At 59.8% G+C, this 53,676-nt stretch carries 65 protein-coding genes and 1 pseudogene (2 of these 66 running past the window's edge); 48 read left to right on the forward strand and 18 right to left on the reverse strand.

Translation table 11 applies throughout. The features are described 5' to 3' along the window. From CZ345_RS05630 to CZ345_RS05665, 8 genes are all read right to left on the reverse strand, one after another. A protein-coding gene (locus CZ345_RS05630; protein ID WP_077072214.1) for an FAD:protein FMN transferase crosses the window boundary here: on the reverse strand, positions 1-621 show its 5' portion. It extends 357 nt beyond the left edge of the window; the window shows 621 of its 978 coding nt (coding positions 1-621); its start codon is at positions 619-621; the stop codon falls past the left edge of the window. 46 nt (positions 622-667) lie between these two features. Further along, positions 668-1,516, reverse strand: coding sequence for an RnfABCDGE type electron transport complex subunit B (gene rnfB / locus CZ345_RS05635; RefSeq protein WP_077072215.1), 849 nt, complete (start codon positions 1,514-1,516; stop codon positions 668-670). Between the two features lie 60 nt (positions 1,517-1,576). Next, complete coding sequence (locus CZ345_RS05640) at positions 1,577-2,149, reverse strand: electron transport complex protein RnfA (RefSeq protein ID WP_077072216.1); 573 nt, start codon at positions 2,147-2,149, stop codon at positions 1,577-1,579. A 68-nt stretch (positions 2,150-2,217) separates the two neighbouring features. After that, positions 2,218-2,895 carry an electron transport complex subunit RsxE gene (rsxE, locus tag CZ345_RS05645; RefSeq protein ID WP_077072217.1) on the reverse strand — a complete coding sequence of 226 codons (678 nt, stop codon included), beginning with the start codon at positions 2,893-2,895 and terminating at the stop codon, positions 2,218-2,220. 10 nt (positions 2,896-2,905) lie between these two features. Continuing rightward, positions 2,906-3,481, reverse strand: a complete 576-nt coding sequence (rnfG, locus tag CZ345_RS05650) for an RnfABCDGE type electron transport complex subunit G (protein ID WP_077072218.1) — start codon at positions 3,479-3,481, stop codon at positions 2,906-2,908. Next, positions 3,478-4,473 (reverse strand): RnfABCDGE type electron transport complex subunit D, encoded by a 996-nt coding sequence (locus CZ345_RS05655; RefSeq protein WP_077072219.1) that lies wholly within the window; start codon positions 4,471-4,473, stop codon positions 3,478-3,480. Before CZ345_RS05655 ends, rnfG begins: the two co-directional genes overlap by 4 nt. A 46-nt stretch (positions 4,474-4,519) precedes the next feature. Then, positions 4,520-5,761: a 4Fe-4S dicluster domain-containing protein gene (locus CZ345_RS05660; RefSeq protein WP_077072220.1), complete on the reverse strand. Its 1,242-nt coding sequence runs from the start codon at positions 5,759-5,761 to the stop codon at positions 4,520-4,522. A gap of 16 nt (positions 5,762-5,777) precedes the next feature. Then, positions 5,778-6,527, reverse strand: coding sequence for a cytochrome c3 family protein (locus CZ345_RS05665; protein ID WP_077072221.1), 750 nt, complete (start codon positions 6,525-6,527; stop codon positions 5,778-5,780). Between the two features lie 48 nt (positions 6,528-6,575). Between CZ345_RS05665 and CZ345_RS16540 the strand changes: the two genes are divergently transcribed. Together CZ345_RS16540 and yfcE are read left to right on the forward strand one after the other, a co-directional pair. After that, positions 6,576-6,905, forward strand: a complete 330-nt coding sequence (locus tag CZ345_RS16540; protein WP_144277257.1) for a hypothetical protein — start codon at positions 6,576-6,578, stop codon at positions 6,903-6,905. Positions 6,906-7,338: 433 nt separating this feature from the next. After that, positions 7,339-7,887 carry a phosphodiesterase gene (gene yfcE, locus CZ345_RS05680; protein WP_077072224.1) on the forward strand — a complete coding sequence of 183 codons (549 nt, stop codon included), beginning with the start codon at positions 7,339-7,341 and terminating at the stop codon, positions 7,885-7,887. 109 nt (positions 7,888-7,996) lie between these two features. Here yfcE and CZ345_RS05685 read toward each other — a convergent pair whose 3' ends face one another. Beyond that, positions 7,997-8,989 (reverse strand): lipoate--protein ligase, encoded by a 993-nt coding sequence (locus tag CZ345_RS05685; RefSeq protein ID WP_077072225.1) that lies wholly within the window; start codon positions 8,987-8,989, stop codon positions 7,997-7,999. Between the two features lie 226 nt (positions 8,990-9,215). On the opposite strand from CZ345_RS05685, the gene ligA reads away from it, so the two are divergent. The 3 genes and pseudogenes from ligA (at position 9,216) to tnpA (ending at position 12,666) form a co-directional block, all read left to right on the forward strand. Continuing rightward, the gene (gene ligA, locus CZ345_RS05690) at positions 9,216-11,306 is read left to right on the forward strand and encodes an NAD-dependent DNA ligase LigA (RefSeq protein ID WP_077072226.1); all 2,091 of its coding nucleotides are present in this window, start codon (positions 9,216-9,218) and stop codon (positions 11,304-11,306) included. Positions 11,307-11,515: 209 nt separating this feature from the next. Beyond that, on the forward strand, positions 11,516-11,944 hold the full coding sequence (locus tag CZ345_RS05695; protein WP_077072227.1) for a TOBE domain-containing protein: 429 nt from the start codon (positions 11,516-11,518) through the stop codon (positions 11,942-11,944). Between the two features lie 259 nt (positions 11,945-12,203). Then, positions 12,204-12,666 (forward strand): annotated as a pseudogene (tnpA, locus tag CZ345_RS05700) (IS200/IS605 family transposase). 1,015 nt (positions 12,667-13,681) lie between these two features. On the opposite strand, the gene CZ345_RS05705 reads toward tnpA, so the two are convergent. The 4 genes from CZ345_RS05705 to CZ345_RS05725 all read right to left on the reverse strand — a co-directional run bounded on the left by CZ345_RS05705 (position 13,682) and on the right by CZ345_RS05725 (position 17,105). Next, entirely contained in the window at positions 13,682-14,122 is a 441-nt protein-coding gene (locus tag CZ345_RS05705) for an Hsp20/alpha crystallin family protein (RefSeq protein ID WP_077072228.1), read from the reverse strand. 388 nt (positions 14,123-14,510) lie between these two features. Further along, positions 14,511-15,137: a hypothetical protein gene (locus CZ345_RS05715; RefSeq protein ID WP_077072230.1), complete on the reverse strand. Its 627-nt coding sequence runs from the start codon at positions 15,135-15,137 to the stop codon at positions 14,511-14,513. 301 nt (positions 15,138-15,438) lie between these two features. Further along, a complete protein-coding gene (locus tag CZ345_RS05720; RefSeq protein ID WP_077072231.1) occupies positions 15,439-16,323 on the reverse strand; it encodes a DUF368 domain-containing protein in 885 nt (294 codons plus the stop codon). After that, the gene (locus CZ345_RS05725; RefSeq protein WP_162274939.1) at positions 16,320-17,105 is read right to left on the reverse strand and encodes a nitroreductase family protein; all 786 of its coding nucleotides are present in this window, start codon (positions 17,103-17,105) and stop codon (positions 16,320-16,322) included. Before CZ345_RS05725 ends, CZ345_RS05720 begins: the two co-directional genes overlap by 4 nt. 225 nt (positions 17,106-17,330) lie before the next feature. On the opposite strand from CZ345_RS05725, the gene CZ345_RS05730 reads away from it, so the two are divergent. From CZ345_RS05730 to CZ345_RS17685, 12 genes are all read left to right on the forward strand, one after another. Then, positions 17,331-18,773 (forward strand): phospholipase D-like domain-containing protein, encoded by a 1,443-nt coding sequence (locus CZ345_RS05730; protein ID WP_077072233.1) that lies wholly within the window; start codon positions 17,331-17,333, stop codon positions 18,771-18,773. Positions 18,774-18,875: 102 nt separating this feature from the next. Beyond that, positions 18,876-19,550 (forward strand): tellurite resistance TerB family protein, encoded by a 675-nt coding sequence (locus tag CZ345_RS05735; protein ID WP_162274940.1) that lies wholly within the window; start codon positions 18,876-18,878, stop codon positions 19,548-19,550. Between the two features lie 424 nt (positions 19,551-19,974). Continuing rightward, a complete protein-coding gene (locus tag CZ345_RS05740; protein ID WP_077072235.1) occupies positions 19,975-20,349 on the forward strand; it encodes a hypothetical protein in 375 nt (124 codons plus the stop codon). A 588-nt stretch (positions 20,350-20,937) separates the two neighbouring features. Continuing rightward, the gene (locus tag CZ345_RS05745) at positions 20,938-22,653 is read left to right on the forward strand and encodes a DNA primase family protein (RefSeq protein ID WP_077072236.1); all 1,716 of its coding nucleotides are present in this window, start codon (positions 20,938-20,940) and stop codon (positions 22,651-22,653) included. Then, the gene (locus CZ345_RS17035; RefSeq protein WP_162274941.1) at positions 22,646-23,035 is read left to right on the forward strand and encodes a hypothetical protein; all 390 of its coding nucleotides are present in this window, start codon (positions 22,646-22,648) and stop codon (positions 23,033-23,035) included. The genes CZ345_RS05745 and CZ345_RS17035 overlap by 8 nt, the downstream gene beginning before the upstream one ends. Continuing rightward, positions 23,032-24,486, forward strand: a complete 1,455-nt coding sequence (locus tag CZ345_RS05750; protein WP_077072237.1) for a primase-helicase zinc-binding domain-containing protein — start codon at positions 23,032-23,034, stop codon at positions 24,484-24,486. Before CZ345_RS17035 ends, CZ345_RS05750 begins: the two co-directional genes overlap by 4 nt. Further along, complete coding sequence (locus CZ345_RS05755; RefSeq protein ID WP_077072238.1) at positions 24,479-24,679, forward strand: hypothetical protein; 201 nt, start codon at positions 24,479-24,481, stop codon at positions 24,677-24,679. The genes CZ345_RS05750 and CZ345_RS05755 overlap by 8 nt, the downstream gene beginning before the upstream one ends. Then, positions 24,676-25,251 carry a hypothetical protein gene (locus tag CZ345_RS05760; RefSeq protein WP_077072239.1) on the forward strand — a complete coding sequence of 192 codons (576 nt, stop codon included), beginning with the start codon at positions 24,676-24,678 and terminating at the stop codon, positions 25,249-25,251. The genes CZ345_RS05755 and CZ345_RS05760 overlap by 4 nt, the downstream gene beginning before the upstream one ends. Beyond that, positions 25,232-27,028 carry a terminase gpA endonuclease subunit gene (locus CZ345_RS05765; protein WP_077072240.1) on the forward strand — a complete coding sequence of 599 codons (1,797 nt, stop codon included), beginning with the start codon at positions 25,232-25,234 and terminating at the stop codon, positions 27,026-27,028. Before CZ345_RS05760 ends, CZ345_RS05765 begins: the two co-directional genes overlap by 20 nt. Next, positions 27,028-27,216 carry a helix-turn-helix domain-containing protein gene (locus CZ345_RS05770; protein ID WP_077072241.1) on the forward strand — a complete coding sequence of 63 codons (189 nt, stop codon included), beginning with the start codon at positions 27,028-27,030 and terminating at the stop codon, positions 27,214-27,216. The genes CZ345_RS05765 and CZ345_RS05770 overlap by 1 nt, the downstream gene beginning before the upstream one ends. Continuing rightward, entirely contained in the window at positions 27,200-27,754 is a 555-nt protein-coding gene (locus tag CZ345_RS05775) for a hypothetical protein (RefSeq protein ID WP_077072242.1), read from the forward strand. The genes CZ345_RS05770 and CZ345_RS05775 overlap by 17 nt, the downstream gene beginning before the upstream one ends. Positions 27,755-27,759: 5 nt before the next feature. Next, on the forward strand, positions 27,760-27,987 hold the full coding sequence (locus CZ345_RS17685; protein WP_420843768.1) for a Lar family restriction alleviation protein: 228 nt from the start codon (positions 27,760-27,762) through the stop codon (positions 27,985-27,987). On the opposite strand, the gene CZ345_RS17690 is transcribed toward CZ345_RS17685, so the two are convergent. Continuing rightward, a complete protein-coding gene (locus tag CZ345_RS17690) occupies positions 27,984-28,361 on the reverse strand; it encodes a putative phage abortive infection protein (RefSeq protein ID WP_077072244.1) in 378 nt (125 codons plus the stop codon). The genes CZ345_RS17685 and CZ345_RS17690 overlap by 4 nt on opposite strands. A gap of 128 nt (positions 28,362-28,489) precedes the next feature. Here CZ345_RS17690 and CZ345_RS05790 point away from each other — a divergent pair, with 128 nt between their 5' ends. Next, positions 28,490-29,143 (forward strand): IS1595 family transposase, encoded by a 654-nt coding sequence (locus CZ345_RS05790; RefSeq protein WP_077071804.1) that lies wholly within the window; start codon positions 28,490-28,492, stop codon positions 29,141-29,143. A 2-nt stretch (positions 29,144-29,145) separates the two neighbouring features. Here CZ345_RS05790 and CZ345_RS05795 read toward each other — a convergent pair whose 3' ends face one another. Then, complete coding sequence (locus CZ345_RS05795) at positions 29,146-29,697, reverse strand: hypothetical protein (RefSeq protein ID WP_144277258.1); 552 nt, start codon at positions 29,695-29,697, stop codon at positions 29,146-29,148. 415 nt (positions 29,698-30,112) lie between these two features. Between CZ345_RS05795 and CZ345_RS05800 the strand changes: the two genes are divergently transcribed. The 3 genes from CZ345_RS05800 to CZ345_RS05810 all read left to right on the forward strand — a co-directional run bounded on the left by CZ345_RS05800 (position 30,113) and on the right by CZ345_RS05810 (position 30,985). Beyond that, on the forward strand, positions 30,113-30,397 hold the full coding sequence (locus tag CZ345_RS05800; protein ID WP_077072246.1) for a hypothetical protein: 285 nt from the start codon (positions 30,113-30,115) through the stop codon (positions 30,395-30,397). Beyond that, a complete protein-coding gene (locus CZ345_RS05805) occupies positions 30,394-30,603 on the forward strand; it encodes a hypothetical protein (protein ID WP_077072247.1) in 210 nt (69 codons plus the stop codon). The genes CZ345_RS05800 and CZ345_RS05805 overlap by 4 nt, the downstream gene beginning before the upstream one ends. 124 nt (positions 30,604-30,727) lie before the next feature. Continuing rightward, complete coding sequence (locus CZ345_RS05810) at positions 30,728-30,985, forward strand: hypothetical protein (RefSeq protein ID WP_077072248.1); 258 nt, start codon at positions 30,728-30,730, stop codon at positions 30,983-30,985. 37 nt (positions 30,986-31,022) lie between these two features. Here CZ345_RS05810 and CZ345_RS05815 read toward each other — a convergent pair whose 3' ends face one another. Beyond that, positions 31,023-31,403: a BrnA antitoxin family protein gene (locus CZ345_RS05815; RefSeq protein ID WP_204224236.1), complete on the reverse strand. Its 381-nt coding sequence runs from the start codon at positions 31,401-31,403 to the stop codon at positions 31,023-31,025. After that, a complete protein-coding gene (locus CZ345_RS05820) occupies positions 31,390-31,659 on the reverse strand; it encodes a BrnT family toxin (RefSeq protein WP_077072249.1) in 270 nt (89 codons plus the stop codon). The genes CZ345_RS05815 and CZ345_RS05820 overlap by 14 nt, the downstream gene beginning before the upstream one ends. A gap of 327 nt (positions 31,660-31,986) precedes the next feature. Here CZ345_RS05820 and CZ345_RS05825 point away from each other — a divergent pair, with 327 nt between their 5' ends. Beyond that, the gene (locus CZ345_RS05825; RefSeq protein WP_077072246.1) at positions 31,987-32,271 is read left to right on the forward strand and encodes a hypothetical protein; all 285 of its coding nucleotides are present in this window, start codon (positions 31,987-31,989) and stop codon (positions 32,269-32,271) included. Then, on the forward strand, positions 32,268-32,477 hold the full coding sequence (locus CZ345_RS05830; protein ID WP_077072250.1) for a hypothetical protein: 210 nt from the start codon (positions 32,268-32,270) through the stop codon (positions 32,475-32,477). Before CZ345_RS05825 ends, CZ345_RS05830 begins: the two co-directional genes overlap by 4 nt. A gap of 46 nt (positions 32,478-32,523) precedes the next feature. Here the strand turns inward: CZ345_RS05830 and CZ345_RS05835 are convergent, their stop codons facing one another. Continuing rightward, complete coding sequence (locus CZ345_RS05835; protein WP_077072251.1) at positions 32,524-32,829, reverse strand: helix-turn-helix domain-containing protein; 306 nt, start codon at positions 32,827-32,829, stop codon at positions 32,524-32,526. Between the two features lie 309 nt (positions 32,830-33,138). Here CZ345_RS05835 and CZ345_RS05840 point away from each other — a divergent pair, with 309 nt between their 5' ends. The 25 genes from CZ345_RS05840 to CZ345_RS17565 form a co-directional block, all read left to right on the forward strand. Further along, positions 33,139-33,375: a hypothetical protein gene (locus tag CZ345_RS05840; protein WP_077072252.1), complete on the forward strand. Its 237-nt coding sequence runs from the start codon at positions 33,139-33,141 to the stop codon at positions 33,373-33,375. Between the two features lie 2 nt (positions 33,376-33,377). Beyond that, a complete protein-coding gene (locus tag CZ345_RS05845) occupies positions 33,378-35,090 on the forward strand; it encodes a phage portal protein (RefSeq protein ID WP_077072253.1) in 1,713 nt (570 codons plus the stop codon). Then, positions 35,080-37,137 carry a prohead protease/major capsid protein fusion protein gene (locus CZ345_RS05850; RefSeq protein ID WP_077072254.1) on the forward strand — a complete coding sequence of 686 codons (2,058 nt, stop codon included), beginning with the start codon at positions 35,080-35,082 and terminating at the stop codon, positions 37,135-37,137. The genes CZ345_RS05845 and CZ345_RS05850 overlap by 11 nt, the downstream gene beginning before the upstream one ends. Before the next feature lie 176 nt (positions 37,138-37,313). Beyond that, on the forward strand, positions 37,314-37,667 hold the full coding sequence (locus CZ345_RS05855; RefSeq protein WP_077072255.1) for a DUF2190 family protein: 354 nt from the start codon (positions 37,314-37,316) through the stop codon (positions 37,665-37,667). A 4-nt stretch (positions 37,668-37,671) separates the two neighbouring features. Further along, on the forward strand, positions 37,672-38,217 hold the full coding sequence (locus tag CZ345_RS05860) for a glycoside hydrolase family 108 protein (protein WP_077072256.1): 546 nt from the start codon (positions 37,672-37,674) through the stop codon (positions 38,215-38,217). After that, the gene (locus CZ345_RS05865; RefSeq protein ID WP_077072257.1) at positions 38,214-38,534 is read left to right on the forward strand and encodes a hypothetical protein; all 321 of its coding nucleotides are present in this window, start codon (positions 38,214-38,216) and stop codon (positions 38,532-38,534) included. Before CZ345_RS05860 ends, CZ345_RS05865 begins: the two co-directional genes overlap by 4 nt. Next, entirely contained in the window at positions 38,531-38,734 is a 204-nt protein-coding gene (locus tag CZ345_RS05870; protein WP_077072258.1) for a hypothetical protein, read from the forward strand. Before CZ345_RS05865 ends, CZ345_RS05870 begins: the two co-directional genes overlap by 4 nt. 120 nt (positions 38,735-38,854) lie before the next feature. Continuing rightward, entirely contained in the window at positions 38,855-39,310 is a 456-nt protein-coding gene (locus CZ345_RS05875; RefSeq protein ID WP_077072259.1) for a hypothetical protein, read from the forward strand. Continuing rightward, entirely contained in the window at positions 39,310-40,017 is a 708-nt protein-coding gene (locus tag CZ345_RS05880) for a hypothetical protein (RefSeq protein WP_144277260.1), read from the forward strand. Before CZ345_RS05875 ends, CZ345_RS05880 begins: the two co-directional genes overlap by 1 nt. Position 40,018: 1 nt before the next feature. Then, positions 40,019-40,357 (forward strand): head-tail joining protein, encoded by a 339-nt coding sequence (locus CZ345_RS05885; protein WP_077072261.1) that lies wholly within the window; start codon positions 40,019-40,021, stop codon positions 40,355-40,357. After that, the gene (locus CZ345_RS05890) at positions 40,350-40,955 is read left to right on the forward strand and encodes a hypothetical protein (RefSeq protein WP_077072262.1); all 606 of its coding nucleotides are present in this window, start codon (positions 40,350-40,352) and stop codon (positions 40,953-40,955) included. Before CZ345_RS05885 ends, CZ345_RS05890 begins: the two co-directional genes overlap by 8 nt. Before the next feature lies 1 nt (position 40,956). Next, a complete protein-coding gene (locus CZ345_RS05895) occupies positions 40,957-41,133 on the forward strand; it encodes a DUF2635 domain-containing protein (protein WP_204224237.1) in 177 nt (58 codons plus the stop codon). Continuing rightward, a complete protein-coding gene (locus CZ345_RS05900) occupies positions 41,133-42,605 on the forward strand; it encodes a phage tail sheath subtilisin-like domain-containing protein (RefSeq protein ID WP_077072263.1) in 1,473 nt (490 codons plus the stop codon). The genes CZ345_RS05895 and CZ345_RS05900 overlap by 1 nt, the downstream gene beginning before the upstream one ends. A gap of 12 nt (positions 42,606-42,617) precedes the next feature. Continuing rightward, positions 42,618-42,989, forward strand: a complete 372-nt coding sequence (locus CZ345_RS05905; protein WP_077072264.1) for a phage tail tube protein — start codon at positions 42,618-42,620, stop codon at positions 42,987-42,989. After that, entirely contained in the window at positions 42,989-43,264 is a 276-nt protein-coding gene (locus tag CZ345_RS05910) for a phage tail assembly protein (RefSeq protein ID WP_077072265.1), read from the forward strand. Before CZ345_RS05905 ends, CZ345_RS05910 begins: the two co-directional genes overlap by 1 nt. Before the next feature lie 117 nt (positions 43,265-43,381). Beyond that, complete coding sequence (locus tag CZ345_RS05915) at positions 43,382-45,004, forward strand: phage tail tape measure protein (RefSeq protein WP_077072266.1); 1,623 nt, start codon at positions 43,382-43,384, stop codon at positions 45,002-45,004. A gap of 25 nt (positions 45,005-45,029) precedes the next feature. Further along, positions 45,030-46,184, forward strand: a complete 1,155-nt coding sequence (locus CZ345_RS05920) for a DNA circularization protein (protein ID WP_077072267.1) — start codon at positions 45,030-45,032, stop codon at positions 46,182-46,184. Further along, the gene (locus tag CZ345_RS05925; RefSeq protein ID WP_077072268.1) at positions 46,177-47,304 is read left to right on the forward strand and encodes a phage baseplate assembly protein; all 1,128 of its coding nucleotides are present in this window, start codon (positions 46,177-46,179) and stop codon (positions 47,302-47,304) included. The genes CZ345_RS05920 and CZ345_RS05925 overlap by 8 nt, the downstream gene beginning before the upstream one ends. Continuing rightward, the gene (locus tag CZ345_RS05930) at positions 47,301-47,903 is read left to right on the forward strand and encodes a phage baseplate assembly protein V (RefSeq protein ID WP_077072269.1); all 603 of its coding nucleotides are present in this window, start codon (positions 47,301-47,303) and stop codon (positions 47,901-47,903) included. Before CZ345_RS05925 ends, CZ345_RS05930 begins: the two co-directional genes overlap by 4 nt. A gap of 75 nt (positions 47,904-47,978) precedes the next feature. Continuing rightward, complete coding sequence (locus CZ345_RS05935) at positions 47,979-48,461, forward strand: phage GP46 family protein (protein WP_077072270.1); 483 nt, start codon at positions 47,979-47,981, stop codon at positions 48,459-48,461. Then, a complete protein-coding gene (locus tag CZ345_RS05940; RefSeq protein ID WP_077072271.1) occupies positions 48,458-49,495 on the forward strand; it encodes a baseplate J/gp47 family protein in 1,038 nt (345 codons plus the stop codon). Before CZ345_RS05935 ends, CZ345_RS05940 begins: the two co-directional genes overlap by 4 nt. Positions 49,496-49,497: 2 nt before the next feature. Beyond that, positions 49,498-50,085: a YmfQ family protein gene (locus tag CZ345_RS05945; protein ID WP_077072272.1), complete on the forward strand. Its 588-nt coding sequence runs from the start codon at positions 49,498-49,500 to the stop codon at positions 50,083-50,085. Between the two features lie 8 nt (positions 50,086-50,093). Then, positions 50,094-52,157 carry a tail fiber protein gene (locus CZ345_RS05950; RefSeq protein WP_077072273.1) on the forward strand — a complete coding sequence of 688 codons (2,064 nt, stop codon included), beginning with the start codon at positions 50,094-50,096 and terminating at the stop codon, positions 52,155-52,157. Positions 52,158-52,167: 10 nt separating this feature from the next. Further along, positions 52,168-53,136 carry a hypothetical protein gene (locus CZ345_RS05955; RefSeq protein WP_077072274.1) on the forward strand — a complete coding sequence of 323 codons (969 nt, stop codon included), beginning with the start codon at positions 52,168-52,170 and terminating at the stop codon, positions 53,134-53,136. Between the two features lies 1 nt (position 53,137). Continuing rightward, on the forward strand, positions 53,138-53,676 hold the 5' end (the start) of the coding sequence (locus CZ345_RS17565; protein WP_077072275.1) for a thrombospondin type-1 domain-containing protein. The gene runs 982 nt beyond the window's last position; the window shows 539 of its 1,521 coding nt (coding positions 1-539); the start codon lies at positions 53,138-53,140; the stop codon falls past the right edge of the window.

The following is a 53,676-nucleotide window of genomic DNA, read 5'->3' on the forward strand; positions in this document are numbered from 1 at the left end:
TCCCCGTGCCACGATGTCGCCGCCCGCATTGATGAGAAAGTTCTTCACGCCCGAGGCGAGCAGCGCGCGTGCGCCTTCATCGGCAATGTATCCTTTGGCGATGCCGTCGAGACTCATTTTCATGCCGCTTCTCAGAAAACGCAGCGCTTTTCCCGAGCTCTGGACATGTTCCATGCCGATAAGCTCGGCGGCCTCCGCCGCTTCCCTGCGGTCAAGCGCAGCGCCCGCCTTTCGCTCCATTATTTCCAGAAGGGAAAGAATGGTGGGGTCGAAGGCGCCGCCTGTGGTGCGGTGCATGAGGGAAGCGGCGTTTGCCACATGCAGAAGTTCCTGCGGTGCGTCGCGCAGAATACCCGCCGAGTTGAGCTGTCCCAGAGGGGAGGCGCTGTCGAAACGGGTGAGCGTCGCTTCCAGATCCGTCATGCGGGAGAATGCCCCGGCCATGGCTTCTGCGGCATGGTTTTCGGATACGCCGAAAGTATGGATGGTCACAAACGTGCCCATCATGAGGCGCGTTTCCGTAAGGGGAGCGGCAGCGGCCAGAGCGGAAAGGGGGCGGGGCAGGGCGGACATGGCTGCGGCAGCAGCCATGGCTTTGAGAAGAAAACGGCGGGTAAGCATGGGTACCTCGTGAAAGGGCGGCGTTACGGGTGCGGCGGTGAAGATGCTAGACGGCTTTCGGCGTCTCTTCCTCCGAAGAGGAGCAGAGCGCTCCGGGGCGCAGGCGCAGAATGCCGCGAGGGCAGGCTTTGGCGCAGGCCTGACCGCAGGATTCGCCGTATTCCAGGCAGAGCTTGTGGTTGATCTGAATGCGGTCGTTTTCCATACTGACGGCTTTGGCCGGGCAGGTCTTGACGCATTTGCCGCAGTGTATGCAGCCGACCTTGCATACATCCATGACGGCTTTCAGCTTGTCCTGCGTGGAGCAGGTGATGGCTACGCGCGCCCTTTTGGGAATGAGCTGAAGCACGTTTCTCGGGCATACCTTTTCGCATTTGCCGCAGCCCACGCACATCTGTTCGTTGACGATGACGGTGTAGTTTTCGATGCGCAGGCCTTCGGTGAGGCATACCTTCACGCAGTCGCCGAAGCCGAGGCAGGAGAAGCCGCACTGGTCGGAACCGTGATGCAGGGCGGCTGCGGCCGCACAGGAGGGAATGCCCTTGTAGTCGAAGCGCTGGGCCACCTGCCCTGCGTTCTTGTCGCAGCGGCGATAGGCGCACAGAGGTTCCACTTCCGTGGTGATTTTGCCGGTGAGCGTGCCTATGGCCGAGGCAACCTTCGCCCCGCCCACCACGCAGAGATTGGGCGGAATGGAGGGATCGTTGACCACGGCGTTGGCATAGCCTTCACAACCGGCGTAGCCGCAGCCCCCGCAGTTGGCGCCGGGCAGGGTGCCGGTGACTTTTTCCACCCTGGGATCTTCATGGACGGCGAACACACGGGAAGCGACGGAAAGCATGGCGGCAGCGGCAAAGCCGAGCCCGGTAAGCGTGAGTATGGAAGAAACGACCATAGCGACGTCCTTATGCTGGCAATGGAGGGAAGAGGGCCTGTGCCTCGGCGGGAGAAACGCCTAGACCATGCCCTTGAAGGCCATGAAGGAAAGGGACATGATTCCTGCCATGATGAGCGCGATGGGCGTGCCCGCCATGGCCTTGGGCACACGGCAGGTCTCCAGACGTTCGCGTACGCCGGCCATGAGCAGAAGGGCGAGCAGAAAACCCGCGCCCGTGGCGAAGGCGTAGAGAAGCGCCTCCACGAGATCGTACCGTTCTCTCTGTACCAGAAGCGTGACGCCGAGAACGCAGCAGTTCGTGGTGATGAGCGGCAGGAATATGCCCAGCGAGGCGTAGAGGGGAGGAATGGCCTTTTTGAGGAACATTTCCACGAACTGCACCAGCGAGGCGATGATGAGGATGAAGACCAGCGTCTGGAGATATTCCAGACCGGTGGGAATGAGGATGTATTTCTGCACCAGCCATGTGCACAGCGTGGCCATGACGGTGACGAAGATGACGGATGTGCCCATGCCGAGGGCCACGCCCTTTTCCTTGGAGCAGCCGAGGTAGGGGCAGTTGCCGAGGTTCTGGGCCAGAACGATGTTGTTGACGAATATGGCGGAAATAAAAACTTCAAAGACGCTCATCCGCGGTCTCCTTCTCTTCTGCGCGGCCGTTTTTTGTCCCATCGGGACGCGGACGGCTCATCGTGGGTTCAGTCCTTCTTGCCGATGGAGCAGGCGCGGCATCCGCCGCAGGGCGAGGCGGATTCTTCCGAGCCTTCGCGGTTACGCTTCATGAGCTGGCGGCGTGTGCCGTAGTTCATGGCCGCGAGGGTAAGCCCCAGACAGAGGAAGGCGCCGGGAGCTTCCACCATGATGGTGAAGGGCTGGAAGCCTTCCCACATGACGGGATGGCCGAACCAGGTTCCGGCTCCCAGAATTTCACGGATGGAGCCGAGGAAGGTGAGCGACATGGTGAAGCCGAGCCCCATGCCCAGCCCGTCGGCGATGGCGAGGTGAACCGGGTTCTTGGCGGCAAAGGCTTCCGCTCGGCCGAGAATGATGCAGTTCACCACGATGAGCGGCACGAAGATGCCGAGCTGGAGATAGAGCGGGTAGGCGTAGGCCTGCATGAGCAGTTCCACGGCCACCACCAGCGTGGCGGAAATGGTGATGAAGCAGGCGATGCGCACCTTGGAGGGAATGATGTTCCGCACCAGGGAAATGAGCATGTTGGAAAGGGTGAGCACGAAGAGCACGGCCATGCCCATGCCTATGCCGTTGGATGCGCTCTTGGTGACGGCGAGAACGGGGCACAGCCCCAGAAGCAGCCGGAAGGGAGGCAGCTCTTTCCACAGACCCTTGGTCAGTTCCTGAATGAATTGATTCATGGCGGCCCCGTTATTTCCACGTCTCCAGAAGGAGCGGCTTGAGTTCCTGATAGACATCCACGGCCTTGGCCACGGCGCCGATGACGCCGTTGGAGGATACCGTTGCGCCGGAAATGGCGTCGATTTCTCCGCCCTGGCTTCTCAGCTTGACGGGGAGAGCCTTGCCGGGGAACTGCTTGAGGAAGGAGGGTTCCTTGACGCGGGTGCCCACGCCTGCGGTTTCCTTCATGCTGGTGATGCCTATGCCTGCCAGAGTGTCTTCCTGAATGCGGAAGCCGACCACCACGCCGAGATCGCCGCCGTAGCCGCTGCCGAACTGTTCCACGGCCACGCCGGTGAGCTTTCCGCCCTCCATGCAGGGAAAGACGTTGACTCTGCGGCCGTCGGCCAGGGTGAAGCTCTTGCGGTCTTCAATGGGGGAGTTCTCGGCATTCTTGAAGACTTCGAGAATGGCGGGCCCCTGTACGAAGGTGAGGGCCTGGCTTTCAATCAGCGGGGCCGTGGTCATTTTCAGGTAGGAGAGGCAGAAGCCTGCCATACCGCACAGCACCGACAGCACAACGATCATTTGAAGGATGCTTTTCATGCGCGGGTCCTCCGGTCGGTCGAGCCTGCCTTCCGCGGCCTGGTCCCGAAGGGATGCGACCTTATGAGGGCAAACATGGGGGCGAGCAGATTGATGAGCATGACGGCGAAGGGCGCGCCGTCGGTATAGCTGCCGAAGGCACGGATGAGCACCACGAGTATGCCGCCCGTCAGACCGTAGAGCAGCATGGGCAGGCGGCGGTGCGGCGAGCAGGAATCTTCCGTGGCGAGGAAGAAGGCGGCGAGCACGGTGGAACCGGTGCCCATGTGGAAGAAGGGGCCGGCATAGAGCGTGCCGTCCGCAAGGTGGAGGCATGTGGCGGCAAGGAAGGTGCCTCCCAGGAAGGAGAGCGCGATTTCCCAGCGGATGACGCCGCGGAGCGCCAGATAGATGCCGCCGAAAAGCAGTGCGCCGACCTGCGAGGAGCCGAGGCCGCCGAGCTGGTTTCCAAGCAGAAGATCGAAGACGGAAACGTCCGCCGCAGCTTCCGCCCCGAAGTACTTCAGTCTGAGAAGCGGGTCGATGAGGGTGGCCTGAAGCTGGGAGGCCGTGGGGTCCATGAGGGAGGGGAAGGAAACGAAGATCATGGCCCAGCCCACGAGCGTGGCGTTGACCTGATTGGCTCCGTAGCCGCCGAAGGCCATGCGTCCTATGCCCATGGCGCAGGCGGCGCCGATGACCACGAGCCACCACGGCGCGGAAGCGGGCAGAAGGAAGGCGAGCAGAAGGCCGGTGATGGCGGCGGTGCCGTTGTCCTGACTCAGCTTCTGCTTCATGAGAATCTGGCAGACGGCCTCCGTGCCCATGGCCGCAAGCACGGCCAGAGCCATGACGCGCGCTGCGGGAAGCCCCCATTGCATGAGGCTCATGATGACGGCGGGAGTCAGGGCGAGGAGGGTGTGGAAGCTGTTTCTGCGTATGGTGCGCCCGCAGTGCCAGAAGGGGGGCGTACTGATGGCAAGGAGAATATCGTTGTTGCTGGAAGTGCTCATGGCTTTTCTCGCTGATATGCTCGCGCGTGATGCGGGGGGGTGAAGTCTAGCCTTTGGCCACGGGCTCGATGGGAGTAAGGCGCGAAAGGCGTTCTTCCTCATCAAGCTTCTTGACGGCGAGGCGTATGTACTGAAGCACGGGGCGGCGAGCGATGCATACATAGCCGCAGAGTCCGCAGTCGATGCAGAGACGGAAATTTTCCTTCCGGGACATGTCGTATCTGCCGAATTCGGCGTAGCGGCTCAACATGCGCGGATCGATGCGGGTGGGGCATATCTGGATGCACGCACCGCAGTTGATGCAGGGGCTGTCGCCTTCGATGGGCGGTACTTCGCCCGCATTCACCACGAAAAAGCCGTAGGAACCCTTGGTTATGCTCCGGTCGAGCCTGTCCAGACTTTCGCCCCGCAGGGGGCCGCCGCGCAGGATGGTGTCGCCGCTTTTCAGGGAGATGTCCGCAAATTCCAGCAGCTCTCCCACGATGCTGCCGTTCTTGACGATGTAGTTCGCCCATTCCCTGGCCGTGCCTATGGTGATCACCGTTTCCATGAGCGGCAGACCGGTGAGCGCCACGCGCCCCAGACTCCACACATTGTGCAGACTCACGGCCGCCACGTCCGGCGGATTCTCCTCTCCGGTCACTTCCCGGATCATGAGCTCGTTCACGCTGTTGGGGTACATGGGGTCCACTTCCACGGTGCGTATGCCGGAAAGTCTGACCTGAGAGCCTGCGGGCACGGCCAGCATGATTTCTTCGGCACGGCGGAAGCGGCGCTGAAGTTCAAGCCCCGCGCGTATCTCGGCGGCGTGTTCCGAGAGCATGGGTTCCGCCCAGCGAACGCCGGGTTCGGGGTTCAGGCCGTTGACGATGAGGGTTTTCACCCTGCGGCCCAGGGAACGGGTGTTCACGCCCATCTTCTTGACGGCGAGCACCAGATCCTCTCCCTCCCGGCCTTCACGGATGAGGTCCACGGGTTCCAGAGGAGCGGGGAAGGTGCCGGGTTCGACCTTTTCGGGGTCTACGGCTTCCACAAACACGCTGCGGGCGTTGATCTCGGTGATCATGCCGTACATGGGAGCGTGCAGGTCGCCTTTGTCCAGGCTGGGGTGTTCGGCAAGCAGCATACCGGGGTACACCATGGTTTTTTTCTTGACGCCGGGCGCCATGGTGAAGCCTTCCCTGTTCAGGCGTATCTTCCGGGGGGCGGGCCCGTTTCCGAAATGCCTGTGCTCATGGTAGACAAGGCGGAATCGCGGATCGTTGATGATATGGAAATATTGCTTCATCGTTTTCCCCTTGTCGCTATTTCGTATGGCATTGCGCGCAGTTGTCCACAGGACCGCCCTGCTTTTCGTGACAGGTGATGCACAGGCCGTGGTAGGCGGCCATGCCGTTCGGCACGAGCTTGGCGGGTTCCACCTTGTGGCAGGTTCCGCAGGGAATGAGCGCCGACTGAGGAGCCTTGCCGTTCTGCAGCGTATCGCGCGAGCTCTGCGTTTCGTGGCAGGTGGCGCAGTTGTTCATGCCGGTGGGGCTGAACCTGTCGCCGTGGCAGCTCTTGCAGCGGGTATGCACGGCGCGCTTCAGGGAAAGGATGGGGCCCATGTCTACCCTGGCGTCGTGGCAGGAGGCGCAGTTCTGCGGCGCAGGCTCGATCTGCGGGCCGTGATGACAGGCGGTGCACTCCACGCCGGGCATGGCCGCGTGGGTGTCGTGTCCCCAGTCTTTGTGCGCCAGCGTCATATGATGACAGGTCGCGCAGGTTTCGTACGACATGGTGTAGGAATGCCCCCGGAATTCGGAGCCGAATTCAAGACCGTGGCAGGTCTTGCACTTCTGCCCGGCCCGACCGGGTTCTGCCGCGTCGTGGTGGCAGCTCATGCATTCTATGCCCCTGGCTTCGGCATGAACCTTATGGTCGAACACCACATTGCCGGCGGCATTTTTCATGAGAATTCTGTTGGGAAAAGGCTCGGGAGTTTCCGGCAGCAGATATCCCCCTACAGACAGAACCAGCAGCGTACCCGTCAGGATATATGTTACTTTGCGCAATGTCTTCCCCCTGAGATTTAGTCTTTTTTATATAACAAGACAGCAGTCATGAGAAGAGGCGAAAACACCTATTTCACATATTATTCCTTACTTTATGCTTTGTTTTTCCTTTTTTTCGATGATGTCGTTCGTAACGGCACAAACGGCGGAGAGCGTGTTTTTCCCGGAAACGTCATGGCTCTGCAAGTCGGGCATGAACATAAGGGAACAAGTGAAAGCATATCGTTGGCGGGCCTGCACGAGCATGGCGCACCGGGGAATATATTCCGATATGCAGGGCGGAAGACATGTCACGTTTTTGAACCTGAAATGCTGTTGTGGAATAAAGATGTTCTATTTCAAAAAGTTAGGAGTATTTTCAGAAAAAGCTCCATGTGAAAAAAAACTTAGTCGAACAGGGAAAAGAGAAGGCAGGTTGTGCGGCATCGGGGCGGAGGGCGAGAAGATGCGGGATATTCCCGCAAGGGCGGACGGAACGAGAGCCTTCATTTCTGCCGGAGAGACACGCATGTCCGTTCCGGGCCGCCGGAAAGCAGCGGTGGGCGTACGCCGGGATTTTTCTGTGGTGCTGAGGATGCGTTTTTCCCGCGGGGAAGGGCGGGGACTCACGGCATCCGGTTCCACAAGGTTGCGGCCGGACAGGCGGGTGATGGAAAGGGGGGCGGAGGCGGAAGACGTCCCGGAAAGGGAGAAGGAACGGAGATTTTTCCCTTTCACATCCGGTCGTCCAGACGAACCGGCAAAGGGGCGCCTCTTCCGGTCGCTCGACCTTTGCGGGCAAATCTGGCATGTTCGGCGCAAAGGAGAAACCATGAAAAAGCTGATGATTGCTTCGGATATTCACGGCTCCGCCCTCTGGTGCGGGAGACTTCTGGAACGCTTTGAAAAGGAAGGCGCGGACACGCTGCTTCTTCTCGGTGATCTGCTGTACCACGGTCCCCGCAACGATCTGCCGGAGCAGTATGCTCCGCGCAAGGTGCTGGAGATGTTCAACGCCATGCGCGAAAAGCTGCTCTGCGTGCGCGGCAACTGCGACGGGGAAGTGGATCAGATGGTGTTGAATTTCCCCATCATGGCAGAATATGCCGTAGTTCTGCTGAACGGTACGACGGTGTACGCCACGCACGGACATCATTATAATGAACAGACGCCGCCTCCCTTTGCGGCGGGAAGCATACTTCTGTACGGGCATACCCATGTGCCCGTGTGTACGCCCCATGAAGGCTTCGTCGCCATGAACCCGGGTTCCGTCTCTCTTCCCAAGCAGGGGAGCGCGCACGGCTACATGACCTGGGAGGCGGGGCTTTTCCAGTGGAAGAATGTGGAAAGCGGAGCGGTGTACCGCGAATATGCCGTCTAGTTCCCGCACGTTGCACGGTTGCCGCGCACGGGCGGCGTTCCCGCAGAGCAATGGGCAAAAAGCGCTTCTGCGGGAACGCCGTAAAGGGTGCGGTGTCGCGGCGCGGTCGTCATTCCCCGCAGAGGAAGTTCACAAGTTCATCGTGTTCCGCGCCGGAAAACCATGTTTCCACGGGGACGTTCTCCAGCGCGGCGCGCAGGGAAGGCGCGTCGGAGCGGAGACCGATGAAGAGCTTTTCCAGTTCCGTGATGTCGCCCGCGGCAAAGAAATCGCCGAAGAGACGGCAGCCGGTAATGCGTCCTTCGTTTACTTCGAGGAGGCATTCCAGTCTGCCCCAGGAAAAGCGGCGACGGCGTTTTTCCGTAAAGCGGGGAGAGTGCCCCCAGTTCCAGTCCCAGCTGCGGTAGCGCGCGTCGGCAAGAGCTTCGGCCTTTGCGGCAAGCCCGGGAGCGAGGGAGCGTTCCTCCTGCGCGCAGCGGGCGGCCATGGCGTTTACGACCATGTTCATGCACTCCTCGCGGGAAAGTCCTGCGGGCAGAAATTCCTTCAGATTGGCCACCCGGGCGCGGTGTGAGGCCACGCCCTTGGACTGGAATTTTTCCGGGTCCGCAGCAAGCGCCCCGGCCAGAACGGACGTATCCACATCCACCATGAGGCAGCCGTGGTGCAGCATTTTCTGCCCTTTGCGCCGCTGCGCCGTGCCCGCCACCTTGCGCCCGTCCACGGTGATGTCGTTGCGGCTCGTATAGGAGGCGTCCACCCCGAGGTCGCGCAGCGCCTGCACCATGGGGCGCATGAATTCTTCGAAACCGGCCAGACGGTTTTTCTCCACCCAGGTGAGGAAGGAGAAGTTGACGTTGCCGAGATCGTGATACACCGCGCCCCCGCCGGTGGGGCGGCGCACCACGGCAATGCCGTGTTCGCGGCAGTAGGCGGCGTCCACCTCTTCGGCCGTATTCTGATGGCAGCCCACGATGACGGATGGCGCGTTGCGCCAGATGAGGAATATGCCGGGATTTTCCGGTGAAAGGGTGTCGAAGAGCGTTTCCTCAAGAGCGAGGTTGAAGGCGGCTTCGGTACTGTCGATGCGCAGGGCGTACATGGGTGCTCCTTGCCCTTGCGGGAGCGGACGAACGGGAACGCCGCTTTCGTCCCCCGGATGGGCCGGTAAAAGTGACAGATATTCCGCCCGGAAAGAACGGAAAGCGTCACTATAAGGGGATGAGGGCGGGCAGGCAAGGGGGCCTTGCCCTTGCGGGAGCGCCGTGGCAGTATGCAGCCGATGACATGCCGCGCGGGCGGCGAAACAATGCATATTTGAGGAAGGCATGGATCAGTTTTCGTTATTCGATTCCCCGGAAAAGACGGAGCGCGACCGCGCGGGAGCCCGTGCTTCATGGCTCCGCCGTGAACTGGAGCGCCACAACAGGCTGTATCATCAGCTGGATGCGCCGGAGATCACCGACGAGGCCTACGACGCCCTGTACCGTGAACTGGTGGAACTGGAAGAGAAATTTCCCGACCTGCGCACGCTGGATTCGCCTACACGCCGGGTAGGCGGCGCCGTTCTGCCCTATCTGGAGACGCGCCCGCACCGCGAACGCATGTACGGACTGGACAACGTGTTTTCCGCGGAGGAGTGGGAGGGGTTCGTACAGAAGGCTTCCCGGGCGCTTCCTGAGGCTGGACCCGATGTCATGGCCTCATGGTGGGCCGATCCCAAGCTGGACGGACTGGCCTGTGAACTGACCTATGAGAACGGTGTGATGGTGCAGGCGCTCACGCGGGGCGACGGTGAAGTGGGGGAAGTGGTGACCGAGGCCATGCGCACGGTACGCAATCTTCCTCTCCGTCTTGCAGGAGCGGGGCCTTTCCCCAGGCGCATTGAAATACGCGGTGAAGTGCTCATGTTCCGCAGAGAATTCGAGGAGCTGAACAGCCGGCAGGAAGCGCTGGGGCAGAAGACGTTCGCCAATCCCCGCAATGCGGCGGCAGGTTCCCTCCGTCAGCTCGATACCAATGTGACCGCGCAGCGTAAACTGCGTTTTCTGGCCTACAGCCTCGGCGAGGTGGACGCTCCGGGCATGAAGAACTGGGAGACCCATGCGGAGCTTATGGCGTCCCTTTCCCGCTGGGGGTTCGACACGCCGCCGGAAGGCAGGCTCTGCCGCAGCGCGGAGGAAGCCCGGGAATATTACGAGCACCTGGAAAACGTGCGCGATTCCCTGCCGTTCGAGATAGACGGCGTGGTCTACAAGCTGAACAACCGCGAGGCTCAGGCGGCCCTGGGCTTTACGGCCCGCGCGCCTCGCTTTGCCGTGGCCTGGAAGTTCACCTCACGCAAGGCGGAAACGCGGCTGAAGAAAATTTCCATACAGGTGGGACGCACGGGCGTGCTTACTCCCGTGGCGGAGCTTGAACCCGTGAGTCTCGGCGGGGTGATGGTGAGCCGCGCCACCCTGCATAACGAGGACGAGATACGCAGACTTGATCTGCGGGAAAACGACATGGTCATCATACAGCGCGCCGGTGACGTGATTCCCGACGTGCTCGGACCCGTTCTGGAGAAAAGGCCGGAAGGACTCGCTCCGTTCGAGTTCCCCCATGTGTGCCCCGTATGTTCTTCTCCTGCCCGAAGGCTGGAGGGGGAGGCCGCCTGGCGCTGTCTGAATCTGGCGTGCCCGGCGGTGATCATGCGGAGCATCGTTCATTTCGTGTCCAAGGCGGGGCTTGACGTGGACGGCGTGGGTGCGAAGTGGGTGGAGGCGCTCATTGCCTCGGGCAGGGTGAAAAGCCCGGCGGACCTCTTTACCGTGACCCGCGAGGAACTCATGGGCTATGAGCGGATGGGCGAAGTTTCCGCCGGAAATTTCGTGGCTGCGCTGGAAAAGGCCAGAACCGGGGCTTCTCTCATGCGCTTTATCGCCGCGCTGGGCATACGGCAGGTGGGAGAACAGACGGCCCGCACCCTGGCGGAACATTTTTCCGATATGGATGAGCTGGAAAAGGCGAGTGTGGAAGAGCTCATGCATCTGCCCGACATCGGCCCCGAAGTGGCGGGCAGCATACGCGCCTTTTTTGAGACGGAATCCAACCGGGAACTTCTGGAACGTTTCCGCTCCATGGGGCTGTGGCCGAAGGGCGGGGTGAAAAGTTCCGCCCGAGGCGGAGCCCTTGCCGGGAAGAAGGTGCTCTTTACCGGTACGCTTTCCCGCCCGCGCGATGAATACCGCAGGCAGGCCGAAGGCGCCGGCGCGAATGTTGCCTCCTCGGTTTCCAAGACGCTGGATTATCTTGTGGTGGGGGAGAACCCCGGCTCCAAGCTTGAGAAGGCCCGCGCCCTGGGGATCACCGTTCTGGATGAGGACGGCTTCATGGCGCTTCTCCATGCGCCGCAAGGAGAAGAAGGAAAAGAATAGGCCGTAAAAAAGCCCCTACCTGTAAAAAAAGCCCCTTGCCGCTCTTGCGCGCCGGGGGCTTATTGGCTATGCTAAATCAGTTTTTTTCAGTGTCCTCCCATGGAAGGAAGATGGATGGCAGTTGCCGGGGCAGAGATGTGCGCCAGGCTGTGTATCGCATGGCCGTGAGGAGATGCGCTGAATAAGCGTATATTAAACAGGAGATTATGATGAAGACCAGCTCTCGCAATGCCTATCCCGGCAAAATTACTGCGATTATTCCCGGAAACCTCAGTGATGAAGTGGAAATTTCGCTGGAATCCGGCGAGAAGATTTACAGCCAGGTTTCTCATGCCTGCACCGAGAGCCTTTCCCTTGCGGAAGGCAAGGAAGCCGTCGCCTTGATCAAGGCTACCGAGATCATGCTTGTTGCGGACGACAGCGATTATGCTTTTTCCTGCCGCAATCAGTTCACCGGCAAGGTCGTCAAGCTGGTGCGCGGCTTCGTGAACGGCGAAGTTCTCATTCAGACCCCCAGCGGTCTGGAAATCAACGCTACCGTGACGCTGGACGGCGTGAACCGTCTCCGTCTGGAACGCGGCTGCACCGTGGGCGCCATGTTCAAGTCTTCCAACGTGCTGGTGGCTTCCAAGAAGTAGCCCGCCCGCGCGGCTTAGCCTGCGAAAAGGGGGAGGGAAGCCTTCCCGGAGAATAGCCGTACGGTTTTCCCGGAGATATGTATTTCCCCGCAGAAGAAAAGAGCACACCTCTCGGTGTGCTCTTTTCTTTAAGACTGAAAACTCCCCGCTATGCGGGGAGTTCCAAAAAGGCGAAGCCTTTAAATAAGTTAAAAAAGGGGTTCCTTTGTGAGATAACCAGTTGTCTCGACTCGAAATCTATACACAAAGGAACCCAATAATGAATGACCAGAGTTTAAACCATACCCGTTGGAACTGCAAGTATCACATCGTTTTCGCTCCGAAATTCAGACGCAAGCTGGTATACGGAAGGTATCGCAGAACGATCGGCGAAATTCTGAGAAAACTGTGTGAATACAAAGGAATAGAGATAGTGGAAGCAAATGCGTGTGTGGACCATATTCATATGTGCGTCAAGATTCCGCCCAGGTATAGCGTGGCGCAGATCATGGGGTATTTGAAAGGGAAGAGTTNCTTTGATGATATTCGAGAGTTTTCCGCATCAGCACTACAAGTTCGGCAATCGCCATTTCTGGTGTACCGGTTATTTTGTCAGCACGGTTGGAGTAAATGAGGCGACCATCATCAAATATGTTCGGGAGCAGGAAGAACGAGACAAAATAACAGACCAGTATAGCCTGGTAGAACGGCCCGTCAGCTCGTTTACGAGCAGCAGGAAATAACTCTTCGGCAAGAGTCGAGACAGAGCCCTCTTAAGAGGGCAGCCGGGTAACAGACCCTTATAGGGTCAAATCAAACCGCCCCTTGAAGGGGCGGTCCTGACTTGGTTAAAGCCCAGGCCATGCCCGGAGGGGGCCGAAATCGTTATGCTGTGCCATAAAAATTCTTGCCGTAAGTGGGGGCGCTCCGCCCACCGTATCCTCAGGCAAATCAGAAGAAGGACATGAAAGGGGAGGCAAAGAAAAAGGCGTGAAAGGGATCTGCCGATACCCCACAGCGTTGCCCCGAAAGAGCGGAACAGGTTTTCCCCGGCGAGCAAAAAGCCTGCAGGGAAATAGGACGAAGAGGATGCAAGGAGAAGGCGGGAGCTTATGAGAAGCGGAAGGTTCGAACGTATCCGCAGCCTGCTGGAAATGCCGTCCCGAATGTGTGTGCGGTGAGTTGCCGGACAGGAGAAAGAGAAACGCAGCCTGGATATACGGGCACGAAGTTCGGATATCGCCAGAGCGTTCTGATGGTAGAACCGCCATGCGATACGACAGGTAAAAACCAGGAGAAAATGCGGGGGAGGTCAGGCGTCAGCCGGCCGGGGACAAGCGCGGCTGAGGCCTCTTCCGTATGCGGGAAGAGCGTTTACGGAGCGCCGTACAGAAATGCGGAATCAGCCCGCATCAGCGCCTGTCAGGCACGGCGGGGACGAGGGGCGTGAGTCGTAGGGCGGAAATGCCGAAGGATGGTGCCTTTCTGCCGGATACGCACAGGTGAGCCAGGGCGGGTTCTTTTTTGCCTGTTCTGTCGCCGGAGGAATATGTTTTTTTTTGATGACCGGGTAATCGGTTCCGTCGGCGCGCTCCCCGGAGTTCAGGCATAAAAACAGCGCCGGTGAACGGAATTCACCGGCGCATGGGTATGGGCAGAAGCATCCGGCCGCCGACAGGGGAGGAACACTTCTTAAGGCTGCGCAGGCGTGCTTTACGGCAGAGAGGGAACCGTGAGCAACGTGTGCAGGATGCGCCGTCAGGCGATGGCGACGGTCTTTTTTTCAGGTTGCTTCTTTTCCGGGACTCTGGGGAAGGTAATTTTCAGAATACCGTCTTCAAAGCGGGCGGAAACATCTTCCGGCTCCAGCACCTCTCCCACATAGAAGCTGCGGCTGCACGCGCCGCTGAAGCGTTCGCGCCGCAGGTAACGGCCGCAGGTGCCTTCCGCTTCGTCCTGCTGAACCTTGGCGGCACGGATGGTGAGGCAGCCTTTGTCCAGCTCTATGCCTACTTCCTCTTTTTTGAAGCCGGGCAGTTCGATGTCGAGCTCATAGGTCTGTTCCGTCTGACGGACATCCGTCTTCATCAGATATTCCGCGTTTCTCATTCCCGTCTGAGCATTTCTGCCGAAGGCGGGCATCATATGTTCATTAAAGAAGTCGTCCAGCATTCTTTCACCAAACATGGCAGGGAACATGTAAAACCTCCATTGATGTATGAAATCAATGCATCATGCTGTATCGGCATGGTCGTTTTTCTCCATATGTCCAGAATTTGAAGTGTGCATTATGGAGAAGGATGCATTGAATCTTTTTCTTGTTGTGCGCATGTTGAAGCGCCTTTCTGAAGGGAACACTTTTATATTAATGCTGCTTTTTTTCCTGTCAACGGTGAAAAGAATTTTTTTGTTTTGATAGGCGTTTTTCTTTGCGAAGAGAACGGAGGCGATTGCCGTTCAGGAAAAGCGTCGGGCTGAGTCTGCCGGAAGCGGACGGTCCGGCCAGACCGGAACGGAGCCGGGGGTATCCGCCGTATTCAGCGGGGCCGAATACGGGATGCACAGGAGGCTTGAGGCAGGGGCGCTCCTACCGGCGTTTGCCGAAACGCAGCATCAGGGCCGAAACCAGCACAAAGAGGTAGCCGAGCAGCTCGCTGGATTCCTCCATGGCGTTTTTGGCTGCGCGCGAGCCTTCATCGGGCAGAAGGGCATGCCAGAGGATATTCATGCCGAAGAGACGGGAATAGATCAGAATGACCACCATGCCCACCAGCAGGAAGGGAAAGTGCGGGTGCCGTACGAATCTCGCCAGGGCCGCCACAGTGGCGCGCGGGCGCATGGCGGCGTAGGCGATGCAGCAAAAGGCGAGCGCGAGCGCGGGCCACTTCCAGCAGCCGTGGGACAGCATGTCCAGAAAGTAATCCTGCTCGCGTATGAGCATGCAGCCGATGAAGCCGCCCGTGAGCACCAGCGCTTCGCGCATGTCCGGGCTGCGGCGTGCTTCAAGGAAAAAAAGTGCCGTGCTGAGAGCAAGAAACAGCGTCTGAGCAAATTCCGTAGGACCGGTTTCCACAAAGGGGGCGTCGCAGCGTGCATCCCAGAAAAAGAGGAAGAAGAGCAGGACGATGCCGAGTCCCAGCAGAAAAAGCAGCCTCAGGACGCCGCTGAGCGTTCTGAGGTCGGACAGAAGTTCATCGGAAAAACGGATGTTCATGGCAAGTTGTCGTCGGGCAGCCCGGAATCCCTGAAGCTCAGGGTGAAAAGAAGATTTTGGGAATTTATTATTTTCTTCTTTCGGCGTTTTTTTGTCAATCGGGTGCGGAGAAGCGCCGGCGGCTGGCGGAACGGAGGCGCGGGGTTATGCCCGCGCTGCGGGAAAACGGCACGAAAAAAAACGCAGGCGCTTCCCCGGGGGAGCGCCTGCGCAGGATTGTGCCGGAAGGGGCGGACAAGGGGGGGGAAGGTTGGGACGCCTCAGGAGGGAGGGATCCGTTTCTTGCCCGGAGAAAACAGCATCAGGATTCGTTCGCAGAGCCGCCGTGCGCCTGTTTTGCGGCGTTGGCAATGCGCTGCACCAGCAGGGGCAGGGCCACGCCGCAGGCGCAGGTGAGAGCCGCAACAACTACCATGCCGTCCATGGCAGGGGGAAGCGCAGGCCAGGTGCCGTTGTGCCAGGGCCAGACGGTGCGCAGGGAACCGGCCATGACGCCGATGAGCGCGGCGCTGGTCTGGGAGGGATAGCGCCGGAAGCAGGCGGAAAGCACGCGGCTGAAGCTCATGAGGCCGCAGAGGCCGCCGGCGATGAAGGTGAAGAGCACCGGAAGATCGAGGTGCACCACGGCCGAAAGGATATAGGCGTACTGCCCCATGATGACCAGCATGAAGGAACCGGAGATGCCGGGCAGTATCATGGCGCACAGGGCGATGAATCCGGCAACGAAGATATGGGGCAGGGTATGGGCGGCGCTCATGGCCTCGGCGCCCGTGATGAACCAGGCGAACACGGCCCCCAGAACGAGCAGCACGACGTTTGCTGCGGGCATGCGCAGGCCTCTGGTCATGAGTATGATGGAAGAAATGATGAGCCCGAAGAAAAAGGCCCACAAGGCTTCCGGCCAGGTGTGCAGCAGGTAGAGCGTGAGCCTTGCGAGACTGAAGATGGAGGTGACGATGCCGGCAAGCAGCGGCAGCAGAAAGCCCCAGGGAATGAGCGCCAGGGCATCTTTCCACTTCCCCGAGAAGAAAAGCCGGAAGAAGGTGGCGTTGAAGGCCTTTATGCCGTTGAGCAGCTTGTCGTAGATACCGGTGATGAAGGCAATGGTGCCGCCAGACACGCCGGGAACCACGTCGGCCGCGCCCATGGCCAGTCCGCAGAGAAGGTAATGCAGCTTTTCCCTCATGCCGTTTCCCCGTTCACCCACTGAACACGCAGTTCCCGGCGCTGGGGAATGCGCCGGTAATGAAGGGCGGGCAGCCCGACCATGAGCCCTGCCAGAGGCTTGAGCGGAGCGGCAAGTCCCATGGCTTCGCGCACGGAATCGTTCATGGCTGCGGCTCGCATGACGAAACCGGCCCAGCATCCGCCCAGTCCCATGGTGGGCAGCAGCAGGTCAAGGGTGGCGACGGCGATGGAACAGTTGACGATGTCGAGGTCGTAGGAGCCTTCCGCGCAGGCGAATACGGCGCAGGGGGCTCCCCGGAAAACGGGATCGTTTCCGCTGTCGTGGGAAAGGACGAGGCCGCGCATCTGTTCATGGTTTCGGAACACGTCCACGACGCGGTCGGCCACGCGGCGCAGGGTGGGGCGGCCTTCCAGCACCAGCCAGCTTACGTTTTCCAGATTTTTGCCCGTGGGGGCGTAGCGTACCGTATCCAGCGCCTCACGCAGCGTTTCACGCGGCACGGCATCTTCCTTGAAGACTCGGAGGGAACGCCTGCCACGGATGAGGGCGGAAAGGCTTTCCGCGGTGGGAAAAGCCGTCATGGGAGAGAGCGTATCGGGCGCGACGTCGTCCAGCGTCACGGCGGCCCTGGGGCATACGGCCGTGCAGTGGCCGCAGTGCATGCAGTATTCCTCATGCCGTATATGTACGGCGTTTTCGTCGACATGGAAGCAGTGTGCGGCGCAGACATCGGCGCAGAGGCCGCAGCGGACGCATCGGGAGGAGTCTATCCGTATCATGGTATTTCCTGGTTGCATGTGATAAAACGGCCGGGTAACTATACAGGAAAACACCGTAAAGGGGAAGGAGGCATCCTCCTCCCCGGGCGGAAGGCCCGCAGGGCCCGTCGACGGAAAAGCCGGGAATCCGTTTCCCGGAAGGTACGCTCATGCCTCACCCGCCGCTCTGCTCTGCGCCGGAGCGTTTTTCCCGGAGTATGCGGGAACGCCTTCAAAGGAAACGGCATGGAATCGTTGACGCTTTTCATTCTGGGCGGTTTTTTTGCCGTCCTTGGTTTCTTCTTTGCGGTATGCTGCTGCGTTCATGCGCTGCTGCACAAAAAGGATTCGCAGTCTGCGCTGGCATGGGTGGCCTGCATTCTGCTGCTGCCCTTTGTGGGCAGCATCGCCTATTCCCTTTTCGGCATCAGCCGGGCCGACAGCCTTGCCGGACGGCTGCTCAACGAGGCGGCGAGAAGACAGGATTCCTCAGACAGGATGCTGGACAGAAAGCTGGACAGGGAAGAGGACGATGCTTTTCCTCGGAACTGGCGTGCGCTGAAGGTGGGACGCTTTCTTACCGGAAGGCCCATGATGCGGGGCAACAGGCTGGAGCTTCTGCAAAACGGTGAAGAGGCGTACCCGGCCATGCTGGAAGCCATCCGGCAGGCCAGACACATGGTGTGTCTTTCCACCTACATCTTCAAAGGCGACTCCACGGGCCGGGCCTTTGCCGAGGCCCTGGGCGATGCGGCCGCACGCGGTGTGGACGTACGCCTTATTGTGGACGGCGTGGGCGGCATGATCTATTCCCTGCGCAAGCCTTGGAAGAAGCTGCGCGAACACGGCGTGAAGATGCAGATGTTTCTGCCGCCGCGCCTGTGGCCGCCCATGTTTGCCGTGAATCTGCGCACGCACCGCAAGGTGCTTGCCTGCGACGGCAAGGTGGCCTTTACCGGCGGCATGAACATAGGCGACCATCATCTTGTGCGCCTGCCGCGGCCGGGAAGAGTGCAGGATATTCATTTCCGCTGTACGGGGCCTGTGGCCATGCGTCTTCAGGAAGCGTTTCTCATGGACTGGGCCTTTGTGACCAAACTGCCCACGCCGCCTTCGCCGCTTGTGCCGGAAGAGAAGGGCGATTCCCGATGTCGCCTTGTTTTCGACGGGCTTGGGCGGAACCGGGAAGATATCCATGAGCTTGTCTGCGGTGTGATTTCCTCGGCCGAAAGGCGCGTGGTCATCTTCACTCCGTATTTCATTCCGCCGCGTGAGCTGTCGGGGGCGCTGGTGGCCGCCGTGGAGCGCGGCGTTCGCGTGGATATCGTGCTGCCCGAGAAGAATAATCTTTTCTATGTGCATCATGCCTCGCGCCGTTTTCAGGCGCGACTCGTGAAGAAGGGCGTACGCATCTGGTACCAGCCGCCGCCCTTTGCCCATACCAAGCTTCTGCTGGTGGATGACTGGTATGCGCTGTTCGGTTCCGCCAATCTGGACCCCCGGAGTCTTTTTCTCAATTTTGAACTGAACGTGGAAGCGGCCGACCCCGAATTTCAGAAGGAGCTTTCCCGCTATGCCGATGAGGTGATGAGGCGCTCGCGCAGAATGCGCTGCGAAGACTACGAAAGGCAGGGCCTGCCTGCACGGCTTTTCGATGCGCTCTGCTGGCTGCTCAGTCCGTATATCTGATGCAAGAATGTGCAATATACTGTAAGAATTTTCTCCGTTGACTTCGGGGAGGGATGCCGTATGTCTACGGTAAGAACCCTCGATACTATGCAAGGAGTCCTCATGTCTCTTTTTGATGTTCTGAATCAGTCCGGTCTGAAATCCACGCTTGATACCCTTTCCAGCAAGGCGGGCAATATGGCCTCCACCCTTTCCTCACAGACTCCCGGCGGAGTGGGCGGCCTTCTCGGAGCGGGTGCGCTGGGCGCTCTTCTGGGGAGCTTCGTTTCCAAAAGCGTGCTGAAGGACGCCGCTCTGGTGGGAGCGGGCGCGGTGATCTGGAATTTCTATCAGAAGTGGAGCGCCGGTTCTGCCACGCCCGCCCAGGCCCCCGCAGCATCTGCCGGAAAGGATGATGCCGTCATGAACGACCGTACGGCCATGCTCATGCTGCGGGCCATGGTCTATGCCGCCCGCGCCGACGGCCATATCGACGCCGCCGAACAGGGCCGTATTCTCAAGCTGGTGGAGCAGCTCTTCCCCGGAAAGGACATGACCGCCGTCATGAACGGGCTTATGGCAGAACCCATCAACCCTGACGTGCTGGTCCGGGAAATCTGCGCTCCCGAACAGGGCGAGGATATCTACCGCCTGTCCTGCTTTATTGTGGACGTCGATCACTTTATGGAAAAAAGCTATCTTGAGGCGCTGGCTTCGGCCCTGCATATCACCCCGGAACGCAAGGGCGCTCTGGAGCTGGAAGCCGTGCAGGCGAAGCAGAAGCTGATTGCCGGATAGGCGCGCTTTTTCCGCCGGCAGGCGGAGAAACAGGGCGCAGGTATTCTGCATGAACTGCGGGAGAGGTTCGGAGCGCCGGCGCTTCGGCTTCTCCCGCATATTTTTCAAGTTCTTCCTGTTTTTGCTTCCCGTGAACCTTTGCGGTATCCGCCCGGGGAGGGCTGCGTTGCAGGAAAAAGGCCCGTGCATGCTTTCGACCATGAAAAGGTTTTGAAAGATTCCGGAAAGAGTTTTCTCCTTGCTATTTTTGGGGGGAAGCGGGATGGTATGCATAAGGATTCATCCTTCTTCACCTGCATGCGCAAGGTGGAAAACCAGGGCCGGTGCGCTGTGGATGCAACAGTGCGGAAAAGCCCGGCCTCACCCGCAGGCGACCTCAGGCCGTCTGAGCGGTTTTTCAGAAACCGCTGCAAGGAGTCCTTTTATGGAACTTTATGAAGGAATCAGAAACGCCCTGAAGAAGAGGGGCTGTCCGTGGATCGAGGAGCATGTTTTCGTATTCATGGGTCAGAGGCTTCACCTGGATATTCATGAACTCGGCCAGAATTATATTCTGAAGATCGTGCACCATGCAGCCGACAAGAAAAAGGCGGACAAGTTGGAACCCTATATCGAAAAGAATTTTTCGCTGGAAAAGACCGTGGCCAAGAGCTCTCTCGGCAAGGAGAGCCTGAAGAAGGTCTGTGAAGCTGTGGCGGACGGCTTTCTTTTCTGGCTGGAGGGGATGTGCTTCACCCCCACGGCGGCAAAGGAAACCATGCCCGTACGCAGCGACACGCATATGCGTCGCCTGCGCTGAATAGGAGAACGGGGAAGAACGGGCGGCCTGCCTTTCCCGTGCTTCCCGGGGCCTCTGCCTGTTCCGATGGACGGATCGGTTCGGCAGAGGCCCCGCTTTTCGTATAAGGCGGGGGAAGGTTCTTCTTCCTGCCGTAAGGCCGTAAAAAAGGCGCGTTCTTTGCGGACGCGCCTTTTTTACCTATGCCGCCCTGCGGCGGTATGAAGGACGGAACCCTTACACGTTGAACAGGAAGTTCCTGTTTCTAACCCTGTGTAATGTTTCAATAACTATTGATAAAAATAAACAAAACTCTGTCCATGCATCGGGGGGGCATCTCCCCTATATCTCCCCACTCAGTGTGGAGAGTTATGCTTTGCCGAATGCAAAGCTGGGGGAAGTAATCCTACTTCGCTCCCCCTTTCCCCCTGCAAAAAATATATCTGCCCATAATGTCATAGCGTCCTGTCGGCAATCTCGGGTCCTTTCCGGCTCCGGGCTTATGCGGGGGCTTGCCGAGCGCGAAGAGTGCCGGAAATTTTTTGAAAATAAATCCGAAATTTGGAAAGCCCGCGGCGCATCTTCGGCCGCAGGCATGGAGGTGGCCGCATGAGTGACCACCGAAACGACATGCCGAAGACGCCCCAGGAACGGCAGGCTCCGCAGGAATGGCTGAAGGGCGAGATCATCCGGGCGGAAGTGCAGCGCAAGGCCGAGGAAGAGGCGGCCAATCTGGCCAGGCTGAAGGCGGAGGCCGGAACATCCTCCGAACAGCGCCGGGGAGACAAGGACGCCGAGACCAGGCAGCGCTTTGTGGAAGACTGCGCGGAGGCCGGGCAGAAGGGTTCCGGCATTCTCTTCAATGCGCTTTGCCGCGGTCAGCTCATCTTCGTCCCCGAGTGGGACAGCTGGCTGGAGTGGAAAGGGCAGTTCTGGTCCAGAATATGGCCGTTCGAGGCGGCCTCCCGTGTGGAGAACGTGGCACAGGCCTATCTGGAAGGCGCGGAACGGCTGAGAGGCATGGCCGTATCGGCACGGGCGGAAGACGACCAGGAACAGGCCAAGCAGCTGGATGCCCGCGGGCGCAAGCTCAGGCAGGCGGCCGACAAGCTCCACCAGAAGCAGGGCATCAATGCCTGTCTGGATTTGTCCCTTTCTCATGAGAGCCGCTTGACGGTTCCCGGCGTGCGGTTGGATGCGGATAACTTTGCCATTGTGGTGAAGAACGGCGTGGTGGACATGCGTTCCGGCATGCTGCGTCCCGGCAGACCGGAAGACTACTTTTCCCGCCACTGCACCGTGGAATGGCAAGGTCTGGAAGCCCCCTGCCCTAAGTGGGAGCGGATGCTGTTCGAGATCTTCGGAGAAGATCCCGAAGTCCTGCACTACATGCACAAGCTTTTGGGCATGGCGCTGTGCGGGGAGATATCGGAAAAGATTTTCGTGGTTTTGCTGGGCGCGGAAGGCGATTCCGGCAAGACGACTATTTTTGAAATCATTTATGAGCTTTTTACCGGCAGCGACGGTACCAGTGAAACCGGTTATGCCGCGCCCATGCCGGTGGAACTTCTGCTTGACCAGGGCACGCCGCAGAATCCGAATTCCCCCACGCCGGCCGTTTTGGAAATGAAGGGTCAGCGCATCATGTGGGCCTCGGAACCGGGAGAGAACCGGCGCTTCTCGGTGGACAAAATAAAGCTCATGAGCGGCGACGACTCCCTGGTGGGCCGTTCCCCCTACGACAAGGGCAATACCAAGTTCCGGCCGACGCATACGCTTTTTCTTTTGACCAACCACAAGATGCGCGCCGGAGACAACGATTCCGCCTTCTGGAAACGCATCAAGCTGGTGGTGTGTCCGTTTTCCTTCGTGTCCGAGCCCGATCCGAACAATCCTCTGGAGCGTCTGGTCAACAAGAATCTGAAGAACGAGATTCTGGCTGAAGAAGGCCCGGGGGTTCTGGCGTGGTTTGTGCGGGGCTTCCAGCTCTATGAAATCGAGGGGCTCATACCGCCCGAGAAGATACGCAGGGATACCGAAGCCTACCGCAGGGAGGAAAGCATTGTTCTGCAGTTTGCGGACGCCTGCCTGGAAGCGGACCCCGACGCGCCGCGTCTGGCGGCTGCGCATCTTTATGCGGTGTTCAAGGCGTGGTTCGAGGACAAGATGAGCCGCAAAAGCTGCCCCTCCATAACCACCTTCGGCAAGCTGGCCAAGCGTACCATTCGGAGCGAGAAGGCAGGCGGCCGTGTCTGGTATTACGGCTACCGCTTCAACGATCAGGCCGAACACGACTACCCGAAAGAGGTGCAGGACCATGCTTAACTTGAAGCATTGCTTGAACTCTGTGCCGGGGCATGACACTTCCATGATACTGCCAGGACACTGGTGTCATGGTAAGTTTTTCAGGGAAAACGCATGGTTGGGGTATAAACATGACAGTATGACAGTTTTTCCCGTAAAAGTCCCTACGCGCGCGTGCATATATGCGCGCGCATATACATACTGTCATACTATCATATTTATTAAGAAAAAAGGTAATAACCATCATAAAAGAATAGACTTTTCAGCCATGACAGTTTCGGAGAAAAGTATCATGGAACTGTCATGGCGCCGTCATGGTGTCATGGCCGGGGCTCCGGCGGCTTTTGGGCATATCATCATGGCCTGCCTGATTGCCCGGCGGATGCGGGGAGGTGCGGCATGATGACCGTTACCGACCTGTACACGGCGCGGGGCCTTGCGCTGAAGAGCAAGGGCCGCAACAGCCGTGGCGCGGAGTTTGCCGGGCCGTGCCCTCTCTGCGGCGGCAGAGACCGCTTTCTGGTATGGCCCGAGCAGAACGACGGCCGGGGCTCCTACAGCTGCCGCCAGTGCGGCATCAGCGGCGATGTCATCCAGTGGCTCATGGACGTGGAAGGCATGACCTTCCGGCAGGCGGCGCAGGCGGCCGGCAGGGCGTGGGAGAAGCGCCCGGTGAAAAGTGCGCCTCAGGAGCCGCAGAAGCGCGAAAAGGCTCCGGCGCGGCTCGATGCACGGGCAATACCGGAACCGGCGCGCAACGCCGCCCTGTGGCGCGCGGAAGCCGCACATTTTATCGAATCCCGGCATCAGGCGCTCTGGACGCAGACGAAAGCCCGGCAGTACCTGGCGGCGCGCGGGCTGGATGAGGTCGCCGTGCGGGAATACCGGCTCGGCTGGCAGGGCGGAGAAAACGGCCGCGCGCACATCATGCGCCTGCGTAAAAACTGGGGCCTGCCGGAAGAAGCGCCGCGCGAACCAGGCGGCCGTATGCGCCGGGCCATGTGGATTCCCCGCGGCATAGTGATTCCCTGCCTTGCGGCCGACGGCGGCGTGGAACGCATCCGCATCCGCCGCCCGGATGCCGACAGAAAAGCAACGCTCCCGAACCTGAAATACTACGTCATGCCCGGCAGCGGCGGCGCGCCGCTTTTCCTGCCCATGAAGCCGGGCGCCTTCCGCAGAACTCCGGCCTGCGTGGTGGTGGAGGCCGAGCTCGACGCCATGCTGGTGCACCGGGCCGCCGGGGAATGCTGTTCCGTGCTGGCCGTGGGAACGGCCCACCTTCGGCACCTGCCCGCCGGGCTCATGGAAGAGCTGAAAAGGCTGCCCGTCATTCTTGTGGCCATGGATGTGGACGCCAACGGCGCGGGTGGCCGTGGCTGGGAGCTGTGGCGGGAGACCTTTCCGCAGGCGGTACGCTGGCCGTGCATACACGGCAAGGACCCGGGCGAGATGTTCCAGGCGGCGGTTCCGGGGCACGGTCATGACGATGTTCGGGACTGGGTGCTGGCGGGGCTTCCCCCTCTGTACGCCGCGGCCGCCGTGCGTGGGAAAAGGGAGGAGCCCCGGCCGGAGCAGCCTGCCCCGGCTCCCGAAGAGCCGCCTGCACGCCCGGAACCGTCTTTCCCCACGCATCCGGTGTGGGATTTGAACGGCTATTACCTGGGCGCTGAGCTTGTGCGCGAGTGCCTGCGGGCCAACGGGCTCACGCTGGTTCCCGCAGGCGGCGACGTGAGAGTGAGCGGTGCCGGCCGGCTGCCGGACAGGGAATATGTGAAGCTGCTGCCGTTTCTCCGGCGGCACCGGGACTACATCGACGAGATAGCCGGAAGAATGGAGGGCGAACATGCTTAAGCCGAGAGACCGCAAGGGAAGGAGAAATGGAGAGCACGACCCGCGCTTTCATGTGGCCAAGGATGCTCTGTACTTGCACAAGTGCCACGACTGCGACAGAAAGACTACGGACTACCGCTGCCCGGCCTGCCTGAGAAAGTGGCGGCTGAAAAACGGCGTGTACCTGAACGCCGACGACGAGGAGGGCTTATGACTCAGGCGGCAACCACCTTCCGCACGGCGGCCGATGCCGTGGAATGGCTGAAGATGCAGGGCTTCAAGATCAGCGCGCCGCAGTTCTCCCGGCATTTCAGGGCCGGAAAGATCGCCCGCGACGGCGACGGATTTTTTACGGCCGCGGCGCTTCTGGGCTATGCAGCGGCCCAGCTTCAGCCCGTGGCCCGCATCAACGATGCGGAGAGCCGCAGCGTTGCGCTCGGCAAGATGAGCGCGGATTCGGAACTCAAAACCGTTCGTGCCGCCCGTGAGCGTCTGAAGCTGGAAAAGGAGCAGGGCAAGCTCATGAGCGTGGAGGTTCACGAGCAGGACCTTGCCGCCCGTGCGGTGTTCTTCAAATCGGAGGTGCAAAGCTTCATTCACCGCAAGGCCGGGGAAATCATTGCGCTTGTGGGCGGGCGGGAAGAAGCCGTGCCCGAGCTTGTCGCGTGGTGGGAAGAAGCCACGGCGGACTGGTTCGACGCCTGGAGCGATGAGCAGGAATTCGTGACGCAGGACGGCGACGCCGCCGAAGACGTGGAGGCCGACGATGAAGCTCTCCCTGACTGAAACGGAGCGGCGCATATTCCGCAAGCGTGAAATTCCGTCGGTGTCGCGCTGGGCGGCGCAGCATCTCATTGTGCCGGACGGTCCCTATGCCGGGGCGCGGTACCGGCGCGACGTGAACCCGTACCTGGCGGGCATCATGGATGCCTTTTCCGAGCGCAGCGTGGAGGAAGTGGTCGTCTGCGGCGCTCCGCAAACGGGTAAAACGCTGTGCCTGTACGCCTGCCTGTGCTGGTGCATCGACTACCGCCCGGCGCCGCGTATGCTGGCCATGCCGGACGATGAAACGCTGGCCCGCGTGGTGGAAGCCAAGCTGAAGCCCATGTTCCGCAAAACGCGGCCCGTGCGCGAGCTTCTCGGCAAGAGCAAGGGCGGCCGCACGGGCTTTGCCGACGGCACGGCCCTGTACCTGTCCAGCGCGGCCAGCGCCAGCCAGCGCGCGTCCATTTCCGTGCAGGATCTGTTTCTGGACGAGGAATCTCTGTTCCGTGCGTTTGCGGGCCATGGCGACCCGGTGACGGACTTTCGGGAAAGAACACGCTCCTACCCCTACACGCGCAAGATTATGCGCATCAGCAAGCCCGTGGGCGATGAAACCACCACGATATGGGCCGACCTGGCCGCCATGGACGAAGTGCGCCGCTATCGGGTGGTGTGCCCCGCCTGCGGGACGGAACAGGTGATGCAGCCGGAGAACATCATTTCCGAGCACGGCGTGAAGGACCCCGTGCGTGTGCGGCGTGAAAAGCTGGGGCGCTACCGCTGCCCGCACTGTGCCTATCACTGGACGGACTACGCCCGCGACCAGGCCGTGGCGCGCGGCCGCTGGGAGGCGGACAACCCGCTTCCTTCTCCCCACCGCGTGGGGTTCCACCTTCCGGCCTACCTTTCCGCCGCCGTGTCCCTTTCCGAGATACGGGCGGCGCAGCTGGAACTGGAAAAAACGGACGATGCCGACGCCCATCAGGCCTACGCCAACGGCATGTTGGCCATGCCGTACACGCCGGTCATCGCCAAAACGAGCGAGGCGGAAGTGCTGGAGCTGGTGGACCGCGAGCTTGCGCCCTGCACGGTGCCTGCCGGCTATCGTGCCGTCACGCTCGGCATAGATATGCAGAAGGTCGGCTTCTGGTACATGGCCGTTGCCTGGACCGGAAGACTGGACGGCGCGGTCATCGACTACGGCCGCCTTCAGGACTGGGAGGACGTGTACCGCAAGGTCTTTGAAACGGAATACGCGGTGCAGGGGCAGGAAGATCCCGTGCCCGTGTGGCGCGCCGCGCTCGATACCGGCGGTGGGCTGGAAGGGGACGCCATATCCCGCACGGAACAGGCCTATGACTTTTTGCGGCGGTACGGCATGGGCGTGTTGTGGGGAACCAAGGGCGCGAGTCACCGGCAGAGCATTCCGGTACACTGGACGCTTCTGGAGCGCATGCCGCAGAGCCGTACCTCCATTCCCGGAGGCCTGCGCCTGTACCTGCTGGATACCGACTACTTCAAGACATGGACAACGGCCCGCCTTCAGCCCGGAAGCCGCCAGCCCTTCCGCCTCCATGCCGGATGCGATGAAGCCCTGGCCAGGCAGCTCACGGCGGAACAGCTGGTGCGGGAGAAGGGCAAGCGCGTGTGGAAGCAGCGCCGCAGGGACAATCACTGGTTCGACTGCCTGTGCCTGTGTACGGCCGCCGCACATTCCACCTGGACGCCGAGCCTTTCGCGCATACTGGAAGCCGTGGAAGAGGAAGAACCCGCCTTTGCCGAGCGGAAGGGGGCGTGATGCAGCTTGTGGGAATGAAGGAAATATGCGCGCACATGAAGCGCAGCGAGCGCACGGTGCGCAGGCTCATACGCCTGCACGAGCTCCCCGCCGTGAAGATTGAAGGCGAGTGGATATCGGACAGCGAGCTCATCCATGTGTGGCTGCGGGAAAAGATAAGGGACGGAAAGCATGGGAAAAAGAAGTGACCGCAGGGCCGAGGCGGAAAAAAGGGACAGGCTGCTTCATCTTCTGCTCATCATCATGACCATCTACGACCAGTGGATGATGGGCCTGAGCGGCGGGGGAGAAAGAGAGGGCGATGCCGTGCCCGCGCTGGATATGCGCGCCTGTGAAGCGGCATGGGCAAAAAGGCAGCTTGCCCGCGTGTACCGCCGCATGGCGGAGTGCTTCGAGCTCCTGGGCTATCATGGCCGTTATTGCCTGAATGCCGGGCAGTTCCGCAGCGTGAACGAGAAGGTGGCGGCCATGAATGAATGTCTGCGCCGCCATGTTTCCGGCGTATCTGGTGAACTTCATGAACTCGTCACCTGCACCAGGGTGCTGAGCTTCATGCTTTCCGTACTGGTGCAGGCGACGCACGAAACACGCCGTTCCGTGCTCATGCTGGACGGCGTGTTTTCCACATTTGCGGATCACTGGTTTCCCAACGACGTGCCCATGGCGCAGGCCGTGGTGAACATCTACGCGGAGTCCTGCGGCCGCGTGCTGGGGGTGAAGATATGAGTGAAATGTTCAAGGACTCCTTGAAGTGTTGCCCCTTCTGCGGAGGGGAGGCGGAAATCAGAATGGATACGGACAGCTCCGGCGGCGGGCTGTATGTGTATGCCGTATGCACGGGCTGCGGCATACACGGGGCTCCGGCGTGGGCCGTACCGGGGGTAAAGGAAAGGCGGGCAGCCGTGGAAGAGGTTGCCCGCCTGTGGAATAGAAGAGTCAGGTGTAGAAAATTAAGTTAATGCGTGAATGCAGATTTCCCATAAAGAACGAATGGTTTATCATGGAGTGGATCATGATCTAGTCTTTCATTGTTCAGATTATGGAAGAGGCAAGTATCTTCTACTAATGATTTGAATTTTATATTATTAGCATTACGTATACATGCATAATAATATATAAAGAGGAGCTCTTCTTGGTTGAATTCTGCCCGAAGAGTTCTAAGATAGGATTCAATATTAATTTTTTTTCTGTTGTCATTTAATAGTATCAACATGGAATATATATTATGAAAATATTGAGCTGTGCAATATGATGTATGATAATCAATAATATTGAAAGTTTTTTCTAATATAAATAAAAAAATATCTTTATAATTGTTGTTATATTCCTTCATAAAATCTATTTTTTCGCCTTTTTTTGACCAGTCTATTTTTATACTTTTTATTTTTTTTGATAATTCATTAGGTATATCAATATTTTTAGGGGCTGTCCTAGCTAAGAAAAAAGAGCTAGGATACCGGCATGTATGAAAGACGCAGCAGACTAAATAATCGGCAACAGACCGAACTCATAAAGTTTTTTGTGGCCGGTGCCACGGCAAGGGCTGCCGGAGAGATGGTAGGAGTAAACCGTAACACTGCCACATCCTATTTCATGCGCTTGCGACGTCTTATTGCTTCTCATCTCCCCAGCTATCGGCTGTCCGGAGAAATAGAAGCCGATGAAAGTTACTTTGGAGGTGTAAGAAAAGGTAAACGAGGACGGGGATCTGCCGGAAAAATAGCTGTTTTTGGTCTATTGAAGAGAAACGAAAGAGTCTACACAGTAATCATTCCTGATGCCCGTACTGAAACACTTCTCCCCATCATCAAAGAACAGGTGGAACCTGACAGTATAGTCTATACAGATACATTTTCAGCTTACAACGCCTTGGATATCAACGGATTCCATCATCATCGTATCAATCATTCTCAGAAGTTTGCAGAACACCATAATCATATCAATGGAATAGAAAATTTCTGGAATCAAGCCAAAAGACACTTACGTCGTTTTAACGGTATCAAGCCAGAACACTTTTACTGGTTCCTCAAAGAATGCGAATGGCGCTTCAATGGAGGCAACCATAAACAACTTCTAACTCAGCTAACTTATTGGGTAAAACAAGCTAAACACTAGTCTTAGCTAGGACAGCCCCTATTTTTAATAGAAAGTATATTATGATTTTGATTTGATATATTATGAAAATTGTTATTAATTGATACTTCAATAGTTTTTAAACAAAATTCTATAGCTTTATATCCAGTGGCAATACTATCAATATAATTTTTTTCTTTATATAAGTGATAGTCTTCATTTAATATTTGTATAGGAAATTTTAAATTATTAACAATAGTTCTATGGTTATTAAGTAATATAAAAAAGTGTGAAATAACCCGTTCAGTTTCTACTTCAAGATCATGTTTTTTGATAGTCTGTTGTTGTAACCAGATAAGGTAAACAGTAGCAAGGGCAGAAAGAGCAGAAAAGAATGTTCCAATGGGAATAAGCCAGTTTTCTCTTTCATTACTTAGTATAAGTTTATCAAAAATCGTAATTTGTTGTTTATCTGTAAAAGATGTATCATAAGGTATGTTTTGTTGAAAAATCTCAACTCCAGCAATAAAAACTAAAAAGGTGCCGATAACTATTAGAAGAAGAACAATAATATTTTTACCGTTATCCTTCAGCATCCCATCCCCCTGCATCAAAGTGAAATCCTTGCTATAGCTGCTCTCAAAAGTGATTAAAATCAAGGGATAACAGAAGAAGGGAGAGATGCTTTCCAATCTGTAAATGATTCCGTGGACTTTGCCGTGCTTACTTCCAGAGCCTTCCTCCTCTTGACATTCCCGTGAAAATTTAATTCACTGAACGCACGGAGCCTCGAAACCTCCGATATTCAGAGACGGTCAGCCCTTCCCGAAGAAGGCTATTTTCATGCCCTGCGCCGGAAAAGCAGCGGCATCTTGTCGGCTATTTAAGGCCGGGAGTAGGCTAATAGAATACCCTTCGGGGGAATAGGCCTGGGCGTTCTCTGACGTTTTCGAGCTCCCGGCCTTTTTTGCGTTCTGCAGAAGGCCCATCGAAAAATCAGAGAGGTGCTTTATGAAGTTTGAATCCCTGGAAAAGTGCGGCGGCAAGTGGTTCTCATCGCTCGACCGTTCGGCCCAGAATGCCGTAACGGACCTTGGTTATTACATCTACGTTGACCTTGAGAACCTGCAGACGCGGCTGCGTACGCTTTCCGAGCTTACAGGCCAGCAGAGCGAAGGGCTGCCCATTGCCGACATGGACGGCCTCGGACTCATCATCGGGGACTACGCTGAAGCTCTGGACGCCGTGATAGAGCATTTCCGTGATATGCGTTCCGCCGGGAGGGTATCGGTATGAAGAAGCTCTCCCTTGACCTGAATGCGGAAGTGGAACGCCTGCGCCGGGTAAACGCCCGCCTCATGACCGCCGTGCGCCGCGGCCGCGAAGACTACGCGGAACTGCTGGAAGTCTCCCACGCTTCCATAGACTACCTGCGGAGGGAACTTGCCGCACTGGAGGCCGAAAACCTCAGCCTGAATATCCGCCTTGGCTCGGTGAACTGATACCCATGAATGAAGCCCCGGAGCTTTTGCTTCGGGGCTTTTCTGTCTGTCGTCTTGACGAAATGGTACGAGATATGGATTGTGAAGAGAAACAAGCCTTCGTTGACGGATGAGGTATAATCCCATGAAAGTGATGGATACGGATTTTGATGACCGCTTTGACAACGGGGAAAGTATTATGCCTTATGCCGACCTGCCCAAAGCAGTACGTCCCAATACGATGAAGCGAGAGAAAAGGCTGTCCCGCCTTGCCGACATGACGGATGAGGAAGTGCTGCGCCGGGCCGAGTCTGACCCGGACTGCCGGCCGCTCAGTGAAGAACAGCTTGCGCGCATGGTCCCGTTGCGGGAGCGCAGTTCTGCAAAAGCAATAAAAGGGTAAACGAATCCCCCGGAGCGTTCGCTTCGGGGGATATCTTTTAAAGGCCCATGGCTATGGCCTTGCGCAAAACCTCTTCCATTCTTACCTGCCAGCCTTTGCCGGTCTTGCGGAAGTGCTCCACGATGTCGGCATCGAATCGGGCGGTAAACTGAATCTTCGGGCGCTCCGACTTCGGGCGTCCGCGCTTTTTCAGCAGCGCTTCCGCCACGTCCGCCGGGAAAATCTCCGGCAGCACCTCATGGGCAGGGCGGGCCGAAGCCATCATCTCTTCCGTCAGTTCGGGAGCGGCGTCGGGGTCTTCATGCATGGCCCTGGTGATTTCCTCGTCGCTCATGGGGCGGCGTGCTCCGTCAAGGCGGGGCAGGCGTTCCAGCTCTTCTGCAGAGTAGCTCACGATGTTTTCTTCAGGATGCTTCATATTTCTTTCTCTCCCGACTGTTGGCTTTTCTGTAACTGATGATTCGCAGATTTTTTCCCCGGAGGGTAAAGGTCAGACTCATGAGCCTGCCGTCATCCCTCAGAAGAAAGGCATTATATCGGACTTCGCCATAGTCCTGCCGGTCATCCTGCTGGATGATGGCAGAAGTCCAATCAAGCAGCACAACATCGGCAAAGTCTTCACCGTGTTTCTCCAGATTGATTCTGCGTTTGTTTTCGTCCCACTCGTATTGCATGGAATTTATATAACAACAAAAATATGGCAAGGTCAATATTTGTAGTTATAAAATTTTTCTTGACATTCCCGGGAAAATTTAATTCACTGAACGCACGGAGCCTGAGAAACTCCTCTTACAGCGGTTCAGCCATCACCCCGAAAGCGTGGCTATTTTCATGCCCTGCGCCGGAAAAGCAGCGGCATCTTGTCGGCTATTTAAGGCCGGGAGTAGGCTAATAGAATACCCTTCGGGGGAATAGGCCTGGACGTCTGTAAGCGTTTCTCAGCTCCCGGCCTTTTTTGCGCTCTGCAGAAGGCCAATGAGAAAATCTTACAGAGGTGCCTTATGAAGTTTGAATCCCTGGAAAAGTGCGGCGGCAAGTGGTTCTCATCGCTCGACCGTTCGGCCCAGAATGCCGTAACGGACCTTGGTTACTACATCTACGTTGACCTTGAGAACCTGCAGACGCGGTTGCGTACGCTTTCCGAGCTTACAGGCCAGCAGAGCGAAGGGCTGCCCATTGCCGACATGGACGGCCTCGGACTCATCATCGGGGACTACGCGGAAGCTCTGGACGCCGTGATAGAGCATTTCCGTGATATGCGTTCTGCCGGGAGGGTATCGGTATGAAGAAACTCTCCCTTGACCTGAATGCGGAAGTGGAACGCCTGCGCAGGGTAGACGCCCGCCTCATGACCGCCGTGCGCCGCGGCCGCGAAGACTACGCGGAACTGCTGGAAGTCTCCCACGCTTCCATAGACTACCTGCGGAGGGAACTTGCCGCACTGGAGGCCGAAAACCTCAGCCTGAATATCCGCCTTGGCTCGGTGAACTGATACCGATAAAACGAATCCCCCGGAGCTTTCGTTTCGGGGGATTTTTTTACTTGATTTTGGCAATGATATCCGCCGGGAAAATCTCCGGCAGCACCTCACGGGCAGGCCTGGCCGAAGCCATCATTTCTTCCGTCAGTTCGGGGGCGTCGTCTTCGTCAAGGACCACATTGTCCGCATTCTTGATGACGGCATCCCAGTTGATGGAGCTCATACCCTTGGCCCGGGCAATGTCACCCATGGCGGACATGATGAGTTCGCTGTCGCCCGTCTCCATGATTTCAGAAAGATATGTGGCCATGATTTCTTCATTTTTAAGAAGTTCGGCCATATCGAGTTCAGGCAATTCCTTCATCATCTTTCCTTGATGGCCTGCCAGAGTTCGCAGGCTTTTTTATGGGGAAAGTGTAGCCGCGAGGCTACAAAAGGCAAGAGCCGTAAAGGCTGCTCCGCTCCCGGTTCCGAGCGGGATTTTCCCCCGAAATTCTGCCGTAAATCGTTCGCTTTTAAAAACGTGTCAACGGTAAATATGGGTCTTTTACCGGTATATAAGGTCCTTTTACCGGTATATGGCGGTATATGCCGACACCCCCATTTTCCGGGGTTACGTTTTTTCCCATGTTCGCGGGCATCATGCCCGCGGAAAAAACATGGGGCAAAAAACATGACCTATACCTGGTGCGAACTGGAAGAGCAGCTTCTGGAAGACATGGCTTCCGGCGGCTTCGGAAAAGTCCAGAGCTACAGCGTGAGCACGGCGGGCGGCTCCCGTAATTTCAGCTACCGCACGCTCTCCGAGCTGAAGGATCTGCTTGCCTACGTTCAGAGCCGCTGCTCCATGGAGCGCGGCAAGGTTCCCTATGTGGGCCGGACCTGCGCGGGCAGCGCCGGGAGGTCGTGAACATGGGCGTGCTTGAGAGCATACGAAAATGGCGCGTGCGTCGCGCCCGTGCGCTGCTCAGAAGCTGGGGCTACGACGGCGCTTCCCTTTCGGAAGCGAACGAGTGGCACACGGTCAACGAGCAGATCAACTGGCTCATAGGCCGGGCTTCCCCGCGCCTTCGGGCCCGCGTGCGCGACCTGGTACGCAACTTCCCGCTCTTTGCCCGCGGCGTGAACGTGTACACCGCCTATATGGTGGGCCGCGGGGCCCGCTTCCAGTCGCTGGCCGTGCATCCCGACGGCTCTCCCGCCTATGAGGTGCGCCGCCGCATAGAGGACAGATTCCGCGCCTGGATGGAACAGGATGCCGATATCTCCGGCGGCCTGCATTTCTATGAGCTTCAGCAGCTTTTGTGCCGCCAGATCATGGAATGCGGGGAAGGCTTTTTCACGTTCTGCCGTCGGTCTCATTACCGGGTGTCGCCGCTTGCGCTCATGCCCATAGAGGCAGACCGCCTCACGGAACTGGGCGGCGGCCGGGATACGGAGCGCGTAGGGCATTTTGCCGGTGTGGAGTACGACAGACTCACCGGGGAAAAGCTGGCCTATCACATCATGAACGACGGCTACAGCGCAAACGTGACCCGCGTGCCTGCGGATGAGATGCTGCACATTTACCAGCACCTGCGGCCCGGCCAGCTTCGCGGCGTCACGCCCTTTGCACCGGCCATACTCACGGCCCGCGCCATGAGCCAGTTTGTGGAAAGCGAGCTGGACGCAGCCCGCAAGGCAGCCAAGTACCTGGCCATAGTGACCACGGATCAGCCGGACGTGTACCAGGCGGCGCGCGGCATTGCCGGCGCAAAGAAGACGACGCAGGGCACGCCCATAGAAAGCCTGGAAAACTCCATCATCGAATACCTGCGCCCCGGCGAAGATATCCGCTTTGCCGAAGGCGCGAGCCGCCCGGGCGATGCCTTCGACCGTTTCAACCGCTTTGCGGCCCGCATGGTGGCCGTGAGCATAGACGTGCCCTATGAGGTGCTTTCCGGCGACTACACGGGCATCAATTACAGCACGTCCAAGGCCAGCCGGGGCGACGCCCTCATGCTGCTCCGGCCCCATCACTTCATGATGCAGAACCGTTTTTCCATGCCGGTGTTCCGCCATTGGCTGGATATGGAAGCCCTCACGCAGGATTACCTGCCGCATTACTGGCTGGGCCGGGAAGGGTACCAGCGCTGCATGTGGATACCTGCGGGAATGCCGAGCGTGGACCCGCAGCGTGACGGCCGGGCCGATATCGAGGCCATAGCCGCGGGGCTCAAGTCTCCGCAGGAGGCCATTCTCGGCCGCGGCGGCGACCCCGAAGAAGTGCTCGATCAACTGGCCGAATGGCAGCGCATGGCGGATGCGCGCGGCGTGACCTTCGGCCAGGTATCCGAAAGCCTGAGCGGCAATCCGGCGGCTCTGGAAGATCAGCCGGTAGCCGTATCTTCCGGGCAACAGGCCGACGGCGGCGAAAAGGCAAAGGAAATCACGGAGGAAGCGGGAGAACTCCTGAACGGGGCGCAGGTCACCAGCATGGTGGACATAGTAACCGCCGTGTCTTCGGGGCAGATTCCCCGCGATACCGGAATCAAGATTCTGGAAACGGCCTTCGGGCTCACCCATGAGGAGGCCGAAGACCTCATGGGCAACGCCGGAATGAATGGAGACGACAATGCCGAATAAACGAACGGACATTTTCCATGCGTCCAGCCGTGCGGTCTCTCTGGGGCGGTGTGGTGCGCCTCTTTCCCTCAATGAGGCGGAACGCAGCGTGGAGTTCACGGCGGCCACGGAACAGCCGGTGAATGTGTGGGACTGGGAGAAGTGGGACGTGGTGCCCGAGGTTCTGCGTATGGACGGCGTGCAGCTTCCGGCATCGGGGCAGGTTCCCCTGCTGGACACGCACGACGGCACGAGCGTGCAGAACGTGCTCGGCAGCTTCGGCGCCTTCCGCACGGAGGGCGGGCAGCTTGTGGGGCGCGCCACATTCTCCGGCGTGCAGGCCGGAGCGGATGCCTTCCGCCGTGTGGCGGAAGGGCACATTACCGATGTTTCCGTGGGCTACGAGGTGCTGGCGTCCACCTGGGTGGAAAACGGCGCTACGGCCACGGTGGAAGGCGTGGAATACACGGGCCCCGTACGCGTGACCACGGCATGGAAACTTTTTGAGGTATCGCTCTGCCCCGTAGGTGCGGACGACAGGGCAAAGGTGCGGGGAAACATCATCAAAACCGGAGGACATGACATGCCCAACAAACTGCCCGAACAGGAGAAGCGTTTCGACGCATCCGCCGCCAAGGAAAAGCTGACCGCCGCCGTTGCGGCGCTGAACGAGCTGGCGGCTTCTCTTTCGGAACCGGAAGAGGACAAGCCGGACGATGCCGTGGAAGACAATGCCGAACCTGCGGCCATACCGGAAAGCCCCGCGGGCGAAGGCGACGGCCGCAGCGCGGAAAACAGCTGCGATCCCGTGGAGGAAGAACGCGCCCGCATCATGGAAATCTCGGCCATGTGCCGCGCCCACAACATGCCCGCCAATATGGAGGAAGAGATGATCCGCAAGGGCTACAGTCTGGACAAGGCCCGCGCGGCCGTGCTTGCCCGCCTTGAAGGCAGAAGTTCCGCCGCCTTTGCCCGTGTGGATGTGGGCCGTACCGAACAGGAAAAGGTGCGCGAGGCCGTTTCCCACGGCCTGCTGCTGCGCTGCGGCGTGGCGGAATCGCGCATCAACGGCGGCAGGCCTGCGCCCGGAGCCCGCGAGTTCTCCGGCATGAGTATGCGCGAAGTGTGCCGTGAAATGCTTGTGAGAAGCGGCCGGCCCACGAGCGGCAACGTGGTGGAAATGGTGGGGCGTGCGCTCTCCACCACCGACCTGCCGAACCTTCTCACCGATACGGCCAACCGTGTGCTCATGGACGGCTGGGAATCGGCGGACAAGCAGTGGCAGGTATGGTGCGGCCAGGACTCCGTTTCCGACTTCAAGGAACTTACGCTGCTGGACTTTGCGAGCGGCGACGACCTGGCTCTTATCCCCGAAGGCGGCGAATACCAGAACGGCCGTGCGGCCGAGCACGCGGAAAGCGTGAAGATTGAAACCTACGGCAAGATTTTCCCGCTCACCCGTCAGGCCATAGTGAACGACGACCTGGGCGCGTTTGCCCGCATTGCCCGCAACCACGGCGAAGCCGCCGCCCGCATGGTGAACCGCCTTGCCTGCCGCGTGCTCACCGCCAACCCGACCATGGGCGACGGCAAGGCGCTTTTCCACAACGACCACGGAAACCTTGTGTCCTCCGGCGGCAACGTGCCCACCGTGGAATCCCTGGGCGCGGCCTTTCTGAAGATGCGCACGCAGAAGGACCTTCTGGGCAATCGTGTTCAGATCCGTCCGCAGTTCTTCATTGCGCCGGCTGCGCTGGAAACCGGGGCGGAGGTCTTCTTCAACTCTCAGCTCATCGGCACGCAGGAAAAGCCCAACCAGGCGAACATCTACGCGGGCAGCGTGCTCACCCGTGTGTACGACGCGGAACTGGACGACGTTTCCGCCGCGGACTGGTATCTGGCCGGCCCCAAGGGCAAGACGGTGACCATCTTCACCCTGAACGGCGCAACGGCTCCCTACCTGGAATACAAGGAAGGCTGGCGTGTGGACGGCGTGGAATACAAGGTGCGCCTTGATGTGGCCGCCAAGGCCGTGGCCTGGCAGGGGCTGTGCAAGTCCGCAGGCTAGAGCAGGAACGGCTCCCGCATCCTGTCTTCAGACGGATGCGGCGCGAACAAGGAGCAGGCGGAATTCACTTCCGCCGTCAGCAATGAGTGAGACGTGCAAGTTTCGTAACCGTACGGTGTGTCCGTCAGTAACAGGAACAAGCAATACTTATCCTCCTGAAGGAAAGGAGAGAGAACATGCAGAACAAGATTCAGGGAACCCACCTCATGAGCTACGCGCCTTCTTCCGATCCTGTGAAGGGCGGCAGCTTGGTGAAACTGGGGGACTCCCTTTACGGCGTGGCGGTGAATGACCTTGCCGTGAATGAAACCGGCATTGTGGATACGGACGGCGTTTTCGAGCTTCCCAAGGCTGCGGGCGCCGTTACCCAGGGCGCGCCGCTGTATGTCGACGGCGACGGCAAGGTGACGGCCACGGCAACGGACAAGGCCTATTGCGGCCGGGCCTTTGCTGCTGCCGGAAGTTCGGATGCCACGGTCAAGGTCATGCTGAACTTCGGCATGGACCCTTCGGCCTACAACGCGGGCTAGTCGTATGGGCTGCTTTGAAAAGGCCCATACCTTCGTGGCGCGCATGGAGGGCGGCTTTGTGGACGACCCCGCCGACCCCGGCGGAACCACGAACTACGGCGTATCCCTGCGCTTTCTCAAGACTCAGGGCCTTGAAGTCGGGGATATCGACGGCGACGGCGACATAGATGCCGACGATATCCGGGCGCTTACGCCGGAGCGTGCGGCGGGAGTGCTCCGCCGTTCGTTCTGGGATGTGTTTCCGCTGGATAATGTGCCGGACCCGCTGGCCCTGGCCGTGTACGACACGGCCGTGAACATGGGGGTGGGGCAGGCCAAGAGGCTGACGCAGAAGGCTCTTTCCGTAGATGCGGACGGCCGCTGGGGCCCGCTGACCTGGGCGGCCATAAAGGCCTGTTCTGATCCCAGGGCAACGGCTCTTACTCTGGTGGGGCTCCGCAGTTGTCGATATGCCGGGCTCATCGTCAAAAATCCAGACCTGAGGAAGTTTGTCCGGGGCTGGGAAAACCGCATAAAGGCGCTGGAAAAGGAAATAAGGAGTGCGGCATGAAAGTGCTTTTTCTGGTGGGGCCCATGCTGCTTTTGTCCGCAGCCGGAGCTGTGGCGGCGGAAGCTGCGGAAGCGGTTCCGCCCGGTGCGGATATGGCGGCGGAACTGATCGCCTGCCTGCCGGATTCCTGGAGCGGGTGGGTGACTCTGGCGGTAACGGTGTGCGCGGCGGTTTCGGCGGTGTGGAGCCGCCCGGCCGATGATGCCGGTGTCGCGGTCCGCATCCTGTATGCCGTGGTGAACGCCGTGGGGTTCAATGCGGGCAAGGCGCAGAACGCCGACGATGCGGCGGCGAAAGCACGGAAGATCCGGGCGTGAGCCGTGTTTCGGAAATCCTTTACCTTCTGCTCTCCCTTGGGGTGCGCCTTCTCGAACGGCTGGACGCAAAGAAGGCTGCGGAGTTTCGCGCTGCTGTGCTGGCTGATCCTGCCGGTGAGTGGGTGCGCCTCATGGGTGGGGCGGACAGAAGGGGAAGTTCTGGAACAGGCTCCGACAACGCCGGGGGCGCTGGTCACTGAAGGCTGGTCCTACGTTCACGGCGGAAGGGAAGTGGCGGAAGAAGGCACATGGGTTCACCTGCCCGCAGGGGAAGCGGGAAACCTCCTTTTGTGGGTGAAGCAGGCGGAGGAGAAATGCCGATGAACGACCTGGGAAACGAATCCCGCCATGCCGCCGAGTATCTGGACTGGTTCCGGGGGATATGGCCGCTGGCGCTTCTGGCCGGTGTGCTGGCCTTCCTTGTGGCGGCCGGGCACATCAAGCGCAGCTACCGCCAGCGCAGCCGCGGGCAGATTATCGGTAACATGCTCTGGTCTGCGCTGGTGACGGGCTTCCTGGCGCTGGGAGCGGTGGCCCTGCTGCCGCTGGTGGCTCCCGAACCGACCAGAGGCATGGAAATAGGCGTGGTCATCTTTGTCTGCGTGTTCGGCGTCAAGGGCATGGATGTGGTGCTTCGCCGGTTCATGGGTCTGTCGGTGGTGGATCTCATGGACCCGGCGGACATCAACGACATCCGCCGGGGAATGTCTCCCCGTCAGCAGGAGGAGCACGCCCGGAACTGCCCCTTCCGCTGTGAAGACTGCGGGGGGAAGTGATGGCTTTGAAGGCTGGGCCGGTGAGAGAACACCGGGGGCATTATAAACGAAGGCTTGTCACCATCCGTGCCGCGCGGGATGTGAACCTGAACATGGATCTGTACCTGAACGAGGAGCTTTCAGGCCGGTCACTCAGCCTGAAGGCGAAGGACCTTGCCGCCGTTCAGGCCAATGCGGTGAACACGTCTCTGACGTTCATGCAGAAAAAGATGCTGGCCCTGCTGACAGGCCGGTACGCGGTTTCCCGGAAGTTCTTTTCCCGCTGGTTTTATCGGCGCAGGGCCGATGCCAGAAAAGGCAGGGTTACAGGCATTCTTCGGGCGGATGGCCCGAGAAGTGTTCCCATAGAGGATTTTCCTCATGAGGTGAAAGGGCCGACCTATACCAGAAGGGGAAAACTGAAGAAGCGCGGCGGACTGTATGTGAAAATCAGGCGTGACGAAGGCGTGAAGCTTGTTGCGGGCGCGTTCGGCTGGTCTCCGCACGGAGGAGATATGTATTTCGCGCGGAAAGGCAAAAAGCGTCTGCCCATCGAACGCAAGTTTACCACCTCCGGTTTGGGATACCTGGCCGACGAAACCTGCGGAAAAGGGCAGGAAGGCCGGGGGATACACGCGGAAACCGTGGCCTACATGCGGAATGAGCTGACGCGCCAGCTCGACAACCGCCTGGCCAAAATAGCCGCCCGGATGAAGGCAAAGGGCTGACATGAACATTCTGGACAGACTGGATGCAGACATGAACGCCGTGTTCTCCCAGGAAGACGGCATAACGGAAGCCTGCGTTGTGGAGAACGTGGCCCTGCGCTGCTTTTACGAATACCCCACGGAAGACGCTCAGCCCGGTTCCGCGCGGCTGGCCACGCCGGTGCGGGCTCCGTATGCCACGCTGCTGGCTTCGGAGGTGAAAGCGAAGCTCGGCCGCAAGCTGAAACGCGGGGATGTGCTCACCGTTCGCGGCAAGGCGTTCCGCATCGAGGTCATCCGGCCCGACGGCATAGGGGGCCTTGTGTGCAAGCTGAAGCGGCAGGAGCCGGGCAATGATTGATATCATGGGCAGCTTGCCGGCGCATCCGCGCACGGCGCTTCGTCAGGCCGTGGGCGCGCTCATTGAGGCGGCGGGCTTTTCCGGCCGCGTGTACCTGAACCCGGAAGAGCCCTGGGATGCTCCCTCGTTCCCCAGTGTGGGCGTGTACATCGTCAGCGAGAACAGGCCGGAAGTGGACCTTTCTCCCGTGCCGGACAGCCGTGAGGTCACGCTTGCCGTGGACATTCTGGAAGCCGTGCGTGGCAACCGCCTGCCCCTCGATGACCGTATCGAAGCGCTGGAACTTGCCGTGGACAGGGCGCTTTCCTTTGAGGCTGTGGACGGAGAATACACGGCCCGCGGCGGCCTGCTGGAAGACTTTGAATACTCCGGCATGGAGCTCGGCAAGGCCGACAACGGAGAAATCACCGTTGCCTGCCTCACGCTCACCTATACGGCGGTTTATCGTATGCCGCCGCAGAAGGGGAGCGTGGACCTGTTCCGTACCGGATATGTGGAATGGGACCTTGCGGACGGCGCAGGCAAGCCCGACGGCCGCAAAGAGGCAACGGACATCATCACCCTTCCGCAGGATGGGGACGAAAGCAAAGGAGAATGACATGCAGCGCGAACAGATGTTTGTGAAGCCTGCATCCGGCCGCGTGGTGCGCGACCCGTCCACCGGCCTGCCGCTTCCTGAAGGCGGCGCCGTTGTGGAAAAAACGCAGTTCTGGCTGCGGCGTCTCAGGGAAGGCGACGTGGAGAAAATCCACCCCGAAAGCAAGGAGACGGAATAATGGCCATATCGTTCAATGAAGTGCCGCAGGGCATTCTTGTGCCCGGCGCCTATGTCGAGTTCGACAACAGCCAGGCCATGCAGGGCGCAAGCCTCATGGACTACACGGCGCTCATCTGCGCCCAGATGCTGGAAGGCGGAAAGGCGGAGCCGCTCAAGGCCTACAGCGTGACCGGCGCAGAGCGTGCGGCGGAACTTTTCGGCCGCGGCTCCCAGGCTCACCTCATGGCCCGGGCCTTTTTTGAAAACAACGGCTATACGAGCCTACGCATGATAGGCGTGGAAGACGGGGAAGAGCTGACCAAAGCCACCGGCTCCATATCCGTGAAAGGCACGGCCACGCTGGGCGCGCCCATCTATCTGTATATCGCGGGGCAGGCGGTGTCCGTACCCTGCGCAACGGGAACGGAAGCGGCGGCGCTGGCCACGGCCATGGCTGCGGCCATCAATGCGGAAGCGGACCTTCCCGTAACGGCACAGGCAAGCGATACCACGGTTACGCTCACGGCCAGAAACGGCGGCACTCTGGGCAACGACATAGACATCCGCCCGGCCTACTACAACGAAACCATGCCCGAAGGCATCGAGCTGACCGTTACGGCCATGAGCAAGGGCGCCGGCCAGCCCGATGTGGAAGAGCTCATCGCCGCCTGGGGCGATACCTGGTACCACGTCGTAGTCTGGCCGTGGAACGACCGCGGCAGCCTGCGCACGCTGGAAGCCGAGCTGGAAGACCGCTGGGGTCCCCTGCGCCATATCGACGGCGTGGCCATCACCTCCAAGGCGGGCACGTTTTCCGAGCTTCAGGATTTCGGCAGCGGGGAAGACAAGGGCAACTACGCGCATATCTCCATTGTGGAAGCCTGCAAAACGCCCACGCTTCCGGCGGTGCGCGCTGCGGCCGTGGCGGCTCTGGTGGCCTACTACGGCAACAACGACCCCGCGCGTCCGTTCCAGACGCTGACCATTTCCGGCGACCTTGCTCCGGCACAGGAAGACCGGCTTACCCTTGAAGAACGCAACCTGCTGCTGAAGGCGGGCATAGCCACCACGGTGACCGATGCGGGCGGCAACGTGACCATTGAGCGCATGGTGACCAACTACCTTGCCACGTCCTCCGGCGCGGCCGATACCAGCTATCAGGACGTGAATACGCTGCTCACGCTCTCGTATCTCCGGTATGACTTCCGTTCCCGCATCCTGCGCAAGTATCCCCGCCACAAGCTGGCCGGCGACACGGAAACCATAGCGCCCGGCCAGGCGGTCATGACTCCGAAAATCGGCCGTGCCGAGGCCGTGGCGGCCTTCCAGGACTGGCAGGAACTCGGCCTTGTGGAAGACATGGCCAAGTTCAAGGCAGGCCTTGTGTGTGAGCGCAATGCCGCAGACGTGAACCGCCTGGACTGGCTCATCACTCCCGATCTCGTCAACCAGTTCCGCGTGGCCGCGGTGCAGATTCAGTTCCGGCTGTAAAGGAGCATCATCATGGCAATAGGCAATCGCCGTGCGGGCCGCATTTCCTTCAAGGTGGACGGTACGCTTTACGAGGCAAAGGGCAATTTTTCGTACAATCTGGGGCTGGATGTCCGTGCAGCCATCATCGGGGCCGACGGTGTGCACGGCTACAAGGAAACGCCGCAGGTGGCCTACATAGAGGGCGCCGTAACCGACAGAGAAGACCTTGATCTGGAAGCTCTTGTCGGTGCGGATGAATGCACCGTCACGCTGGAGCTCAACAACGGCAAGATCATCACGCTTTCCCGCGCGTGGTTCGCGGGCGACGGTACGGCGTCCACCGAAGAAGCGGAAATCCCCGTGCGTTTTGAATCCAAGAACCGCGCTCAGGAGGTGAAGTGATGAACGATGTTGTCCCCGTCACCGTCACGCTGAACTATCCCGTGCAGTTCGGGGACGAACTCATTACGGAACTGAAGTTCACCCGCCGCGTGCGCCTTTCGGACATGGCCGATACCTCGGCCGGGGCCCTGACCATGGGCGATATGGCCCGCATCATAGGCAGGCTTACCGGGCAGGACAGGCAGGTCATCATGCGCCTGGAAGGGGACGACATAGCCCGCGTCATGGAGGCGGCCACGCCTTTTTTAGGGAATGGCCGGACGACTGGCGCATAGCCGCAGGCTTTCTTCTGGCGGAGTGCCATACACCGCCGAGTGAGATCATGGCCATGACCGGCCCGGAACTCAAGTTCTGGGCCGGATGCCTGGCCGCATACGGAAAAGAGAAGAACCATGGCAAAGAATAAGGTCTCCATAGATTTCGTCATCGGCGCCTATGACAGGTTCTCCGCTGCGTTCGCCAGGTTCAACGCAAAGCTTGAATCGGCAACGGGCGCCGTGAGCCGTATGCAGGCGCAGGTGTCCCGCTTCGGTCAGAGAAGCGGGCTGAGTCAGGTTGCCGGAGCCGCGGCCGGTGTGGCCGGGGCTTTTGCCGGCATGGGCGACGGGGCCATGGAATCACTGGGCCGCGTTACCGGTGCGCTGGGGAAAATGTCCCTTCTTCTGGGCGGTGCGTCCGGCGGCATGGTTGCGCTTGCTTCCGCCACGGCGGAACAGGCGCAGGCCGCCGAGCGTTCGGCCGAGGCCCTGGGCGTGAACGCAACCGACCTGCAGAAGCTGCAATACGCCGCATCCACGGTGAACGTGGAAGCCGAGGATATGACCGACATCCTTTCCGACCTCACGGAAAAGATGGTGGAAGCCGGAGATTCGGACGACCTTGCCGCCATGTTCAAGGCCCTTGGCGTATCGTTGAAGAACGCCGACGGCAGCATGAAGAACTCGGCGCAGGTCATCATGGAAATTTCCGATGCCTTTTCCCGTATGCAGGATGGCCCGGTAAAGACGAAGCTGGCCATAGAACTTATGGGAGATGCAGGCCGAAGGCTCATTCCCGTGCTGAACAAAGGCTCCGCCGGGCTCAGAGACCTGGGCCGGGAGGCGGAGCAGGCGGGCCTTGTGTTTGACGGTGCGGCCCGAAGCGACGCAAAGCGCTTTCAGGAAGCTCTGCGCGGCGTGGGCGACCAGACCGCGGGCCTGCGTAATGCCATAGGGCGGCAGCTCATGCCGGTGCTCACCCCCGTCATGGAAAAGTTTGAAGGCTGGCTGGAGCTGAACAAGAACCTTGTAGCCACAAAAACCGGCGAGTGGGTGCGGAAAGTGGCGGACAACCTTCCCGCTTTTCTGGACGGCGCCGAGCGCTGGATCACTACCGGCGGCAAGGTGCTTGCCTGGTGCACGGATTTTATCGACCGGACCATAGGCATGGAAAATGCTCTGAAGCTCGTTGCTCTGTATATGGGCACGCCGTTCATCCGGTCTCTGTTCAACGCCGGCAAGGCCGTGGGCGGGCTGGGGCTTGCGCTTACGGCAACACCGTTCGGCGCATTCATGGCGGCCCTGGGGGCCCTCGTGGCCGCCGGATGGTGGCTCTATAACAACTGGGCGGATATCTCCGCCGGAGTCACGAAATTCTGCGCGGAGATAAAAAACGCCGTTCAGGGCGTGGCGGATGTGCAGGAAGCGGCCGACATCCACGGCATAGACCTTGAAGATACCGACGCGCTCATGGACCCGGAAAACGCCCGGATGCTGGCGGAGGCCGCCGGTGGCGGCAGCCGTGAGGCGGCGTTTCCGCCTTCCATGCCCGAAAGCCCGACATCCGGTTTTTCCGATCTTGCCCGTTCCGGCACGGTATCTTCCGAAACGGTGCGTAAGGAAGAGAAGGAAGTAACACACAAGGTGGAGCTTGTTGTTCCTGCCGGTATGGAAGCCAGGGTTGATGGCCAGGCCAGCGACGCCGTCACGGTGAAGCGCGACAACATGGGTTACGGCTGGGCCTTTGCGGGGGTGTGACATGGCGCAGGCATGGAAAATGCGTATGCAGTCGGCCTCCTTCCGGGGAGTGCCGTTCCAGGTGTACGCTGCAGGCGGCGAACTCGGGCGATCCACGGCCCTGCATGTGTTTCCCAACGGTTCAACGCCGTACCCGGAAGACCTGGGCAAGGCGCCGCAGTTCTACGAGGTGCAGGGCTTCGTTTCCGGTTCGTCCTATATGGCGCAGCGCGATGCGCTGGAAGCGGCCCTGCAGCAGCCCGGTCCGGGCACGCTGGTGCATCCGTGGTACGGCAGTTTGTATGTTGCCCTTGCCGGGCCGGTACGCACGCAGCACAGCGCGGCCGACGGCGGCCTCTGGCAGTTTCAGGCGCGTTTCGTGCGGGTGGAAAAGCCCGGCGGGCTGACGGGAAGCCCCAATCTTTCGGATATGGTGAGCGGGCGGGTAAACGCCGTTGCTCAGCGCGCGCAGGCGCTGGCCGATTCCGTGGGGCAGTACATGGACAAGGGCGCATGGGTGGTCTCGCAGATAGAAAGCGCCGCCGGCGTTTTCATAAGCAGTGTGAAAAGCGTTCTTTCCCTGCCGGAAGGGCTTTCCGCCCTGGCCGGAATGGCCGGTTCCACCGGCTGGCTTGCAGGCCTGGTTTCTTCCGGGAGCTTCGGGGCTTCCTGCTGGGAGATGATACAGGCCGGAGTGGATAACCTGCCGTCCGGTTCGGGGCCTTCGGCCCTTCTTGGCCTGGTGCAGGCAGCGCCGGAAGTTCCGGTAAGCGCCGCCTTCGGCACGTCGCGCAGGGCGGCGGCCGAAGGGCAGAGAATCGTGGCGAACGTCCAGCGGCAGATGTGCGTTTCCGCCGCCTGTGCCGTGGCCGCAGGCCATACGCCTTCCACCACCAGAGAGGCGGGCACCCTTCAGGCGGCCGTGCTGGACGCGATGGATGCCGCCCAGCTGGATGCCGGTGATGCCGCTTTTGCCGCGCTTTCCGACCTTCGCACGGTCACGCTCCGCGCCATGGCGGAAAAGGCCCGCACGTTGCCGGATGTCATTTCCGTAACGGAAAGGCAGGTCATGCCTTCGCTGGCCGTGGCATGGCGGTGGACCGGAGGCATTGAGGCCGAGCAGGATCTCATCATCCGCAACGGCCTGCGCCACCCCGGCTTTGTGCCGGGCGGCCGGGCACTGGAGCTGATAGATGGCTGACATCACCTTGACCGTGGGCGGTGTGGACTGGACGGGCTGGGAATCCCTTCAGGCTTCCCGCAGTGTGGACGCCATGGCCGGCGCGTTTTCCCTGGGCCTTGCGGATCGCGTGCAGTACGGGGGCGCGTCCCTTCCTCTGGCTCCCGGTATGGAATGCGTGCTTTCCAGCGGGGCGGATACGCTGGTCACCGGCTTCATCGACAGCGTTTCCCAGTCGCTCGATTCCGGCAGGCACGGGATAACCGTATCCGGCCGGGACAGAAGCGCCGATATTGTGGACGCCTCCGCCGTACATGCGCCGGGCAGCTGGAAGGGCGCTTCCCTCATGGATATCTGTTCGGCGCTCTGTGCGCCTTTCGGCGTGCCGGTCACGCTGGAAGGCGACCAGGGGCAGCCCGTTACGGCGTTTCAGATACAGCCCGGGGAAAGCGTGGCGGAAGCCGTGCAGCGCCTTTTGAAGCAGCGCGAGCTTGTGGCCGTGCCGGACGGCAAGGGCGGCCTCAGGCTGGCCGGACTGGCGCAGGAAACGCTTTCCGCCGTTCTTCAGGAGGGCGTGAACGTGCTTTCCGCCTCCGTTACCTGCGACGCTTCCGAACGCTTTTCCGAGTATGTCGTCACCGGGCAGAAGCAGGGGACGGATCAGAATTTCGGCAAGGCGTGTTCCGTCAGGGCAACGGTTACGGATGAGCAGATAACGCGATACCGGCCTTTGGTTATCCGGGCCAGCCAGCAGGGGGACGCAGCATATATGCGCCGCCGTGCCCGGTGGGAAATGACCACGCGGAGGGCCGAAGGCACATCCGTACAGGTCACGGTGCAGGGCTGGCGCGACGGTACCGGCAGGCTCTGGGAACCCGGAGTGCTGGTGCCGGTGAGCCTTCCCACGCTGGGCATATCGCAGAGCCTGCTTATTGGCGAAGTGACCTGGACGCGGGATTCCGGCGGTACCACCACGCAGCTTATGCTGAAGGACCCCGCGGCCTGGCAGCCCGAACCGGAAGAGGCACAAAAGGCTGCATCCTCAGTGGCTTCCCCTTCCGGTACGGACTGGGATCTGTACGTCAAACAGGCCGAAAAGGCCAAAGCAGCAGGGCAGAAGGTGCAGGAGGCCATGGCATGAGCCGCGACGCTATCATGGAAAGGGTGCGCAACCTCATGCGCGACGGCGTATCCCGTGCCGTGCTCAACGTGGTGGATGATGAAGGCAACATGCAGCGCGTTCAGGTCACGCTGCTGGAGGATGAAGTCATCGACGGCGTGGAACGCTTCCAGAACTACGGCTTCACCTCCGTGCCGGAAGAAGGAGCCGAGGCCACGGTGGTGTTCGTGGGGGCGGATCGTTCCCATCCCGTTGTTGTGGTGGCCGACGACAGGCGCGTACGCAAAAAGAGCCTGAAGCCCGGGGAAGTGGCCGTTTATCATAAAAACGGCGACTTCATTCATCTGAAGAACGGGAACGAAATCGAAGTCAAAACAACCACGTTCAAGGTGGACTGCGACACCGCCACGCTTGCCGCAAGCAAGGAAATCACGCTGGACACGCCTCTTGTCACACTGACCGGCCGCCAGCAGACCACGGGCGAAAAGTCCGGCGGCGGAGCGTCCACCTTTGTGGGCGGGCTGAAAAATACCGGTGGCGACATTGTGAGCGACGGCGTTTCCCTGGAACATCATACCCATCCCGGCGACAGCGGCGGCACCACGGGAGGGCCGCAATGATGGAGCGTTTCATAGTCTGGTGCGTGGTCGGAGTGAGCATTGTTCACCTCATCCGCTTCATGCACAGGGGGTAGCATGGATATTCTCATTACTCAGAACGAACAGGGGCTTTTCGATCTGCCGGTGAAAAAGGGCGATCTGGTGGGGGATGGTTCTCTGGGAACGGAAATCATGGTTTCCCTGTTTACCGATATCCGGGCGGAAAAGGATGAACTTCCGCCGGAATACGGCGATCTTCGCGGCTGGTGGGCGGATGCGCTTTTTTCCCTGCAGGGCGAGGGGCAGGGCACAGGCTCCAAGCTCTGGCTTCTGCGCAGGCAGAAGCAGCTGGAAGCCGTGCTCGTGCGGGCGGAAACCTACGCGAGGGATGCCCTGCGCTGGCTTGTGAATGAAGGGCTGGCCACGGCTGTGGAAGTAACGGCGGAAAACCCTTCCCCGGGCCTCCTTGCCCTGCGCGTGGCCGTTACGAGAACAAGCCCTTCGGTCATGCAGCGCGTGACGGATGTGTGGAAGGTGGGCATTACTGAAGAATCCGTAACCATGGCGAGGGATATATGAGTTTTTCGCGGCCTTCTCTTGCCACCTTGCGTTCCCGCATTGCGGCCGACGTGTCCGGCCGTCTTCTGGACGGCGCGCCGCTCAGGTCCCGGTCGGTGCTTTCCGTGCTGGTGTATGTGTGGGCCGGGGCCTGTCACCTCATGTACGGGGCCTTGCAGTGGTATTTCTCCCAGTTCTGGATAAAGACGGCGGAAAAGGAGTTTCTGGAACGCAAGGCGTCCACCTGGGGGATTACCCGCAAGGCAGGCGCCCGTGCCGTGGGGCAGGTTTCCTTTACCGGTTCAGGGCTTGTGCCCGCAGGCGCCGTGCTCAGAAGTGACGAAGGGCGGCTCTTCACCGTGGATGCGGATGTAACCGTACCCGGCACGGGCGCGGTCACCGCTTCGGAAAACGGCAGCGCTTCCAATCTGGATGAGGGCGAAGCGCTTTCGCTGGTGCAGGCCGTAACCGGAGTATCCGGCACGGCAACGGTGCTTTCCCTGTCCGGCGGCGTGGATGCCGAAACGGACGACGAACTCCGCGCCCGCCTGCTGTCGGTGCTGCAGTCTCCGCCCAGGGGCGGCGCTGCGGCGGATTATGTGACCTGGGCGCTGGAAGTTCCGGGCGTTACCCGTGCCTGGTGCTATCCGCTTTACCTGGGGCTCGGCACGGTGGGGCTGTCCTTCGTCTGCGACGGGCAGGCGGAAAGCCCGCTCCCGGATGAGGAAATGGTGCGGCGCGTGCAGGCCCATATCAACGAACGCAGGCCGGTAACGGCGGACGTCCATGTTTTTGCCCCGCGGGCCATGCAGGTGGATGTCACGCTCCGTATTGCGCCGGATACTTCGGCCGTGCGTGAAGCCGTGAAGGCGGAACTTCACGACCTGTTCACCCGCGAGGCGGAACCGGGAATAACCCTGCTCAGGTCTCATATCGACGAAGCGGTCAGTATTACGGCCGGGGAGGAAGATCACCTGCTCATCTCTCCGGCGGCGAACGTCATTCCTGCAAACGGAGAGCTCCCCGTGCTGCGATCCGTGCTTTTTGAGGAGTAATCATGCCCCACAATGTCGATGATTACGCCGCCATGCTTGCGCGGCTTTTGCCTCAGGGGATGATATGGAGGCCTTTCCCCGGCTCAAACTTTTTCCGTCTCCTTTCCGCCTTCGGCGCGGAACTGGCCAGGCTTGAGGCCGATGCCGCCAGGCTGGTGCGGGAGGTCACCCCTGCGCAGGCCGATGAGGCGCTGGAAGACTGGGAGGAAGAACTCGGCCTGCCGGACGAATGCAGCCTTGCTTCCAGCGATACGGAAAGGCGGCGGCAGATAGTGCTGTTCAGGCTCCAGCGCAACGGCCTGATGAATGAGGAATATTTCCGGCAGCTTGCCCTGTCCATGGGCTATGACCGTGCGGAAGTATATACGGTGCGGCCTTTCCGCGCAGGTACTTCCCTGTGCGGCCATGCCGTTTGGGATGCATGTTTCCACCATGTGTTTTTCATTACGCTTCCGACCGTTTTCGGTACGCCCATGCGTATGGGGGACCGTGTCGACAGCCGCCTGCGTATATGGGGCATATTCGATTTTGAGTGTCTGGTCAGGCAGGTGAAGCCGGCTCATGCCGGTGTCGTGTTCAAATACGAATAGGAGAAGCTATGCAAAGGATTCATGCTGCCGATACGGTTCCCCTGCTCCCGGAAGCTCCGAAGGGAGGAACCCCGGGGTACTTTTCCGACGGTAACGCATCCACGGGCGATATGGCCACCGTCATAGATGCGGCGTGGTGCAACGGCGTTCAGGAAGAACTCATGGCCTTTCTTGCCGCTGCGGGAATAGAACCGAGTGCGGAAGACCTCGGGCAGGTTCTGGCGGCGGTCAGAAAGCTTACGGAAGATGCCGTCAGGGGATATGCCGCCCCCGTAGATCATGCAGACGAGAAAAGTACCTATGGCAAGGGCTCCGCAGCAGTCTACGGACATGTGAAGCTTTCCGATGCGACCGACGCCGCCGGCCTGGACAGCAATGCAGGTACGGCGGCCAGCCCCAAAGCGGTGGCTGAAGCCATGGCGGCAGCGGATGAAGCCGTGAAAACCGCCTCTTCCGCCCGGGAAGAGGCAAGCGAAGCGGCGAAAAACGCATCCGATGCCATGTTTGCCGCAGATGGGGCATGGAATGCGGCAAATACGGCTCAGCAGGCGGCCGAAGCGGCGGCTTCTTCCGCACAGGCTGCATCGGAAAGTGCGGAGTCTTCCGCCTCAGGCGCGGCGGAGGCTGCAGCTTCCGCTTCTTCGGCTGCAGAACATGCACGGACGGCATCAGGCAAGGCGGGGGAGGCATCAACTTCCGCATCCGAGGCCGCGGCAAGCGCGGGCAAGGCAAAAGCATCGGCCGATACGGCCGCACAAAAGGCTTCTGCCGCCGCGGAAGATGCGGTAACGGCCTCGGGCAAGGCTGCGGAAGCCGCAACTTCCGCTTCCGCAGCGGCTTCTTCCGCCAAACTTGCCGGGCAGAAGGCCGACGCAGCCGAAACCAGCGCGACGACGGCAGCGCAGAAGGCGCAGGCTGCATCGGCATCTTCCGCCGAGGCGCAGTCCGCAGCCGATGCAGCGGCGGACAGTGCGGCCGAAGCGGCGGAAAAGCTCGATACCTACAAGAATGTTCAGGCCACGGCGAAAACGCTTCCCGCAGGTTCCGCAGCTTCGGCATCCTTCAACCCGGAAACCGGCGTGCTTACCATAGGCATTCCCCGGGGCGCGGACGGGGCCGACGGCGTAAACGGCGAGAATGGAACGGACGGCAGCGCCGCAGCCATTACGGACGTCAAGGCTACTGTAGACGCAAACACGGGCACCCCGGCCGTTACGGTTACGGTCGGGGGCACGCCTCAGGCAAGAACGCTTGCCTTTGCCTTTAAAAATCTCAAGGGAGCGACGGGGGCGAAGGGCTCCACGGGCGCCGCGGGCAAAAATGGCGCGGATGGGGCAACATTCACGCCTTCCGTCTCCTCCTCCGGTGTTCTCAGCTGGACCAATGACGGAGGGCTTTCCAACCCCTCAAGCGTCAATATCAAGGGGCCGAAAGGCGACACGCCTTCTCTTTCGGATGCCGTGAACAGTTCTTCCTCAACTGCCGCCGCCAGTTCCAAGGCGGTAAAAACGGCATACGACAAGGCGGTCGCCTCCGGGAAAACAGTGACCCATACGGTAAGCACGTCGGGAATCTACCCCGTGCTGCTGGCCTATACGGCGGCTCTTGCGGCAAGCAAAACCGAAGGCACACGCTTTTCCTCAGAAGTGCAGGTGGACGCCGAAACCGACAGAATTCTGGCCAAGGGCTTTTACGGGAAGATCGTTCAAACCACCTGGGTAGGGGCGGCCAAGGCTGGCGGAAGCCTCGTGGAAGGGAATGTGAAGGCAGGCGGCTTTGTGCCCTTTATCCGGTACAAGTCGGCAAACGGTGTTTTTGTTCTGAACGGGCACTCCGACGGAATGCTCATTTCCTACCTTACCGATGCGAATGTGGAAGCCGGCGCCAATACCGTGTCGGAATCTCTTGAGTTTACCGAAGAGGGCGTGCTTGTTTCCTCCGGTGGTTTTAAGGGGAGCCTTTCCGGCAAGGCATCGGATTCCACCAAGTGGAACGGCGCCGCGAAAACCGTATCGACGGCCGCGCCTTCGGGCGGGGCGAATAATGACATCTGGATTCAATACATTGCATAAGGGGGAACACATGTCCGACGCTACCGAATACCTTATGACCTGGGACGGCATGGAAGGGCGCATCATTTCAAACGGCTACCGGCTCGGCACGGATGAGCGCTTCGCCCTGTCCTTCGCCTATGCGGCGCTTTACTATGAACCGCAGAGCGGCAATGCCTTTCTGGTGGATGAAGAAGGGCGAAGCAGGCCTCTTTCTTCGGAGGAGATTGCGGAAATCCGGGCCTTCTGCGGCTCGTTCTGGCAGAAGAACGACTTTGACGTACATGCCTACGATGCGGAATCGGGCCTGTATGAAGGCTGCATGGCAAAGAGCGCTGCGGAACATGCGGGCCTTGCCTACCGTGTGAACGAGGCCCCCGATCATCCGGCCTGCAAATGGACGGGCGAAGCCTGGGAGCGACTGGCCATGGTCGTGCTCGATGACGGCGCCGTGCGCGACTGGCCGGAAAACATCTGCGCCCAGTGTGTGCTGGGCTTTACCGAAGCGGAAAAGGCGCAAAAGGTTCCGGAGCGGCCCGGCATGTATCATATATGGGATATCGCCTCCGGCGCATGGAAGGACCCGCGCAGCCTGGAGCAGGCAAAAAGGGATGCCGCGTCTTCGCTGCGTGTGGATTTCGAGCTTCTGCGCCACGCCAAAAGTGCGGACGGCTACTTTACCCCGAACTATGAAACCGAAACCTGGACCTGGCAGGCCATGGAGGCCCGCGCATACCTTGCCGACGAAGGCGCATCCACGCCGTACATTGATGCCTTCCTTGCCGCCCGTACCGACGAGGGAAAGCCGGGGAAAAGGGCTCTCTGTGAGGATATCCTTGCCAACCACAAGGCCTTTCTCGCCACCATGGCGGAGGTAAACGGCGCACAGTGGGCCTTTCTTTCCCGGGTGAAGGCCGCAGCCACAAAGGAAGAATGCCTTGCCGTGCAGAATGAGGCGCATGAACACTGCATGGCGGCAAGGCGTTCTCTGGAGGTGTAGTATGCCGGTACAGGTAAAAGTAAGCGGAGCCTGGAAAAAGCAGAAGCACAGCTATGTAAAGGTTTCGGGCGCGTGGAAGACAACCCTGAACACCTGGGTAAAGGTCTCCGGCGTATGGAAAAAGGCCTATACCTACAGCTATTCCTATTCGGCATGGTCCGCGTGTTCCAAAAACTGCGGCACGGGCACGCAGACGCGCACGGCAACCTGCAAGCGTTCCGACGGCCTTTCCGTTTCCGATGCCTTCTGCACGGCCTACGGTGTGACCAAGGCCCCCCTTTCTCAGAACTGCAACACGCAGGAGTGCTTTACCTGGAAAGAATATACCACCAATACCACCTTTACCGCTCCCCACAACGGCACCTTCCGCTTCACGGTGTACGGCGCAGGCGGTGGCGGAGGAAAGGGAGGAGCCGGTTTCTACAAGGCTACAGAACAGCCGAACGGCTCCCCGTTCTTCATCAATGCCGGGGGCGGCGGTGGAGGCGGAGGCGGGGGCGGCTACTTCACCACAAAGGAACAGTACCTTTCCGCCGGGCA

The sequence above is a fragment of the Mailhella massiliensis genome (assembly GCF_900155525.1).
GTDB classification, from domain to species: Bacteria; Desulfobacterota; Desulfovibrionia; order Desulfovibrionales; family Desulfovibrionaceae; genus Mailhella; species Mailhella massiliensis.

Coding starts and splice junctions, on each gene's coding strand:
- rnfB (WP_077072215.1), bottom strand. CDS start 1,516: ATGGTCGTTTCTTCCATACTCACGCTTACCGGGCTCGGCTTTGCCGCT.
- CZ345_RS05640 (WP_077072216.1), bottom strand. CDS start 2,149: ATGAGCGTCTTTGAAGTTTTTATTTCCGCCATATTCGTCAACAACATC.
- rsxE (WP_077072217.1), bottom strand. CDS start 2,895: ATGAATCAATTCATTCAGGAACTGACCAAGGGTCTGTGGAAAGAGCTG.
- rnfG (WP_077072218.1), bottom strand. CDS start 3,481: ATGAAAAGCATCCTTCAAATGATCGTTGTGCTGTCGGTGCTGTGCGGT.
- CZ345_RS05655 (WP_077072219.1), bottom strand. CDS start 4,473: ATGAGCACTTCCAGCAACAACGATATTCTCCTTGCCATCAGTACGCCC.
- CZ345_RS05660 (WP_077072220.1), bottom strand. CDS start 5,761: ATGAAGCAATATTTCCATATCATCAACGATCCGCGATTCCGCCTTGTC.
- CZ345_RS16540 (WP_144277257.1), top strand. CDS start 6,576: ATGAGAAGAGGCGAAAACACCTATTTCACATATTATTCCTTACTTTAT.
- yfcE (WP_077072224.1), top strand. CDS start 7,339: ATGAAAAAGCTGATGATTGCTTCGGATATTCACGGCTCCGCCCTCTGG.
- CZ345_RS05685 (WP_077072225.1), bottom strand. CDS start 8,989: ATGTACGCCCTGCGCATCGACAGTACCGAAGCCGCCTTCAACCTCGCT.
- ligA (WP_077072226.1), top strand. CDS start 9,216: ATGGATCAGTTTTCGTTATTCGATTCCCCGGAAAAGACGGAGCGCGAC.
- CZ345_RS05695 (WP_077072227.1), top strand. CDS start 11,516: ATGAAGACCAGCTCTCGCAATGCCTATCCCGGCAAAATTACTGCGATT.
- CZ345_RS05705 (WP_077072228.1), bottom strand. CDS start 14,122: ATGTTCCCTGCCATGTTTGGTGAAAGAATGCTGGACGACTTCTTTAAT.
- CZ345_RS05715 (WP_077072230.1), bottom strand. CDS start 15,137: ATGAACATCCGTTTTTCCGATGAACTTCTGTCCGACCTCAGAACGCTC.
- CZ345_RS05720 (WP_077072231.1), bottom strand. CDS start 16,323: ATGAGGGAAAAGCTGCATTACCTTCTCTGCGGACTGGCCATGGGCGCG.
- CZ345_RS05725 (WP_162274939.1), bottom strand. CDS start 17,105: ATGATACGGATAGACTCCTCCCGATGCGTCCGCTGCGGCCTCTGCGCC.
- CZ345_RS05730 (WP_077072233.1), top strand. CDS start 17,331: ATGGAATCGTTGACGCTTTTCATTCTGGGCGGTTTTTTTGCCGTCCTT.
- CZ345_RS05735 (WP_162274940.1), top strand. CDS start 18,876: ATGTCTCTTTTTGATGTTCTGAATCAGTCCGGTCTGAAATCCACGCTT.
- CZ345_RS05740 (WP_077072235.1), top strand. CDS start 19,975: ATGGAACTTTATGAAGGAATCAGAAACGCCCTGAAGAAGAGGGGCTGT.
- CZ345_RS05745 (WP_077072236.1), top strand. CDS start 20,938: ATGAGTGACCACCGAAACGACATGCCGAAGACGCCCCAGGAACGGCAG.
- CZ345_RS17035 (WP_162274941.1), top strand. CDS start 22,646: ATGCTTAACTTGAAGCATTGCTTGAACTCTGTGCCGGGGCATGACACT.
- CZ345_RS05750 (WP_077072237.1), top strand. CDS start 23,032: ATGATGACCGTTACCGACCTGTACACGGCGCGGGGCCTTGCGCTGAAG.
- CZ345_RS05755 (WP_077072238.1), top strand. CDS start 24,479: ATGCTTAAGCCGAGAGACCGCAAGGGAAGGAGAAATGGAGAGCACGAC.
- CZ345_RS05760 (WP_077072239.1), top strand. CDS start 24,676: ATGACTCAGGCGGCAACCACCTTCCGCACGGCGGCCGATGCCGTGGAA.
- CZ345_RS05765 (WP_077072240.1), top strand. CDS start 25,232: ATGAAGCTCTCCCTGACTGAAACGGAGCGGCGCATATTCCGCAAGCGT.
- CZ345_RS05770 (WP_077072241.1), top strand. CDS start 27,028: ATGCAGCTTGTGGGAATGAAGGAAATATGCGCGCACATGAAGCGCAGC.
- CZ345_RS05775 (WP_077072242.1), top strand. CDS start 27,200: ATGGGAAAAAGAAGTGACCGCAGGGCCGAGGCGGAAAAAAGGGACAGG.
- CZ345_RS17685 (WP_420843768.1), top strand. CDS start 27,760: ATGTTCAAGGACTCCTTGAAGTGTTGCCCCTTCTGCGGAGGGGAGGCG.
- CZ345_RS17690 (WP_077072244.1), bottom strand. CDS start 28,361: ATGAAGGAATATAACAACAATTATAAAGATATTTTTTTATTTATATTA.
- CZ345_RS05790 (WP_077071804.1), top strand. CDS start 28,490: ATGTATGAAAGACGCAGCAGACTAAATAATCGGCAACAGACCGAACTC.
- CZ345_RS05795 (WP_144277258.1), bottom strand. CDS start 29,697: ATGCTGAAGGATAACGGTAAAAATATTATTGTTCTTCTTCTAATAGTT.
- CZ345_RS05800 (WP_077072246.1), top strand. CDS start 30,113: ATGAAGTTTGAATCCCTGGAAAAGTGCGGCGGCAAGTGGTTCTCATCG.
- CZ345_RS05805 (WP_077072247.1), top strand. CDS start 30,394: ATGAAGAAGCTCTCCCTTGACCTGAATGCGGAAGTGGAACGCCTGCGC.
- CZ345_RS05810 (WP_077072248.1), top strand. CDS start 30,728: ATGAAAGTGATGGATACGGATTTTGATGACCGCTTTGACAACGGGGAA.
- CZ345_RS05815 (WP_204224236.1), bottom strand. CDS start 31,403: ATGAAGCATCCTGAAGAAAACATCGTGAGCTACTCTGCAGAAGAGCTG.
- CZ345_RS05820 (WP_077072249.1), bottom strand. CDS start 31,659: ATGCAATACGAGTGGGACGAAAACAAACGCAGAATCAATCTGGAGAAA.
- CZ345_RS05825 (WP_077072246.1), top strand. CDS start 31,987: ATGAAGTTTGAATCCCTGGAAAAGTGCGGCGGCAAGTGGTTCTCATCG.
- CZ345_RS05830 (WP_077072250.1), top strand. CDS start 32,268: ATGAAGAAACTCTCCCTTGACCTGAATGCGGAAGTGGAACGCCTGCGC.
- CZ345_RS05835 (WP_077072251.1), bottom strand. CDS start 32,829: ATGAAGGAATTGCCTGAACTCGATATGGCCGAACTTCTTAAAAATGAA.
- CZ345_RS05840 (WP_077072252.1), top strand. CDS start 33,139: ATGACCTATACCTGGTGCGAACTGGAAGAGCAGCTTCTGGAAGACATG.
- CZ345_RS05845 (WP_077072253.1), top strand. CDS start 33,378: ATGGGCGTGCTTGAGAGCATACGAAAATGGCGCGTGCGTCGCGCCCGT.
- CZ345_RS05850 (WP_077072254.1), top strand. CDS start 35,080: ATGCCGAATAAACGAACGGACATTTTCCATGCGTCCAGCCGTGCGGTC.
- CZ345_RS05855 (WP_077072255.1), top strand. CDS start 37,314: ATGCAGAACAAGATTCAGGGAACCCACCTCATGAGCTACGCGCCTTCT.
- CZ345_RS05860 (WP_077072256.1), top strand. CDS start 37,672: ATGGGCTGCTTTGAAAAGGCCCATACCTTCGTGGCGCGCATGGAGGGC.
- CZ345_RS05865 (WP_077072257.1), top strand. CDS start 38,214: ATGAAAGTGCTTTTTCTGGTGGGGCCCATGCTGCTTTTGTCCGCAGCC.
- CZ345_RS05875 (WP_077072259.1), top strand. CDS start 38,855: ATGAACGACCTGGGAAACGAATCCCGCCATGCCGCCGAGTATCTGGAC.
- CZ345_RS05880 (WP_144277260.1), top strand. CDS start 39,310: ATGGCTTTGAAGGCTGGGCCGGTGAGAGAACACCGGGGGCATTATAAA.
- CZ345_RS05885 (WP_077072261.1), top strand. CDS start 40,019: ATGAACATTCTGGACAGACTGGATGCAGACATGAACGCCGTGTTCTCC.
- CZ345_RS05890 (WP_077072262.1), top strand. CDS start 40,350: ATGATTGATATCATGGGCAGCTTGCCGGCGCATCCGCGCACGGCGCTT.
- CZ345_RS05895 (WP_204224237.1), top strand. CDS start 40,957: ATGCAGCGCGAACAGATGTTTGTGAAGCCTGCATCCGGCCGCGTGGTG.
- CZ345_RS05900 (WP_077072263.1), top strand. CDS start 41,133: ATGGCCATATCGTTCAATGAAGTGCCGCAGGGCATTCTTGTGCCCGGC.
- CZ345_RS05905 (WP_077072264.1), top strand. CDS start 42,618: ATGGCAATAGGCAATCGCCGTGCGGGCCGCATTTCCTTCAAGGTGGAC.
- CZ345_RS05910 (WP_077072265.1), top strand. CDS start 42,989: ATGAACGATGTTGTCCCCGTCACCGTCACGCTGAACTATCCCGTGCAG.
- CZ345_RS05915 (WP_077072266.1), top strand. CDS start 43,382: ATGGCAAAGAATAAGGTCTCCATAGATTTCGTCATCGGCGCCTATGAC.
- CZ345_RS05920 (WP_077072267.1), top strand. CDS start 45,030: ATGCAGTCGGCCTCCTTCCGGGGAGTGCCGTTCCAGGTGTACGCTGCA.
- CZ345_RS05925 (WP_077072268.1), top strand. CDS start 46,177: ATGGCTGACATCACCTTGACCGTGGGCGGTGTGGACTGGACGGGCTGG.
- CZ345_RS05930 (WP_077072269.1), top strand. CDS start 47,301: ATGAGCCGCGACGCTATCATGGAAAGGGTGCGCAACCTCATGCGCGAC.
- CZ345_RS05935 (WP_077072270.1), top strand. CDS start 47,979: ATGGATATTCTCATTACTCAGAACGAACAGGGGCTTTTCGATCTGCCG.
- CZ345_RS05940 (WP_077072271.1), top strand. CDS start 48,458: ATGAGTTTTTCGCGGCCTTCTCTTGCCACCTTGCGTTCCCGCATTGCG.
- CZ345_RS05945 (WP_077072272.1), top strand. CDS start 49,498: ATGCCCCACAATGTCGATGATTACGCCGCCATGCTTGCGCGGCTTTTG.
- CZ345_RS05950 (WP_077072273.1), top strand. CDS start 50,094: ATGCAAAGGATTCATGCTGCCGATACGGTTCCCCTGCTCCCGGAAGCT.
- CZ345_RS05955 (WP_077072274.1), top strand. CDS start 52,168: ATGTCCGACGCTACCGAATACCTTATGACCTGGGACGGCATGGAAGGG.